The organism is Brevibacillus sp. NRS-1366 (genome assembly GCF_050467985.1).
Window position 1 is genome coordinate 1 of sequence record NZ_JBITPN010000002.1, and the last position, 57,671, is coordinate 57,671.

At 46.7% G+C, this 57,671-nt stretch carries 49 protein-coding genes, 1 tRNA gene and 2 pseudogenes (1 of these 52 running past the window's edge); 37 read left to right on the plus strand and 15 right to left on the minus strand.

The window, feature by feature from the left end; translation table 11 throughout:
* The first annotated feature begins 428 nt into the window (after positions 1-428).
* From ACIFQN_RS00710 to ACIFQN_RS00750, 9 genes are all read left to right on the plus strand, one after another.
* Entirely contained in the window at positions 429-1,124 is a 696-nt protein-coding gene (locus tag ACIFQN_RS00710) for a winged helix-turn-helix domain-containing protein (protein WP_429831102.1), read from the plus strand.
* Positions 1,125-1,138: 14 nt separating this feature from the next.
* Positions 1,139-2,902, plus strand: coding sequence for a two-component system histidine kinase PnpS (gene pnpS / locus ACIFQN_RS00715; protein WP_429831103.1), 1,764 nt, complete (start codon positions 1,139-1,141; stop codon positions 2,900-2,902).
* A 108-nt stretch (positions 2,903-3,010) separates the two neighbouring features.
* Entirely contained in the window at positions 3,011-3,667 is a 657-nt protein-coding gene (gene phoU / locus ACIFQN_RS00720) for a phosphate signaling complex protein PhoU (RefSeq protein ID WP_429831104.1), read from the plus strand.
* 160 nt (positions 3,668-3,827) lie between these two features.
* The gene (locus ACIFQN_RS00725; protein WP_429831105.1) at positions 3,828-4,916 is read left to right on the plus strand and encodes a hypothetical protein; all 1,089 of its coding nucleotides are present in this window, start codon (positions 3,828-3,830) and stop codon (positions 4,914-4,916) included.
* Between the two features lie 60 nt (positions 4,917-4,976).
* Positions 4,977-5,921, plus strand: coding sequence for a VanW family protein (locus tag ACIFQN_RS00730; RefSeq protein ID WP_429831106.1), 945 nt, complete (start codon positions 4,977-4,979; stop codon positions 5,919-5,921).
* Positions 5,922-6,112: 191 nt separating this feature from the next.
* Positions 6,113-6,541, plus strand: a complete 429-nt coding sequence (locus tag ACIFQN_RS00735; protein ID WP_429831107.1) for a MarR family winged helix-turn-helix transcriptional regulator — start codon at positions 6,113-6,115, stop codon at positions 6,539-6,541.
* A gap of 9 nt (positions 6,542-6,550) precedes the next feature.
* A complete protein-coding gene (locus tag ACIFQN_RS00740) occupies positions 6,551-7,210 on the plus strand; it encodes an HlyD family efflux transporter periplasmic adaptor subunit (RefSeq protein WP_429831108.1) in 660 nt (219 codons plus the stop codon).
* A 6-nt stretch (positions 7,211-7,216) separates the two neighbouring features.
* On the plus strand, positions 7,217-8,446 hold the full coding sequence (locus ACIFQN_RS00745) for an efflux RND transporter periplasmic adaptor subunit (RefSeq protein WP_429831109.1): 1,230 nt from the start codon (positions 7,217-7,219) through the stop codon (positions 8,444-8,446).
* 13 nt (positions 8,447-8,459) lie between these two features.
* The gene (locus ACIFQN_RS00750; protein WP_429831110.1) at positions 8,460-10,031 is read left to right on the plus strand and encodes a DHA2 family efflux MFS transporter permease subunit; all 1,572 of its coding nucleotides are present in this window, start codon (positions 8,460-8,462) and stop codon (positions 10,029-10,031) included.
* A 43-nt stretch (positions 10,032-10,074) separates the two neighbouring features.
* Here the strand turns inward: ACIFQN_RS00750 and ACIFQN_RS00755 are convergent, their stop codons facing one another.
* A complete protein-coding gene (locus ACIFQN_RS00755; RefSeq protein ID WP_429831111.1) occupies positions 10,075-10,224 on the minus strand; it encodes a hypothetical protein in 150 nt (49 codons plus the stop codon).
* Positions 10,181-11,131, minus strand: coding sequence for a DMT family transporter (locus tag ACIFQN_RS00760; protein WP_429831112.1), 951 nt, complete (start codon positions 11,129-11,131; stop codon positions 10,181-10,183). Before ACIFQN_RS00760 ends, ACIFQN_RS00755 begins: the two co-directional genes overlap by 44 nt.
* Before the next feature lie 134 nt (positions 11,132-11,265).
* Between ACIFQN_RS00760 and ACIFQN_RS00765 the strand changes: the two genes are divergently transcribed.
* Entirely contained in the window at positions 11,266-12,003 is a 738-nt protein-coding gene (locus ACIFQN_RS00765; RefSeq protein WP_429831113.1) for an N-acetylmuramoyl-L-alanine amidase family protein, read from the plus strand.
* On the opposite strand, the gene ACIFQN_RS00770 is transcribed toward ACIFQN_RS00765, so the two are convergent.
* Positions 11,980-12,765, minus strand: a complete 786-nt coding sequence (locus ACIFQN_RS00770; protein WP_429831114.1) for a divergent polysaccharide deacetylase family protein — start codon at positions 12,763-12,765, stop codon at positions 11,980-11,982. The genes ACIFQN_RS00765 and ACIFQN_RS00770 overlap by 24 nt on opposite strands.
* A 142-nt stretch (positions 12,766-12,907) precedes the next feature.
* On the opposite strand from ACIFQN_RS00770, the gene polA reads away from it, so the two are divergent.
* The 5 genes from polA to ACIFQN_RS00795 all read left to right on the plus strand — a co-directional run bounded on the left by polA (position 12,908) and on the right by ACIFQN_RS00795 (position 18,869).
* Complete coding sequence (gene polA / locus ACIFQN_RS00775; protein ID WP_429831115.1) at positions 12,908-15,562, plus strand: DNA polymerase I; 2,655 nt, start codon at positions 12,908-12,910, stop codon at positions 15,560-15,562.
* A gap of 46 nt (positions 15,563-15,608) precedes the next feature.
* Complete coding sequence (mutM, locus tag ACIFQN_RS00780) at positions 15,609-16,436, plus strand: DNA-formamidopyrimidine glycosylase (protein WP_429831116.1); 828 nt, start codon at positions 15,609-15,611, stop codon at positions 16,434-16,436.
* Between the two features lie 23 nt (positions 16,437-16,459).
* Positions 16,460-17,068, plus strand: a complete 609-nt coding sequence (gene coaE / locus ACIFQN_RS00785; RefSeq protein WP_429831117.1) for a dephospho-CoA kinase — start codon at positions 16,460-16,462, stop codon at positions 17,066-17,068.
* Positions 17,065-17,628 (plus strand): lytic transglycosylase domain-containing protein, encoded by a 564-nt coding sequence (locus ACIFQN_RS00790; RefSeq protein WP_429831118.1) that lies wholly within the window; start codon positions 17,065-17,067, stop codon positions 17,626-17,628. Before coaE ends, ACIFQN_RS00790 begins: the two co-directional genes overlap by 4 nt.
* A 194-nt stretch (positions 17,629-17,822) precedes the next feature.
* Complete coding sequence (locus ACIFQN_RS00795) at positions 17,823-18,869, plus strand: glyceraldehyde-3-phosphate dehydrogenase (protein ID WP_429831119.1); 1,047 nt, start codon at positions 17,823-17,825, stop codon at positions 18,867-18,869.
* A 67-nt stretch (positions 18,870-18,936) separates the two neighbouring features.
* Here the strand turns inward: ACIFQN_RS00795 and ACIFQN_RS00800 are convergent, their stop codons facing one another.
* Positions 18,937-20,067, minus strand: a complete 1,131-nt coding sequence (locus ACIFQN_RS00800; protein ID WP_429831120.1) for an HD-GYP domain-containing protein — start codon at positions 20,065-20,067, stop codon at positions 18,937-18,939.
* A 138-nt stretch (positions 20,068-20,205) separates the two neighbouring features.
* On the opposite strand from ACIFQN_RS00800, the gene nrdR reads away from it, so the two are divergent.
* The 3 genes from nrdR (at position 20,206) to dnaI (ending at position 23,245) form a co-directional block, all read left to right on the plus strand.
* Complete coding sequence (gene nrdR, locus ACIFQN_RS00805; RefSeq protein ID WP_429831121.1) at positions 20,206-20,694, plus strand: transcriptional regulator NrdR; 489 nt, start codon at positions 20,206-20,208, stop codon at positions 20,692-20,694.
* A gap of 153 nt (positions 20,695-20,847) precedes the next feature.
* The gene (locus ACIFQN_RS00810) at positions 20,848-22,296 is read left to right on the plus strand and encodes a replication initiation and membrane attachment family protein (protein ID WP_429831122.1); all 1,449 of its coding nucleotides are present in this window, start codon (positions 20,848-20,850) and stop codon (positions 22,294-22,296) included.
* Between the two features lie 7 nt (positions 22,297-22,303).
* The gene (gene dnaI, locus ACIFQN_RS00815) at positions 22,304-23,245 is read left to right on the plus strand and encodes a primosomal protein DnaI (protein ID WP_429831123.1); all 942 of its coding nucleotides are present in this window, start codon (positions 22,304-22,306) and stop codon (positions 23,243-23,245) included.
* Here dnaI and ACIFQN_RS00820 read toward each other — a convergent pair.
* Entirely contained in the window at positions 23,213-23,854 is a 642-nt protein-coding gene (locus tag ACIFQN_RS00820; RefSeq protein ID WP_429831124.1) for a YdcF family protein, read from the minus strand. The genes dnaI and ACIFQN_RS00820 overlap by 33 nt on opposite strands.
* Before the next feature lie 207 nt (positions 23,855-24,061).
* Here ACIFQN_RS00820 and ACIFQN_RS00825 point away from each other — a divergent pair, with 207 nt between their 5' ends.
* The gene (locus ACIFQN_RS00825; protein ID WP_429831125.1) at positions 24,062-26,686 is read left to right on the plus strand and encodes an Ig-like domain-containing protein; all 2,625 of its coding nucleotides are present in this window, start codon (positions 24,062-24,064) and stop codon (positions 26,684-26,686) included.
* A 243-nt stretch (positions 26,687-26,929) separates the two neighbouring features.
* Positions 26,930-27,005, plus strand: a tRNA-Ala gene (locus ACIFQN_RS00830).
* A 141-nt stretch (positions 27,006-27,146) separates the two neighbouring features.
* Here the strand turns inward: ACIFQN_RS00830 and ACIFQN_RS00835 are convergent.
* The 4 genes from ACIFQN_RS00835 to ACIFQN_RS00850 form a co-directional block, all read right to left on the minus strand.
* Positions 27,147-27,497 carry an MmcQ/YjbR family DNA-binding protein gene (locus ACIFQN_RS00835; RefSeq protein ID WP_429831126.1) on the minus strand — a complete coding sequence of 117 codons (351 nt, stop codon included), beginning with the start codon at positions 27,495-27,497 and terminating at the stop codon, positions 27,147-27,149.
* Positions 27,481-27,891, minus strand: a complete 411-nt coding sequence (locus ACIFQN_RS00840; RefSeq protein WP_429831127.1) for a VOC family protein — start codon at positions 27,889-27,891, stop codon at positions 27,481-27,483. The genes ACIFQN_RS00835 and ACIFQN_RS00840 overlap by 17 nt, the downstream gene beginning before the upstream one ends.
* Before the next feature lie 130 nt (positions 27,892-28,021).
* A complete protein-coding gene (locus ACIFQN_RS00845) occupies positions 28,022-28,837 on the minus strand; it encodes a DUF6597 domain-containing transcriptional factor (protein WP_429831128.1) in 816 nt (271 codons plus the stop codon).
* Positions 28,838-28,988: 151 nt separating this feature from the next.
* On the minus strand, positions 28,989-29,855 hold the full coding sequence (locus ACIFQN_RS00850; RefSeq protein ID WP_429831129.1) for an arylamine N-acetyltransferase family protein: 867 nt from the start codon (positions 29,853-29,855) through the stop codon (positions 28,989-28,991).
* A gap of 399 nt (positions 29,856-30,254) precedes the next feature.
* Between ACIFQN_RS00850 and ACIFQN_RS00855 the strand changes: the two genes are divergently transcribed.
* Positions 30,255-31,049, plus strand: a complete 795-nt coding sequence (locus ACIFQN_RS00855; RefSeq protein ID WP_429831130.1) for an ArsR/SmtB family transcription factor — start codon at positions 30,255-30,257, stop codon at positions 31,047-31,049.
* A 135-nt stretch (positions 31,050-31,184) separates the two neighbouring features.
* Here the strand turns inward: ACIFQN_RS00855 and ACIFQN_RS00860 are convergent.
* The 4 genes and pseudogenes from ACIFQN_RS00860 to ACIFQN_RS00875 all read right to left on the minus strand — a co-directional run.
* Positions 31,185-31,502 (minus strand): annotated as a pseudogene (locus ACIFQN_RS00860) (VOC family protein); the annotation flags it as partial.
* A gap of 256 nt (positions 31,503-31,758) precedes the next feature.
* A complete protein-coding gene (locus ACIFQN_RS00865) occupies positions 31,759-33,489 on the minus strand; it encodes an ABC transporter ATP-binding protein (RefSeq protein ID WP_429831131.1) in 1,731 nt (576 codons plus the stop codon).
* Positions 33,490-33,505: 16 nt separating this feature from the next.
* Positions 33,506-35,227 (minus strand): ABC transporter ATP-binding protein, encoded by a 1,722-nt coding sequence (locus ACIFQN_RS00870; RefSeq protein WP_429831132.1) that lies wholly within the window; start codon positions 35,225-35,227, stop codon positions 33,506-33,508.
* Positions 35,228-35,395: 168 nt separating this feature from the next.
* Positions 35,396-36,361: a helix-turn-helix transcriptional regulator gene (locus ACIFQN_RS00875; protein WP_429831133.1), complete on the minus strand. Its 966-nt coding sequence runs from the start codon at positions 36,359-36,361 to the stop codon at positions 35,396-35,398.
* Between the two features lie 122 nt (positions 36,362-36,483).
* On the opposite strand from ACIFQN_RS00875, the gene ACIFQN_RS00880 reads away from it, so the two are divergent.
* From ACIFQN_RS00880 to ACIFQN_RS00955, 16 genes and pseudogenes are all read left to right on the plus strand, one after another.
* Complete coding sequence (locus tag ACIFQN_RS00880; protein WP_429831134.1) at positions 36,484-37,092, plus strand: MptD family putative ECF transporter S component; 609 nt, start codon at positions 36,484-36,486, stop codon at positions 37,090-37,092.
* Positions 37,093-37,178: 86 nt separating this feature from the next.
* A complete protein-coding gene (locus ACIFQN_RS00885; RefSeq protein WP_429831135.1) occupies positions 37,179-37,850 on the plus strand; it encodes an energy-coupling factor transporter transmembrane component T in 672 nt (223 codons plus the stop codon).
* Between the two features lie 11 nt (positions 37,851-37,861).
* A complete protein-coding gene (locus ACIFQN_RS00890; protein WP_429831136.1) occupies positions 37,862-39,325 on the plus strand; it encodes an ABC transporter ATP-binding protein in 1,464 nt (487 codons plus the stop codon).
* 106 nt (positions 39,326-39,431) lie between these two features.
* On the plus strand, positions 39,432-39,989 hold the full coding sequence (locus tag ACIFQN_RS00895) for a helix-turn-helix domain-containing protein (protein ID WP_429831137.1): 558 nt from the start codon (positions 39,432-39,434) through the stop codon (positions 39,987-39,989).
* 101 nt (positions 39,990-40,090) lie between these two features.
* A pseudogene (locus ACIFQN_RS00900) lies at positions 40,091-40,513 on the plus strand (hypothetical protein); the annotation flags it as partial.
* A gap of 304 nt (positions 40,514-40,817) precedes the next feature.
* Entirely contained in the window at positions 40,818-44,165 is a 3,348-nt protein-coding gene (locus ACIFQN_RS00905; RefSeq protein WP_429831138.1) for a tetratricopeptide repeat protein, read from the plus strand.
* A 56-nt stretch (positions 44,166-44,221) separates the two neighbouring features.
* The gene (locus ACIFQN_RS00910; RefSeq protein ID WP_429831139.1) at positions 44,222-46,027 is read left to right on the plus strand and encodes a DUF2207 family protein; all 1,806 of its coding nucleotides are present in this window, start codon (positions 44,222-44,224) and stop codon (positions 46,025-46,027) included.
* Between the two features lie 45 nt (positions 46,028-46,072).
* Entirely contained in the window at positions 46,073-46,624 is a 552-nt protein-coding gene (locus tag ACIFQN_RS00915; protein ID WP_429831140.1) for a LemA family protein, read from the plus strand.
* A 14-nt stretch (positions 46,625-46,638) separates the two neighbouring features.
* On the plus strand, positions 46,639-48,519 hold the full coding sequence (locus ACIFQN_RS00920) for a PQQ-binding-like beta-propeller repeat protein (protein ID WP_429831141.1): 1,881 nt from the start codon (positions 46,639-46,641) through the stop codon (positions 48,517-48,519).
* Positions 48,520-48,571: 52 nt separating this feature from the next.
* Positions 48,572-50,809, plus strand: a complete 2,238-nt coding sequence (locus ACIFQN_RS00925; protein ID WP_429831400.1) for an S-layer homology domain-containing protein — start codon at positions 48,572-48,574, stop codon at positions 50,807-50,809.
* Positions 50,810-50,984: 175 nt separating this feature from the next.
* On the plus strand, positions 50,985-51,749 hold the full coding sequence (locus tag ACIFQN_RS00930) for a hypothetical protein (protein ID WP_429831142.1): 765 nt from the start codon (positions 50,985-50,987) through the stop codon (positions 51,747-51,749).
* Between the two features lie 365 nt (positions 51,750-52,114).
* Positions 52,115-53,185: a GGDEF domain-containing protein gene (locus ACIFQN_RS00935; RefSeq protein ID WP_429831143.1), complete on the plus strand. Its 1,071-nt coding sequence runs from the start codon at positions 52,115-52,117 to the stop codon at positions 53,183-53,185.
* Between the two features lie 250 nt (positions 53,186-53,435).
* Positions 53,436-53,660, plus strand: a complete 225-nt coding sequence (locus ACIFQN_RS00940) for an AraC family transcriptional regulator (RefSeq protein WP_429831144.1) — start codon at positions 53,436-53,438, stop codon at positions 53,658-53,660.
* A 36-nt stretch (positions 53,661-53,696) separates the two neighbouring features.
* A complete protein-coding gene (locus ACIFQN_RS00945) occupies positions 53,697-53,960 on the plus strand; it encodes a type II toxin-antitoxin system Phd/YefM family antitoxin (protein ID WP_429831145.1) in 264 nt (87 codons plus the stop codon).
* On the plus strand, positions 53,957-54,271 hold the full coding sequence (locus ACIFQN_RS00950; protein WP_429831146.1) for a type II toxin-antitoxin system RelE/ParE family toxin: 315 nt from the start codon (positions 53,957-53,959) through the stop codon (positions 54,269-54,271). Before ACIFQN_RS00945 ends, ACIFQN_RS00950 begins: the two co-directional genes overlap by 4 nt.
* A 639-nt stretch (positions 54,272-54,910) precedes the next feature.
* Complete coding sequence (locus tag ACIFQN_RS00955) at positions 54,911-56,119, plus strand: MFS transporter (RefSeq protein ID WP_429831147.1); 1,209 nt, start codon at positions 54,911-54,913, stop codon at positions 56,117-56,119.
* Positions 56,120-56,228: 109 nt separating this feature from the next.
* Here ACIFQN_RS00955 and ACIFQN_RS00960 read toward each other — a convergent pair whose 3' ends face one another.
* Positions 56,229-56,678: an Lrp/AsnC family transcriptional regulator gene (locus ACIFQN_RS00960; protein ID WP_429831148.1), complete on the minus strand. Its 450-nt coding sequence runs from the start codon at positions 56,676-56,678 to the stop codon at positions 56,229-56,231.
* Between the two features lie 322 nt (positions 56,679-57,000).
* A protein-coding gene (locus tag ACIFQN_RS00965; protein ID WP_429831149.1) for an SLC13 family permease crosses the window boundary here: on the minus strand, positions 57,001-57,671 show its 3' portion. The gene runs 631 nt beyond the window's last position; only the last 671 of its 1,302 coding nucleotides appear in the window; its start codon lies beyond the right edge, outside the window — the gene reads right to left on this strand; the stop codon is at positions 57,001-57,003.

The window sequence follows — 57,671 nt, forward strand, 5'->3', positions numbered from 1 at the left end:
AATAAGCGAAAGATCTTTGGGATACCAACCGAGGCGGAAAGAAAAAAGCGAAACACGCCTTTAAGCGTCCACCTCTGAGAAACCTCCTGGATCGACTACTTTGGACGCGGTTTCGCTTTTTTCTTGGAGCCGGGCACAGACGCTTCCAGCAGGTATCCCAAGAAGCTGGAGCGTTTTCTCCGCTTTCCTCGCCTCCACCAAAAGCAATGTTAACCGTGTTTTTCATGCCCCAGCCCAAATCGAGGAATACTACTTCACAACGATGCCGAGGAATGCCCGTTACAGACAACCCTTAAACACCTTTACAAAAAAATTACTTGTCTTCCGCATTGACCATTGGCAGACTGAGAATGTAGAGAGAAAAAAAGAGGACGTGCGTCAAAAATAGCCTTACCAGCAAGAGGGTAACTCTAGGGGGAAACGAGCAAATGATAAAGGTATTAGTGGTGGATGACGAAGTTTCTATTGTAAAGCTATTGCAGTTCAATCTAGAAAAATCAGGTTTTCAGGTAATTACCGCTTTTGACGGCAGACAGGCATTGGATATGGTGAAAAGCGAGCAGCCTGATTTCATTATTCTTGATTTGATGCTTCCGAAAATGGATGGCATGGATGTATGTAAGACACTTCGTCAGGAACGAATCAATACGCCGATCTTGATGCTTACTGCCAAAGATGACGAACTGGACAAGATTTTAGGCCTTGAGCTCGGGGCAGACGATTATTTAACGAAGCCTTTTAGCCCGCGGGAAGTTATTGCCCGGGTTAAAGCGATTTTACGCCGCTTCCAGGCGACTCCAGAAGCAGCGACTGCCCCAGAGGATGTAGTTCTGCAGTTTGGGGAAATCCGTATCTATCCGGAAAAGTATGAAGTGTTTTGCAAAGATGCGAAGGTCGAGCTGACCCCGAAAGAATTTGAACTGCTCCATTATTTGGCTAGTCACCAGGGGCGTGTATTGACACGTGATCAATTGCTCAATGCAGTGTGGAACTACGACTTTATTGGAGACTCCCGTATCGTTGACGTGCATGTAAGCCACTTGCGGGAAAAGCTGGAGGATGACACGAAAAATCCTCGGTATATTAAAACGGTTCGCGGTTTAGGTTACAAACTGGAAGGTTAACTGGAGGCACTACCTTGACTCGCTTTCGAATCAAACTCACCCTGACCATTCTTGGCTTAATCTCATTGGTCCTGTTGCTCATGGGCATGTATTTTGCCAAGGTGCTGGAAAACTCGTATCTCCAGTCGCTACATGAGCTGTTGTCTCGCGAATCCAAGCTCGTTGCGCAAGCAGTCCGCTTTCCGAATGTCTTTTCTAACCAAGCGACGCTGGAAGACCGTGTAAAACAGGTTGCTCCATCTGAGGAAGTACGGCTCACCGTCATAAACGAAAAAGGTCAGGTGCTCTACGACAATAGCTCGCATGCAGACGAGATGGAAAACCATCATGATAGACCTGAGTTTTTGGCCGCGCTCAAAGGCGAAACGGGCATCTCGCGTCGCTATAGTGAAACATTGAAGTACGACATGATGTATGTAGCAGTACCGGTAGAGCAGGGAACGAAAATTGTCGGTGCTGTGCGATCGGCCATGTCTATGAAAGACATCACGGATACGATTCACAATATGTGGTACAGCCTTTTGACAGGGCTCTTAGTTACGTTGGTCGTCGGTTCGATTGTCGTTTCACGCATTTCTTTTTCCATCATTCGACCTATCGAGGAAATCACCCGCGTAGCCCGCAATATTACACAAAGACAGTACGAAAGTCGCGTACGGATAAAAGCCAAGGATGAGATCGGACAACTGGCTGGCGCCATCAACTTCATGGCTTCCAGTCTGGAGCAGCAGATGTACGAGATTTCGGAGAATCAGCAGCGACTTTCAGGCGTACTGACCAATATGACCAGCGGTGTCATTTTCATCTCGGAGCAGCGCCGAATCATGCTCGTCAATCCTGCGGTAGAAAAGCTGCTCGGGACACCGGGCCATGAGATTGTGGGCAAGCTGCACATTGAGGCGGGAAAAAGCTTTGGCCTGAGCCAGTATATTGATCGCTGCCTGGACAAAAGCGAGAAGTTTCGTGAAGAGGTGCATATCTACTATCCGCAGGAGCGTGTCCTGGACGTCAATTTTGCTCCGTATATCAATTTCAAGGGAGAAGAGAGAGGCGTGGTAGTCGTCTTGCACGACATCACCGAAATCCGCCGTCTCGAAAAGATGCGCAGTGACTTTGTCGCCAACGTCTCACACGAGCTGCGTACGCCGATCACTTCGATCAAGGGCTTTACAGAAACGCTCCTGGAGGGCGCGATGCAAGATGAAGAAACGTGCCGCAACTTCCTGCAAATCATTTCAGATGAGAGCGAGCGACTCTACCGGATGATTCGCGATATATTGGATCTGTCCAAAATTGAGCAAAAACGGATTCCGCTGCAAGTAAGCAGAATCCATCTGCAAGAAATGATTACCTCCGCTGTCGCCATCATGAATGATCAGGCTCAGCGAAAGGAATTGACGATCACACTACCGTCACCGCAACCAGATATTTGGCTAATGACGGATAGGGATTGTCTGCAGCAAATTATTTTGAATCTGTTGACGAATGCTATCGTATACACGCCAGAAGGTGGAGCGATTACGATCCGAACGGAAAAAGAGGATCGTATCGTAAAAATTCAAGTGATGGATACGGGAATTGGTATTCCGGAAAAGGACCTGACGCGCATTTTCGAGCGTTTTTACCGAGTAGACAAAGCGCGCAGCCGGGATTCAGGAGGTACGGGTCTTGGTCTTGCCATCGTGAAACACCTCGTAGACAATTTGCACGGGCATATTCGTGTCGATAGCATTGAAGGCAAAGGAACGACATTCACGGTTACCATTCCTTATACGTAAAGAACAACCTCTTAAAATATTTACACAAAGATAATAGTAGCTTTACCTGTACGATACAATCCCCTTGTACTATTTGTCGTGACAGACAAATGAAGGGGGATAAGAGAAATGACGCGGCATGCTTTCGAAGAACAATTGGATGTTCTGCACCGCAAGCTCTTGACAATGGGCACGCTGGTCGAAGAAGCCATTCACAAATCGATTAAAAGTCTCGTAGAGCGGGATGTAATGCTGGCAGAGCAGGTCATTGCTAGCGATCCTGTCATCAATGAGCTGGAGCAGGAAATCCAAACGGAATGCTTTCGTTTGATTGCACTACAGCAGCCGGTAGGAAGCGACCTAAGGCGCCTCGGAACGATGCTGAAGCTGGTAACGGATCTGGAGCGTATGGGCGATCACGCGGTTTCGATTGCCAAAACGACACGCCGTTTAATGGCAGAGCCGTACGTCAAGCCGTTGATCGACATTCCATTGATGGCTGATCACGTCAAAGCGATGGTCAGAGATTGTCTGAATGCCTATATCGCCCGAAACAAGGAAGCAGCCGAAGAGATTGCCGCACGGGATGATATTGTCGACAAATTGTTTTCGACGATCTTCCGGGATCTGATCGAGGTTATGACCAAAAATGGCACAGCCATCTCTCAAGGAACGCATCTATTGCTGGTAGCCCAGTATCTGGAACGGATTGCCGACCATGTAACCAACATCTGTGAATGGATTATCTACATGGCGACTGGCAAAATGACAGATTTAAATAAGTAGCGCGTGTCGCATAAATGAAAATGCAGATCAAAAAGTCGTTGTGAGCCGTTGCTTGCAGCGGCTTTTTTGCATTCAGGTGGGTCATGATAGATGCCCATTTCCTTTTTGGTGCATACAATAAACCGTTCCATATGGCAGGCGAAGCACGGGAGGGATTGACTTGGCACAAAGAGAGCGTCATATATTCGCTGCGGGGAATACCGCGAGAGGTTACAGAACGTTTTATGACTCTGTATTGGAAGGTATGGAGCGCGTCTACATCCTGACAGGTGTAGTGGAAGGAATCACGTCAGGCTTGATTGAAACGATTGGAAATGAGCTCGGCAGAAAAACCAACCACATCGAGTGGATTCACTCTCCATTTATGAATGGCCAGTATGACGGTGTCATTTTTCACGAATGGAAGGCAGCGATCATGGACGGCAGCTATCCGCGCATCTGGAGACCGTCAGCACCTGGCGTCACTGAAATTCAAGTTAATTTGCAGACCTGTGTGGGGATTGACCAACTAACTCGGTACAAAGGGCAAATTGGGGCGTGGTATGAGGAGATTTTCCGTATAAGTGAGGAGGCGTATGCGGCTTACGGTGAAGCACTGCGCATCCACGATGAGTGGGAGGCTCCTTATATCGCGAATCTCGATCGGGAGAAAGCCAATCGCGTGACAGAAGAAGTGCTGGCACTGTTTTTCGGGGACGAGAGCCTCGGTAAAGAATCCCGGGTGCGCCGCATGTATTTAGGAGCAGCTACGCCACAAGGACCGGTCGATCACATTATGCAGCTGACCGACCATTTGGAGAAGCGCTATTTCCTTAAAGGACGCCCTGGCTCCGGGAAATCAACCATGCTGAAAAAGCTGGTAAGCGAAGCGCAGAAGCGAGGCTTTGAAGCAGAAGTATACCATTGCGGTCTGGATCCGCACAGCTTGGACATGGTGATCGTCCCTGAAAAAGGACTTACCATTTTTGACAGCACGGCTCCGCATGAGTATTTCCCGAGCAAAGAGACGGATGAAGTCATTGATATGTATGAGCGCGCAATTACTCCCGGGACGGATGAAAAGTACCAGGAGGAGCTCATGGACATCAAAGTCCGCTATCGGCAGAAAATGCAAGAAGCTACAGCCCTGCTGGGGGGAGCAAAGGAGCTACGCGAGCAACTGAATAACGTCTACCAGGAGGTAACCGATCAGCCGCGGCTCAAAGCTGTTGCTCAGGCTATCATGAGTAGACTTGCACGGATGAGCTGATTCCACATCGCATGAAACCCGTTCGACTGTTCATACTACAAAAAGGAGGTGAGCAGCCGGATGGGTTTTGCTTTGGCTCTGGCTTTGCTGTTGCTAGCCAATCCCCTTGATCCTACAGGTTTTTTGCAGGTGCAGATGAAAGACAAAACGGTTGCGATAGCTGATCGTGCCGATTACACGCTGGCCGTTGAGGGTGTTTCTCTGGTCGATGAACACCGCTTGCAAAAAATGGTAGAGGCTTTGGCGAAGATGGTGCATATCGAGCCTATTAATGCAACAATTAACGAAAACGATGCAATCGTTCCTGAAAAAAAGGGACGCAAGCTAAATGAAAAAGTGTTTATTCAGCAGTTTTACGACTACTACTATGGCAATGGGGCAGTCACGATGCAGGTCCCTGTTCAAGAGGTCTATCCAAAAGTAGACCAAGCCCTCATCTCTCAGGTACGGAAAAAAATGATCGGGCAATATACGACCTACTTCAATTCGGGAAATAAAAACCGTTCTCATAATATCATGCTGGCATCTATGGCAATTAACAACTATGTGGTGCTGCCGGGTGAGACCTTTTCCTTTAACAAGGTAGTAGGCAAGCGAACAAAGGAAAAAGGCTATCTGCAAGCACCCGTCATCGTCAAGGGAGAGCTTTCTGAAGGGATAGGGGGAGGGATCTGTCAGGTTTCCTCCACACTCTATAATGCGGTGGACAAGGCTGGACTCCATATTGTTCAACGCTATTCCCACAGCAGAGATGTAGCCTATGTTCCTCCTGGCAGGGATGCGACTGTGAGTTGGTACGGTCCTGATTTCGTCTTTCAGAACAAATATGCCTACCCGATCATGATCCGAGCTCGTTCTTATCATGGGAATATGTATATCTCTGTTCATTCCTTCCCAGAGATTGAGTATGAGCCAAGGCATGTGCCAAGTGTCCACCATCATACACCGGAAGAAGGACCGGCAAGTCCGCCGATTCTAACTGAGCCGACACTGCCTTCCATGTAAGGCAGTGTCGGTTTTTTTGCGATTTCGAAATAAAGAAGGGGCTAGCCTAGTAGGCTGTTATATGGAAGGTATTTCTGTTACCTAGATAAAATTTAATGTGAAGAAATAGTTGCCACAGACTCAAAAAAGGCGTATAGTTTTCCGTGTGATAAATTTCGCGTACGAAATATTAGGTAGGAAAGGAGTGTATCATGAACAAACCAGTGCATATCCGGGACTTGCTGAAACGTTTGAACAAGACGTTTGGCACAATGGCTACGAAAGAACTGTGCAAATACGGCCTGACGGTCCCGCAGTTGGTGGTGATTCGGCAAATTCTAAATCAGCCCCTTACGATCGGGCAGATTAGTAAAGCCGTTGATCTTTCGTATAGTACAGTCTCTGGCATTATTGATCGCCTGGAAAGAGAGCAACTGGTAGAGCGGGTGCGCGACGAGAATGATCGTCGAGTTGTCTGGATACGAAAAACGAATAAAATTGTAGAACTGTTTGAAAAAGTGGACCTTTTGTCTGGCGAGTTCTATAAACGCAGCTTCCACGGCTTTTCCGAAAAAGACCTGGATGGCATTATCTATTCATTGGAAACGTTGATATCGAAATTAGAAGAGACAGAAAGTTGAGGAGAAACCATGAAGCGAAAACTGGTATTGTATGTCATTTTGCTCCTGCTCGTGGTAGGTGGTGGAGGCATCGGTTACTACTATTGGTATCAAGGTGCTCACTATGTGACGACACAAGATGCACGGATTGCTGGAGACATTTATCGGGTCATGCCCAAAATGACAGGCAAGCTGACCGGACTCGCAGTAAAAGAAGGCGACGCCGTAGTAGCTGATCAAATTGTTGGACAGCAGGATACAACCAATATCGCAACCAACCTGTTGGAAAACAGCTTGTTGCGCTCTCCGATTACAGGAACGGTCATTAAGACGCAGGCAAAAGAGGGAGAAGTTGTCTCCATGGGACAATCCGTAGCTCTCGTCATTGATGAAAGCAAGTTGTACATCTCCGCCAACCTGGAAGAAACAGAGATCGAGCGATTGAAACTGGGGCAAAAAGTTGATTTCACGCTGGACGCATACCCAGGCAAAAAACTGAGCGGACACCTGATGGAGATTGGGAAGGCAACGAATTCCACCTTCTCCCTGATGCCAGCTACCAATACTAGCGGGAACTTTACCAAAGTAACCCAGCGTATCCCGATTAAAATCGCCATTGATGATGATTCAGGTCTTCATTTGGCTGCCGGTTTGAACGCCGAGATCAAAGTGCACGTGAAGGAGATGTAGTGAGGCATGAAAAAAGCAGCACAATGGAAAGCAATCGCTGTGGTAGTGGCGGCCGTTTCACTTATTGCCGCTGGCTGTAGTGATTCGTCTTCGGCGTCTTCCGGAGAAGAATCGCTTCCGGTTGTTAAAACGTGGAAGGTCGCATCTACTGGGTCCGGTTTGACTGCAAATGGTAAAATCGCTCCATCTGAAGAAATTCAGGTTGTATCCAAAGTTTCTGGCAAGGTAGCAGGCGTGAATGTGAAGGAAGGCTCTGTTGTCAAAAAGGGAGACGTTCTCGTGACGCTGGAAGCCGCTGATTATCAGCAGCAAATTAATCAAGCCCAGGCAGCTATAGCAGGCGCACAAGCGAAGCTGCGAGATACGAAAGCAGGAACCCGCACGCAGCAGTTGCAACAGCTGTCTAGCGGCGTTGCTCAGGCACAGGCGAGCTTGAAGGTTTCGGAGAGCAACTACAATCGGATGAAGGCACTTTTCGACTCTGGCGCACTGTCTGCGGCTGAATTGGAAAAAGCTACACTCGACCTGGAAAAAGCGCGCACCGGTCTGGAGCAATCCCAGGCACAATACGATTTGGCAAAAGCAGGTCCAACATCGGATACGGTAGCTGCCTTGCAAGCAGAAGTAAGTCGTCTGAACTCCAATTTAGAACTTGCGAAAAGCAGCTATGATAATACTGTGATTCGCTCACCAATCTCTGGTATCGTTGCGAAACGCAACATTGATCCAGGCGAAATGGCAGGAGCAGGTTCCCCGCTGCTGATTGTAGTAAATATGAATGAAGTCAATGTGGAAGCGAGTGTATCCCAAGACCAAATCAACAGCGTCAAGGTTGGTTCTACTGTCGATGTAAAAGTAGGCAGCTTGGGCGGAAAAGTTATGAAGGGAACAGTTGAATTCGTTTCACCAATCTCTGATGCCAACAGCAGCTCATTCCCGATCAAGGTAAATGTCGCGAATCAGGATGGACAGCTTCGAGCAGGTATGGTAGCAGAAGTCGTGCTCCAAGGCCAGGCAGAACAAGGAACGAAAATCCCGACTACTGCTGTTCTCGAAAAGGATGGCAAACAGTACATCTACATGGTGGATCAAGATGTGGTACATGAAGTAGAAGTAACGGTCAGCAATGCGAGCGGTGATTGGACTACCGTCACTGCTGGTGTGAAAGACAACGATCAAATAGTGCTAAACCCAACGGACAAATTGTCTGAGGGCAGCAAGGTGATCGCAAACTAGCGGGGGTGATGACATGGCGGAAGCGGTGGCACAGCGAGAGGATAAAGGCGGAAACGGCGGAATGTGGTTGTCTCTTGTCGCTATCCTTTCGGGAACCTTCGTTGCGATTCTGAACAACAGTTTGATCAACGTCGCCCTGCCGACGATGGTCAGCATCTTCGGTTCCTCAACCGAGACGATGCAATGGGTTTTGACCGGATATATGCTGGCGAACGCAGTTATGATCCCGATGAGCGGTTCTTTATCCGCAAAGTTCGGAGCAAAGAAAATTTTTGTACTATCCTTAGCCTCCTTTACACTAGCATCGGTCCTATGCGCCCTTGCCTGGAGCGATACATCGCTGATTGCGTTTCGTGTTGTTCAAGGTGTGAGCGGAGGAATGATCATGCCGATCGGGATGTCGATGATCTACATGATCGTTCCGCGGGAAAAGATCGGGATGGCTTTGGGAATCTTCGGGATTGCCTCGATGACGGCACCTGCGCTTGGTCCGACCCTCGGCGGTTATCTCATTGAATTTTTAAGCTGGCAATTCTTGTTTTTGGTAGGGGTTCCTTTTGGGATCTTTGCGGTCATTATGAGTATGGTACTGCTCAAAGAGACACCGAAAAAGCCAGAGCTGAAGTTCGACTTTTTAGGGGCTTTTCTTGCGATCGTTGGCTTTGGCGCTCTCCTCCTTGCATTTAGTAAAGGGCAAGCAGAGGGTTGGACCTCCTTTTTTATCGTAAGCTTATTCTTCGTCGCAATCATGAGCTTAGCGCTGTTTGTCTGGGTAGAACTTGGCAAAGAGCAACCGCTCTTGGACCTGCGTCTGCTCAAGATTCCGGTATTTTCCATCAGCATCCTTACATCGGGCTTCGTCATGATGGGGATGATGGGCGGGATCTTTCTGATGCCGATCTTTTTGCAGAACATCCAGGGAATGACGGCGATGGAATCTGGTCTTTTGCTTATGCCGCAATCCATTGCGATGGCTGTCATGATGCCGATCAGTGGCAAGCTCATGGATAAGTACGGCGTAGGGCCGATTGGTTTGGTTGGCTTGTCGATCATGAGTATAACCACTTTCGAGCTGCATAATCTGGCGGCAGACAGCATGCACTCCTGGATGAATATGATTTTAACGATTCGTGGATTCGGTATCGGTTTATGCATGATGACATTGTCGACTGTGGGGATGAACGCTGTTCCGCGTGCGAGTGTAGGGGATGCTTCACCCCTCTCCAACGTATTGCGACAGGTCCTGAGCTCGTTTGCGATTGCGATTTTGACTGTCATTATGCAGGCGCGCCAAACTTTTCATCTGGCATCTATCTCCGACAATTTGAACAGTGACATGGCCACACAGTTCATCAGCGGGATATCAGGGCTTTATACGCAGGCAGGTGTCGATCCGGCGAGTGCGTCCGGGGGAGCCAGTATGATTCTGTACGGGATGATGGCAAAAGAGTCGATGGTTCAAGGGATTGGGGATACCTTCCTCATTTCTGCGATTCCGATTGTCATTTCCATTCCACTCCTTTACTTCCTGCATCAGAAACCGAAAAAACCGGAAGCACCACAATCACAAAAAACAGCAGCCTAAGGCTGCTGTTTTTTGCGGTCATGATCCGCATTCGTATCAAAAATCAAGAGGTGATCAATCGTGCAATAAAGTAAATGATTCGACCTACGATGTAGCCAAGCAGGACCGTCCAGCCGATTTTGGCCCAGACGTTTAGCCCCTTTACGAACTCACGCAGGCTTTTCCGACGAGGTGGTTGCTGATTCTGATTCAACAGGGTTCACTCCTTTGGCGGGTTGGTTATATCGGATGAACAAATAAATGCCAGCGATAATGATGAGACCGCCAATCCATTGCGGAAGCGTAACGATTTCACCCAGGATGAAGTAGGCTAAGATAGCTGTTCCAATCGGCTCTCCGAGGATGCCCATGGAAATGGTCGTCGTATTGAGCCACTTGATAATCCAGTTGAAGATGGAATGACCGAGCAGTGTCGGAAAGAGGGCAAGACAGAAGAACCAGCCCCAGTCAGAAGCGGGATACCCAATTAATGGGTAGCCTAATACCAGATCATAAGCAACGAGGATCAAGCTCGTCGCGGAGTACACGACCAGCGTATACGCAAAGGAAGACAAATGCTGCCTGACGTATTGCCCGACCAGCCAATAACCCGTCACGGTTGCTGCACCCAGCAAGGCGAGGGCATCGCCTAATAGCGCCATCCCGCCGACCTGAAAATCTCCCGAACCAATGACAAAGCTGCCTACGATCGCAAACAATCCGCCTGTAAGTGCCATCAGCCGTACTTTTTCCCCAAAAAAGAAATAGCCGCCGATAAACGCAAATAATGGCTGCAAGGTTACGAGTACGGTTGAACTGGCTACAGATGTGTAATTGAGAGATTCAAACCATAATAAAAAGTGGCTGGCTAAAAATGCACCTGACAAAATACAGAGTAGCCACACTTTTTTGGGCATTCTTCCGATCTCACCAAGGGCCCCACGATTCCAAAACAGAAACGGGAGTGTCAAAAGCACCGAAAAGACGAGCCGGTAGGTAGCAATGATCGGCGCCGGAGCGTCAGATAGCTTGACGAATATTGCCGAGGTAGAAATGGCAATCACTCCGATGAGCAGAGCCAAATAGGGGGGGAACAACGGTTTTTCCAATGTTTTCTCCATGTGTACACCTTCTTGCGGTTGTTGTGCGTAAATAGCCACGATGGACTCTATTGTACCGTCAAGGTGAAAAATTCACAATGTTATGCGTACCCAGTTGGCTGAAAGGTTTTTATTAAACAGGAAATCCTACAAGCATGAGAAACCGACACACTTATTACTTGTTAGTTGCGCTTATGATGGTAATGGCTTGTTTTCCAAGCAAGAGTGAGGCTATACCGCTCACACCCATTCGTATTCTGATTGACGTCGGGCATGGAGGTATTGATTCGGGCACATCTCATGGCAACCTATACGAGAAAGACATCAATCTGCAAATTGCCAAACGTCTGTATCAACATTTAACAGCTGCCGGGTACAGTGTGGCCATGAATCGGGAAGAAGACATTGCTCTGAGCGATGATAACCGCTGGCTGAATAGCCGCTCCAGGCATCTGCGCGACTTGGCCCAGCGCAAAAATCTCGTAAAAGAAATCGTCCCGCAGATGATGCTCAGCTTGCACGTAAACTGGTCTTCTGATACAAAGCGGAGTGGTCCATTGGTGCTTTATCAAAGCAATGAGCAAAGCTACATGCTTGCAGATCTTTTGCAAGTGTCTCTGAACAATCTGTGGGGTACCAAAGCCAACCCAATAAAGGGCAAGACCTATTACATGCTGCGGCATAACTACTGTCCGTCCGTCATCGTCGAAATGGGCTTCATTAGTAACGGATCAGATCGTAAGCAATTAACGAATCCAGATGGGCAAGAAAAAATCGCTCAGGCGATTACAGCAGCCGTGAGCGAATATGTGATCCTGACGGGAAATCTGAAGATGGAGGCATTGGTTGAAGAGAGCTGGTGGCAAAAACTAGTGGATGGATTGATGAATTAATTTGGAGATGGTGACAAACTCGGCCTCCTTCTGTATGCGCGGGATATACTGACGCAGAACGGAGGCTGTTTTTTTGCCCGGAGGACCGACGTGACCGATGGCTACACAGAGCGGGTGATTGCCAATGCGCTTGCACACCTTTTCCATTTGCTGGGTGATATGAGGGACAGAGTATACATCATCGAGAAAAATCTGGTTTTCAGTATGCGGTACCCCCATCTCGGTTGCAATTTTGGAAGCTACGCTTTTATCTGTCGTTTTACTGTCGAGATAGATCAGCCCCCGTTCTTTGACGACACTCATGATAATACGCATGATCCTCTCGTCTGCTGTCACTTTTGAGCCCATGTGATTGTTCATTCCGATGGCATGCGGCACATCATCAATCGCTTTTTGCACCCGACTGCGGATTTCTTCATCAGAGAGATCCGTTGTAATTGCCCCTGGTCCAAGCCAGGAGCGTTTTCCTTTTACAGGCTCCATCGGCATGTGGACGAAGACGTCATGACCTTTTTGATGGGCTAGCTCTGCATCTTGCTTCGTGCTGGGCAAAAACGGCATGACTGCAACGGTCAGGGGCACCGGAAGAGCCAAAATTTCCGCTGTTCCAGACATGTTATTGCCAAAATCATCAATGACAAAGGCAACCACCTTTTTCGTAGGGTGCTCCTGCTCGGTGGATAAAGAGGCTGCACCAGTCCGACCTGTACTTAAAAGCAGCAGGACAGCAATAAAAAAAGCAAAGGATTTTTTCCAATACATACGATCGCCTTCCTTGTCCATTTTTTTCATAGTCTGTTCAAGCGATCCACTATTTACCCAGCTCATTCATAGACTTGGCTTAGATGATTCCCCTATGTTACGATTAAAGATAGTAGTTTTGTAACGAGAGGGGTCGGATTCCTTGAGTCATTTTGTATTAATTGATGGAAACAGCGTTGCCAACCGGGCGTTTTATGCGCTTCCTTTGCTGTCTACTTCAGCGGGATTGCATACCAATGCCGTGCTGGGTTTTACTACCATGCTGCTAAAAGTGCTGGAGGAAATGAAGCCTACGCATATCATGGTTGCGTTTGATGCGGGGAAAGTCGTATTTCGCCATACCGAGTATGCCGAGTACAAAGGAGGGCGCAGCAAAACCCCACCTGAGCTTTCTGAACAGTTTCCGCTGATTCGGGAGCTTTTGGACGCATGCACAATTAAACGTTTTGAGCTGGAAGGCTATGAGGCAGACGATATTATCGGGACCCTGACGAAAAAAGCGGACGAGCATGAATGGAAAACGACCGTAATCACAGGAGACAAGGATATGCTCCAACTCGTTTCCGACCACGTTTCGGTAGCTTTGACGCGCAAGGGAGTCAGCGAGATCGAGCTGTATACGCCACAAGAAATTAACGATAAATATGGCTTGAAGCCGCTGCAAATTATTGATTTAAAAGGTCTGATGGGGGATTCCTCAGACAATATTCCAGGCGTGCCAGGTGTCGGTGAGAAAACAGCGCTGAAGCTGTTGCATGAATATGGCTCCGTAGAACAGGTTTTGGAAAACATCGACCGTATCTCCGGTAAAAAGCTGCAGGAGAATTTGCGCGAGAATGTAGACAAGGCAAATATGAGCAAGGCACTCGCAACGATTTTGCGGGAAGCGCCAGTTGAGCTGGACGTCCAGGAGACCGGCTATGACGGTTACGATGGCTTGCAGCTTGGCGAGTTCTTTAAAAAGATGGAATTCAAATCGCTGCTGTCCAAAATCAAAGTGGCGCATAATGCTGATGGAGGCGGACAACTAGCGGAGGCTAAGCCGTTTTCATTTGAGGTCGTCTCAGCAGAAACAACCGAAAAATATGAGGCGAAGTTGACTGAACTGATGGCTGTTTATGTAGAAATGGATGGCGATAACTATCACCATGCTCCCATTCTTGGATTTGGACTGGCGGCTGAAGATACGACTTTGTACGTGCCGTGGGATGTAGCCAGCGAGTGGAAAGCGTTTGGTGCATGGCTCAAAGACCCTTCCAAGGAAAAATGGGCTTTTGATGGGAAACGCGACACAGTGGGACTGGCATGGCATGGGTTGGCTGTTGAGGGCATCAGCTTTGATGTTTACCTCGCTTCGTATTTGCTGAATGCGACAGAAAGCAACCCTACCTTAGACAGCATCGCAAGCCAGTATGCCCAAGTGAGAGTGCGCTCTGATGAAGAGGTATATGGCAAGGGAGCAAAGCGTCTCGTACCCGAAACGGATGTACTGAGTGAGCACGTAGCCCATAAAGCTGCTGCGATCTGGCAAAGTGTCCCTGTTCTACGTGAGCAACTGGCGGAAAACGAGATGGAGGCGTTGTTAAACGACCTTGAGGAGCCGCTCAGCATGGTCCTCGCTCTCATGGAAAAACAAGGCGTCAAGGTGAATCGAGACCGTCTGTTCCAGATGGGCGAGGAGCTGGATGTCAAGCTGGCCGATCTGACCAAGCAAATTTATGAGCTGGCGGGCGGTGAGCCGTTTAACATCAATTCACCTAAGCAATTGGGCGAGATTCTGTTCGACAGATTGGCATTGCCCGTTCTGAAAAAGACAAAGACAGGCCCGTCCACCAGTGCAGATGTATTGGAAAAGCTGGCTCCGTATCATCCTATTATTGATTCGATTCTCACTTTCCGTCAGTTGGGCAAGCTGCGGTCGACCTACATTGAAGGCTTGACGAAGGAGATCCACAGCCAGTCGAGCAAGGTGCATACGATCTATAATCAAGGGACGACGGCAACGGGCCGATTGTCGAGTACGGATCCCAACCTGCAAAATATCCCGATCCGGATGGAAGAAGGAAGAAAAATTCGCGAGGCGTTCATCCCATCAGAGGACGGATGGTATATGCTGGCGGCCGACTACTCCCAGATCGAGCTACGCATTTTGGCGCATATCTCGCGTGACGAAAATTTGATCGATGCCTTCCGCAAGGGCATGGATATCCATACACGAACAGCCATGGATGTGTTTGGTGTTAGCGACGAGGATGTTACCTCATTGATGCGCCGCCAGGCCAAAGCTGTTAACTTTGGGATCGTTTATGGAATCAGTGACTACGGGTTGTCCCAGAACCTGAATATCACACGCAAGGAAGCTGGCGATTTCATCGAGCGATATTTTGACGTTTTCGCGGGGGTTAAGCGTTGGATGGAAGAGATCGTGCAGCAGGCGAAGCAGGACGGTTACGTCACGACCTTGCTCCACCGCCGCCGCTATCTCCCTGACATCAGCAGCAGCAATTTCAACCTGCGCTCCTTTGCTGAGCGCACAGCGATGAATACGCCTATTCAGGGGACGGCAGCGGACGTAATCAAGCTGGCTATGTTACGCATGCAGGAGGCGCTGGTTGAACAAGGGCTGGCAAGCCGCATGCTTTTGCAGGTACACGATGAATTGGTGTTCGAGGTGCCGGAGCCGGAGCTTGCAATCATGCAAAAGCTGGTGCCAGAGATCATGGAAAGCGCCCTTGCGCTGGATGTACCACTCAAGGTGGATGTCAATTACGGACGTAGCTGGTACGATGCGAAATAAGCCTGCCTAGTAAAAGAGAGATTCAGACAGCGAGAGGAGGAGGCATATGCCAGAATTACCTGAGGTGGAAACCGTCGTTCGAACATTGCGTGGACTGGTGCTGGGGAAAACGATCGAGAGTGTCAGTGTCTTTTTGCCACGAATTATTCGCATGCCGGATGATGTCGAGGCGTTTAAGGCACAGCTTCTTGGACAAACGATTCAGGACATCACGCGGCGTGCCAAGTTCATTCAGTTTTTTCTAGATCAGGATGTGCTCATCTCCCATTTGCGAATGGAAGGACGGTACGGCTTGTACCAGCACGATGAGCCTGTTGAAAAGCATACCCATGTCATCTTTCACTTTACAGACAAGACGGAGCTTCGCTATCGCGATGTCAGACAGTTTGGCACGATGGATCTGTTCCCGCGTGGAATGGAGACGAGCACCGGACCGCTGGCCAAGCTTGGGGTTGAGCCGCTCGAAGAAAGCTTTACTGCCGATGTTTTGCGTGCCTTATTGAAAGGGCGCCCAACAAAAATTAAACCACTTCTCTTGAACCAGGAATGTATTGTGGGACTGGGGAATATTTATGTGGACGAGTCTCTCTTTAAAGCAGGGATTCACCCCGAGCGTCCAGCGGGGAAACTGACCGGAAAACAAATCGTTCGTTTGCATGAAAGCATTGTCGCCACACTGTCTGAAGCGGTGGAACAAGGCGGCAGCTCCATCAAGTCTTACGTCAACGGACAAGGTGAGATGGGAATGTTCCAGCAATCGCTCATGGTGTACGGACGAAAAGAAGAGCCCTGTGTTACTTGTGGGACGCAAATCGTCCGGTTTGTGGTAGGGGGCAGAGGAACACACATTTGCCCACGGTGCCAGAAGAAGTAAGCAATTTCTATCAGGAGAGGAGGATGTGCATGATATTAGGATTAACGGGCGGGATCGCCACCGGAAAAAGCACAGTGACTGCGATGCTGCGGGAGCGTGGTATTCCTGTCATCGACGCAGACCAACTTGCCCGCGAGGTGGTAGAGCCGGGAAAACCCGCATACGAAGCGATTCTACGTCATTTTGGCCGCGATATTTTGCTGGATAATGGACAGATCGACCGAAAAAAACTGGGCGAAATCGTGTTTTCAGACGAGTCGGAGCGCCAAAAGCTGAATACCATCGTCCACCCTGAGGTGCGTCGCGTCATGCGCCAAGAAGCGGAAGCCGCAGAAGCAAATGGGGCTGAGATTGTTTTTATGGACATCCCACTCCTGTATGAGAGCAAGCTGCAATACTTGGTGGAAAAGATCGTTGTAGTCTACGCACCTAGCGACATGCAGCTGGCGCGGATGATGGAACGAGACGAATTGGACGAAGAACAGGCGCATAAACGGTTACGGGCACAGTTTCCGATTGATCAGAAGAAGCTTGAAGCCGATTTCCTCATTAATAATTCTCACACACGGGAAGAGACAGAGCGTCAAGTGGAAGAATTGCTGTCCGTGATCCGGTCGGAGCTGAGATCATGAAATCAGGCCAGCGGGCAGCATTGATTTTGCTTATCTTGATGAGCGTTTTTCTGCTGCTCAATACGCCTCTTGTATGGAAGTGGATGTACCCGATCAAATTCCAGAAAGAAATTGTGACGGCATCCCAAAAATTTCAGGTGGACCCCTACCTGATCTTGGCAGTGATTCGTTCTGAGAGTGGATTTAAGACGGATCGCGTCTCGAAAAAGGGAGCGGTAGGCTTAATGCAAATCATGCCAGATACGGCCGAGTGGATTGTCAACCAGGCTGGTTTACACCCGGAAAACGATCAATATTTGTACGACCCCGTCATGAATATTGATATTGGAACATGGTATCTGAATTTCTTGCTTACACGGTACGAAGGTGATTTGATTAAGGTGATTGCCGCCTACAATGCAGGGCCCGGAAAAGTTAACGGCTGGCTGACAACGGAGCAGTGGAGCGGACAACGGGAGACCATTGAGGATATCCCTTTTGGAGAGACGCGGCTGTACGTCCAGCGCGTGCTCTATTATCATGACCGTTACAAAAATATCTATGACTTTCAATTGCACTAAAAGCCGTTTCTCTACATCCTAGAGAGCGGCTTTTGTCCCATTTTGGACATCCTAGAGGAAAACACAATGAGTAAAATAGCAGGGGGAAATCGTCCAAATATTTATTTTTCAGTAAAACACATTGATAATTGTGTCATACTTATTATAATGAAGATAACAGATAAGCGTAACTTAATTGCGAAAGGGGTTTCTATATGACAATCAAAATTGGTATTAATGGTTTCGGCCGTATTGGACGCATGGTATTCCGCCGCGCTGTTCAGGACCCCAATATTGAAATCGTTGCAATCAATGCCAGCTATCCAGCGGAGACGCTTGCCCATTTGTTGAAGTATGACACCATTCACGGACGCCTGCAGAATAAAGTGGAAGTACAAGACAACAAAATCATCGTTGATGGCAAAGCGACCGTTGTTCTTTCTGACCGTGACCCGCTCAAGCTTCCGTGGGGAGAGTTGGGAGTGGAAATCGTCGTTGAAGCAACTGGCAAATTCAAAGATCGTGAAGGGGCTGGCAAGCACTTGCAAAGCGGTGCGAAAAAGGTTGTCATTACAGCGCCTGCTAAGGAAGAAGACGCGACGATTGTTATGGGTGTAAACGACAGCATTTATGAGCATGCTAACCATCACATCGTTTCCAATGCTTCCTGCACAACCAACTGCCTCGCTCCAGTAGCAAAAGTGCTGAACGATCAATTCGGTATCGAGCAAGGTCTGATGACCACGATTCACTCGCTGACTAACGACCAAGTCAATATCGACAATCCACATAAAGACCTGCGTCGTGCACGTGCTGCCGGCGAGTCTATCATTCCAACTACGACGGGTGCGGCTCGTGCGGTTGGCAAGGTGTTGCCAGAGCTGAACGGCAAGCTGAATGGCTTCTCCCTGCGTGTTCCTACTCCAAACGTATCGGTAGTGGACCTGGTGGTTAACACCAAGAAGCCAGTTACTGTGGATGAAGTGAATCGCGTACTGCGCGAAGCAAGCGAAGGCAGCATGAAGGGCTATCTGGAATTCTGTGACGAGCCGCTCGTATCCAGCGACTTTATCGGAAATGAAAACTCTTCTATCATCGACGGTTTGTCTACGATGGTAATGGGTACGAACCAAGTAAAAGTAATTGCTTGGTACGACAACGAGTGGGGCTATTCTTGCCGCGTGGTAGATTTGGTGCGTCACGTATCCGAGATGCACAATCAGTCTGCACAAAAAGAAGCAGCGGCCGCTGGTGTAATCTAATTCCTCTTAAATACAACGAACAACCCCCTTTGCCACACAGCACAAAGGGGGTATTTTTTAGATTGCATTATGAGGGTGAAGATTCAGACAAGCCGCCGAGGCTAAACAATTCATCATCTTCAAAGCCGACAATAAACAGTTTGAGATTTACTTTTAGATTCAAGTCAAAGGGAGCATGGACATCGTTGCCGCGACCATCTTTCAAGATGCGCACGGTTGGACGATGAGAGTAGTCAGGATCGACCTTTGAAATGACACCGATCTCGCCTGTGTTTAGCACGATGCTGCTGCCGATCGGGAAGACGGCAATATGCTTAATAAAGGCGTTTACCAGATGATGCTCGAACAGATGACCGCCTGAACCAAGCAAGAATTCCAGTGCATCTTGGGGCATGTACCGCTTTCGCCATGGACGAGGAGAAGTCAGTGAATCATAAATGTCGCAAATCCCGACGATCTGCGCGTATTCATGAATTTGCTTGCCCATCAGACCCTGAGGATAGCCGCTTCCATTTAACCGCTCGTGGTGCTGCAAACAGACGTGGGCGGACAATAGGGAAATGTCGTGTTGTTTGCGTAAGAGATTAAAGCCAAGCATCGTATGTTGTTTTGCCAATTCTCGTTCTTCCTCTGACCAACGCTCTTTCTTTTGCACCAATTCCTCGGGCAGGCTGACTTTACCAATATCATGCAGCATGGCACCAATACCGAGCTGCATCAGTTGTGTCCGGTTGTAGCCGAGAGACATGCCTACAGCTGTTGCCAGTACCGCTACATTGACGCTGTGATGATACAAGGACGGCGAGTGAGTGGAGATTGTAGTCAAGTGCCCCACCATCTGCTTGTTGAGCATCAGGTCGTCTAGGATGGAGCTGAAAGCGCGTTGAAAGTGAAGGCCCATTTCTTTTAACGATATTTTTCGAGCCAATTTGTTTGAGTTGGTAATCTGTTTGATCGTCTTTTCGATAGCTTCAACAGCGATCTGTCTGGTTTGTGGACGAATGACCTCTTCTACCACGATATCTTCAGTGCGGGGATCGTCAATGTAGACGGAATCAATACCGGAACGTTCCAAGCCACCAATCAGGCGCTCAGTGAGGAGCATCCCGACCCCGAGCAATACTTTCCCATCTTCTGTGAAAACAGTACGTCCCAGTTTCATCCCTGGCTGGACGTGTCTTAAAGATACTAAACGCATTACAAATCCCTCCAACAGTACCCATATTGTACTCCATTCGACTTATGCTTGAAATAGGTACAAGGATTGACTTGACTTCTGCAGGGAAATTGAGGGACACTGTAGACAAGTATCGTAGGTATTGGAGTTGATTCTGATATGCGTTGTCCATTCTGCGAGTATAACGGGACTAGAGTCCTAGATTCACGTCCCTTCAATAATAATAAATCCATTCGTCGTCGCCGCGAATGTGAAAAATGCGAACGTCGGTTCACTACATTTGAGATGGTCGAGGAAACGCCGCTTTTGATCGTGAAAAAAGATGGCACCCGCGAGGAATTCAGTCGGGATAAAATCTTGCGCGGATTGGTTCGGGCATGCGAGAAGCGGCCTGTACCTCTGGAAGTGCTGGAGCATGTAGTGAACGATATCGAAAAAGAGCTGCGCAGCTGTGGTCAAGCCGAGATCCCGAGCAATGATGTTGGGGAGAAGGTCATGGAGCGTTTGTACCATGTAGACGAAGTGGCTTACGTTCGTTTTGCATCTGTTTATCGTCAATTCAAAGATATTAATGTATTCATGAAAGAGCTGGAGGAGCTACTCGCTCAAGCTCGAAACAGCCATTCCTTATTTCCACCAAAGGAGTAGGGGGTAGTTTCCCCCCTATCCACTATTTGGTAACCCACGCTCTCGCGACGCATTTCGCAAGAGCTTCTTTGGCTTTCCAACTGATTTCAAAGCACTTGCAGACGGCTTCTGCTATAATAGGAGAATCGAGATTTGTCAGGAAGGGAAGAGCCGATGCGTCGTTTAGTTTGGAACGAATTGTTGCCGAAGGATCGTTATCTGGTGCGGATGGCGAGGCCGATCAGCTTCGCCGAAACGGGCTTTGTCACCCAGTTGTATTTGCCGATCATCGGTGTCGAATCGTACTCCCTCTATCAACTGCTCGTCCACGGAGTACAAGAAAAAAGCGGTGCCGCCACGGAAGGCACACACCGCAGTCTTATGCTTACTACATCGTTGTCGCTGGATAAGCTTTTGGATGCGCGTGAACGATTGGAGGCGATCGGGCTGGTAGAGGTGCGGCGGCGAGAAAATCAGCAGCGCGACTATTACTATGAGTATCTGGTAAAGCCACCTCTCACTCCCGCTGAATTTTTTGCTGATTACGTCCTATCGTTGATGCTTTTAAACAAGATCGAAAATATTCGCTTTCAGCAGCTTAGACAGCAGTACGCTGACGTTCTTGGAAGCGGTCTCGATCAGGAATATTCGATCGTAGAAAATGTAACCAAGGATTTTCATGAAGTGTTCCAATCCTTGAAGCCCTCTGAATTGGAAGTAAAAAAAGGCTCGGAAAGAGAACTGTTTTTAACCGAAATGGAGACGAGCTTCCCGCAGGCTGCCTTGAAGTCAAATTACGAAGCACAGGTGAACCATCCACTCAGTGTTTCGTCCCTGCGTCTTTATTTGCCAGACAATGCAGATTCGTCCAAGGTTTTGGATGGGAAAAGCATGGAGCTTTTGTATCAGCTCTGCCATTTTTATCAGCTGGACAGTTGGGGAATGGGCCAAGAACTGCGTGACTGGACCTTGTACAAATCAGACCGAAGCCTGGATGGGGAAGTGCTGCGCAAGCGATTAGTGCAGCGCTACACAGAGGACAAGCTGTATCGCAATAATTTAGTCCCTACATCGGGAGAGGATGAGTGGGGACCCGGCAGATTGCCAGAGCCAGGCAGTGAAGCATTCGTACGTGCCTGCCGCCTGCTGTCTCCGCTTGCCCTCCTGGAACGGGTGGTAGGCGGCAGAGTGAGCAAGGTCTTTCTGGAGCGAGCCGAAACGCTCGTTTTTGCAGATGGGCTGCAGGCCGAAGTAGTGAATGCCTTGATCCTGCATACGCTTGCCAGCATGCAGATGGAACTGCCAAAAGCGTACATGGAAACGATTCGCGATAGCTGGAAGGCAAAGCGGATCGCCACCGTGGATGAAGCCGTGAAGCAAATCCTGGAACGGGCCGATCAGCGAGCGCAGACACAGGAAAAGGCAAAAGGGAGCAAGAAGGAATCATCTCCTGTACGCCGCAATGGCAGGGCTATTTTGCAGGACAAACTGCCGGCTTCGGTGGAATGGCAAAGAGAGCAGGAGAAGAACGGAGAACCGTCCGCAAAAGGAAAGCTCATCTCTGATGATCCAGAGCTGAGCAAAATGCTGGAGTCATTACGGAAGAAGCAGAAAGGAGGGTGAGTGCTAGATGGAATCCATTGGTCAATTTATGCAAGAGCTGACAAAGCGAACACCTCGTCAATTACTGTCGCCTGATGAGCAGTTGGACAAAATGTTCCGCTCCAGCAAATATTTGCAGGCTTTTCAACAGGAGCATCCGGGATTGACCCGCGATGATTACTTGCGCTCGCTCTCCAATGTGTATACCGCAGTTAAGGAGCAGTATTGGTGTGAGAATTGTCCGGGCCTGACTGATTGCCCCAATCTGGTAAAAGGACATCGGACGCAACTAAGTCAGGTAAATGATACGATCGTGAGCGCGATTGCCCCTTGTAAAAAGCAGATTTCCCATGAAGAGGATCGGAAGCGCAAACGCTTGATGCGCAGCTATTACGCTTCCGAGGAAACGATGGCGGCAAGCTTCGACAAGCTGGAGCATGACGCGGGTAACCGGGCAGCGGTAGCGGCAGCCATCCAGTTCTGTAACCAGGTAGAGGCAGGCCAGCGAGTCAAGGGATTGTATCTCCACGGTTCCTTTGGCGTTGGGAAAAGCTATTTGATGGGGGCGATCGCACGCCAGCTTTCCGAGAGTCATATTGCCTCTTTATTGGTATACGTTCCTGATTTTATCCGGGAAATGAAGGACTCGATTTCTGATCAATCGTACGTCGGAAAGCTGGACCTGTTGAAAGAAGTGCCAGTGCTGATATTAGACGATATCGGCGCGGAAAACTTGACGCCGTGGGTGCGGGATGAGATTTTAGGCGTGATTTTAAACCAGCGCGCTAACAATCACTTGCCGACGCTGTTTACCTCCAACTATTCGCTGGAAGAGCTGGAAGAGCATCTGTCTATTTCAAACGGCAACCGGATTGAGCGGACAAAGGCCGCTCGGATTATGGAGCGTATCCGCCATTTTGTCGAAGTGCATGAGATTTTACGCAAGAATCAGCGTGTAGAGAGCCCGTGATAAAAACTGTGTGAACTGCCAGTATGTAAGTGCCAGCACTTCCCGCGTCCGGTGATAGGGACCAAATAGGACTTTAGACTCTACGCCAACCGGCGAAGCCGTCATTCCTAGTGATTCAGCCATGACTACTGCGCGAGCCAGATGGTAGTCGTGGCTGATGATTAGCGCATCGTGTAAATCGTGTTCTTTCATGACCTGCTGGCTAAACAGCAGGTTTTCGTATGTATTGGTAGCAAACGATTCTAGCAGGATCTGCTCAGATGGAACGCCATGCGAGGTAAGATAGTCTCTCATGACGGCAGCCTCCGTCACTTTTTTTCCTTCTCCTAATCCTCCTGATACCAACAAATAAGGGACATACCCCTCCTGATAGAGTGACAGCGCCTGATCAAGACGCTCGCGAAGGCCTGGGCTTGGTCCTTCTCCCCAGACAGCAGCTCCCAAAACGATTCCTACATCAGCGTGCCTCGGAACTGCCTTTTGTATCGTTTGATCAATCTGATACCACCAATAGCCTGACCAGGTGACACCCGCGACGATTACGAGAGTAAGGCAAATAAATACTCTTCGCAGCAAACGTTTTTTCGTTGTTTTATATGCATGGTTCACGTTCGTCTTCTCCCTTGGTTCGCACATTTTGATCGTGTTTGATAGTGCTCCCTCAACTATATAGACGAATGAATACCCGCGTAGTTACGGGGTTTGACACATAGCTGACATAAAAAACTAGTAAATTAATTCCCTGAGTAGCCGATATAGTAAGGGTGGAATGGTTTCGAAAAACAGCAAATTACATACTTGCGAGGGAGGCTAGCAATGTTCTGGAAAAAGACGATGCTCTTGTTTCTGGCCGTCCTGCTATTGGTAGGGACCGGAAACGCAGGAATAGGATTGGCTGCAGATGAAATCAGCCGCCTAGTTCTATCCAAAAATGACGTGACACTTGAGAATGGTGATTCCGTACTTTTGACCGCCACAGCTATTTATCTGAGCGGAAAAACGGAAGACGTTGGAGTCAAGACAACTTGGACCAGTCAAAACCCGGAGATTGCATCCGTGTATGCTGGACAAATTACGGCGAAAAATGTGGGGACAACTGTTGTGACGGCGGAATACATGGGCAAGCCCGTCATTGTAAGTGTCACTGTTACGAAAAAAGTGAAGGCACTGACCTTGGACAAACAGAACTTGAACGTCCGGATCGGAGAAGCGAAAGACGTAAAGTTGACAGCTATCTTCAGCGAAGGTGACCCAGAAGAGGTAACGACCAAAGCAGATTGGACGATTGACAATACGGCTGTCGCTGCTGTTATTAACGGTAAAATTACTGGATTAAGCTCAGGAACAGCCAATGTAACAGCCAAGTTTGGAAGCAAGACGACGAGTATTCCGATTAGCGTCGAGATTGCGCACAGACTGGAACCTAGTAAAAATCAGGTGTCTTTGCTTTTGGGCAATGAACAATTGAAAAGTGAAACCATCAAACTCCATGCCATTTTCCCGGATGGCGGTGAAGACGAGAATGTAGCAGAGAAGGCTCAATGGTCTTCAGACAACCCTGATGTAGCCGATGCAATTAAAGGGAAGATCACCGCGTACGGAGCAGGTACAGCAACGATTACTGCTAAATATGGTACGAAAACGGCTACGATTCAAGTCGATGTAGATACTACGCAAAAGCTCGAAATCAACCCACAAAACATGTTCCTGCATGTAGGCAAGGAGCAAGCGGTTGAGTTGAAAGCTTCCTATGCGAATGGTGGAACACCAACAGTAGTAAATGACAAGGCACAATGGTCTTCAGATCGCGAAGATGTTGCTTATTACAGCAACGGCAAAATTTTTGCTGTATCTTCTGGGGAAGCCGTCATCACCGCCAAGTACGGCAATAAATCGGTTCAAGTGCGTGTAGATGTAGAGGTGCCACGCGCTCTAGATATTGTTCCAGCTTACTTGACGATGAAAAGCAAAGAAACAAAGACGATTGGCGAAGCCAACGGCGTGACTGTGAAAGCGACTTTCGCGAACGGCACGACTGAGACCATCACGGACAAGCTCGAGTGGTCCTCGGACAATGCGGACATCGTTTTTGCTGGAGGCAACAAGATTTCCGCATACAAGGCGGGTTCTGCTACCTTGACTGCCAAATATGGCGGAAAAACAGCGACACTCATCGTTGATGTAGATGTTCCGCAAAGTCTGACAGCCGATGTAACCAAAGTGGCGATTCAAGTAGGCGATGTGAAGCAAATAACGGTAACGGCTAGTTATCCAGATCCAAATACACCTAGTGAGAACGTCACGCAAAAAGTAGTTTGGACTTCTAGTGCTCCTGCTATTGCAAGTGTACGCCAAGGCTTGATCACAGGTGTTTCAACTGGTGCGGCAACCGTAACGGCGACATATGGCACACGCACGATTTCCATCCCGGTATCGGTTGGAGTATTGCAGACCTTGACAGTCGATAAGAAAAAGATCGTTATGAGCAAGGACGAGACCGAAAAGATAAAATTGACGGCTACCTATGCGGATGCAAAAACAAAAGAGGTAAGTGCTGAAGCTGCTTGGACGACGGCTTCCGCTGCAGTGGCAGAAGTAAACCAAGGAACGATTACAGCTATTGGCTCAGGTAAAACGACCATTACCGCGACCTTTGACGGAAAAACTGCCACGATTACGGTGGAGGTAGATCAGGCACAAACCTTGACCGTTGATCCAAAAATGCTGATCTTAAATGTAGGGGAGTCGGCTGACATTAAAGTGACGGCAACAGACTCCGCAGGTAACGTAAGCAACGTAACCAAAGATGCGGAATGGACCTCCTCTGCACTCAAGGTTGCCGATGTAACGAATGGAACCGTGAAGGCACTAACCAGCGGTCGTGCGACTATTACAGCGAAATACGGTGGGAAAGCGATCACGATTCCCGTAGAAGTAGGCATTGTAACCAAACTGGAGGCAGACAGACGCTTTGTTTCCACCAAGTCTGGAAGCACGGTGAAAGTATTACTAACCGCGACCTTCTCTGATGGACGTACAATGGATGTTTCAGCTTTGGCAGATTGGAAAACGAGCAACTACAAGGTAGCGGACGTTGCTAAAGGACAGATCACAGGCCGTGCCTACGGGAAGTCGACTGTCACTGCGAAATACAACGACAAGAGCGTATCTATTCCGGTGGATGTAGATACATTGAAATACTTGAAAACAGATGTCGTGCAGATCGTGATGAGCAAAGGCGAAGTGAAGCAAGTGAGCGCGATTGCCACTTACCTGGACGGCTCCGAAGAAAATGTCACCAAGCCTGCTCTGTGGACCACCTCCCGCCTGCTTGTAGCAGACGTGAAGGACGGCGTGATCAAAGCGACAGGATCGGGTAAGGCGACGATCTACGTGGCCTACGGCGGCAAGAAAACGCCGATTGTGGTAACGGTGAGATAGGGAAGATAGAATAGCTTGTAAGAGTAAAAAGAGGGGAAGCCAACCGGTGTCAAAATCGGTTGGCTTTTTCAATAGATGCGGGCGTTTTTTGTATTTTTTCGCTTGCAGTGTAACAGGGCGTTATGCTATACTAAATTCACTGAGGCGGTAAACGCTGGAAGGAAAATATGGGGCATTAGCTCAGCTGGGAGTCCGAGCTGGTCGAATGTACTACCCAAAAATGAATACCAGCATTATAATCGTGGGGGCATAGCTCAGCTGGGAGAGTGCTTGACTGGCAGTCAAGAGGTCAGGGGTTCGATCCCCCTTGTCTCCACCATACTTAATCGTCAAAACGGCAGAGATGCCGTTTTTTTATTTATGTTTCCGTATTCGAAGGATGTGGAATGTCTAATATTGATGGTTCATAAGTGAGGTGTGGTAGGTTCGCTTAAGACTCTTTTGCACGTATTTCACATGATCATGTTGACCGTTGTTCATCATAAGCTTTTACGATGTGTTTAGAAGCAACCAGGCGCCAGGCCCGGACGAGGACGGAGCGAAATTCGTCCTTCCGAATGCGCTCCGTATTGACGATCATGTAATGCAGCCGTTGAAAATTCGGAGGGACGCTATAAATTTCCGGTTCAAATGCGGTTAACGCTTCACGCTCGTCTCTTGTCGTTTTGACGACAACGGATACCCCGTCCTTTTGAACTACGGCATAGATTTTCCCGTTGACCCGAAAGGACGGTTTGCCCCAATGTCCTACTTCTTCCGTTTTCGGCAGGGAGAGCGCGATTTGGCGCACGTAGTCAATCGTAATAGCCACGCCCTTCACCTCTTTGAAACGTTGCAATAAACCAACTGTTTCCGAATTCATCTTTGATACCACCGCTTCTTTCTCCATACGGCATGTCCGCCGGTTCATACAGAGAAACCGCTCCCGCCTCCAATGCTCGCCTGTAGCACTCATCCGTGTTACGAACAAAAACATGCAGTGAAGTTTCATTGGCCGGCCACGCCTCATTAGCATCCGATACTTCAATGATGCCATGTCCGATACGCACCTCGGCATGCGTAACCTTCCCCTTTTCATCCGTCGTGCGGTGAAGCACTTCCGTATCGAAAACGGCTTGCAAAAAATTCAACAATCGATCGGCGTGCTCCACACGCAGTATCGGAACAACTGAAGAATATCTTGCAGGGGTCCACTCGTTTCCCATCCTAATGTCCTCCTCGTGTTAAAGTGTGAAATGCATTCAGCGATAAGCTGCGGACTTGATTTATGCTTGTTCATCCATTAATTTTACAGCAAACATCACAGACCGTATTGTAAATAATTGACCCCATCCGTCATAAGTGAACATGATTGTAATGCCTCCCGGGAATCGTTTCATAATCAGTCGGGTTCAATCCGGAAAAAGCGCGAAAATCCTTAATAAAGTGAGACTGATCGTAATACCCGCAATCGAATGCGATATCTGACCAATCTATAATGTTTTGTCGTTCATTCATTTTCCTTAGCACCCCTTGAAATCGTCGGATGCGGCTGTAACGTTTTGGTGTATACCCGGTTTCCCTCTGGAATAGTTCGATAAATCGTCTGTGACTGATGCCGATTTGGCCAACAATGTAACGAACGTGATCCGTCTGTGCGTTTTTCTTACCTAAATGCTCAATCGCATACTGAACCGCCGGGTGGATATCAAGCGGCTTAACCGCCAATTGCAGCAATCGGTCGGTAAGCACATGAAACATTTGCTCGACAGTTGGCAATTCGAGCAGTTCCTCACGCAGTTTTCCGGCTAAATGCCCCCAAATCGCATCCATCGATTCCATGACATTATGTAATTGATCCAGTGGATAACCGAGAAACGGATATGCGCCGCCCGGTTTAAAATGGATTCCAATCACTCTCGTTTCAAGCGAATTGCAGATCACGAAATGTCTCGAATGAGGCCCGCAGACAAATACATTGTTGAGCCGCAATGTCTCGTTCGACGCAGTTGCCATGAGGACTTTATCCGCAGTTAAATCAATAATGAGATCAACGGAACCGTCCGGTAATGAAAGCTCATTTTGACATGCAGTATTTTGGCTTTCCATGTACCAAAAATAATCTACGAATGCCGATAATAGCCTTGGGGGTTTGCAGGTATGCATGATCATGCCGAAACATCTCCTGTTCGTAATAGCTTTTTAACAGTCTTCCAAATTTTATCAACAGTAAAATCTGGCATAGATCGTGCGAATCGAACATTCGTCTGTGATCTCCGATTTGTTGTCGGCCGAATGTTGCAGGTTGATTCGATATGGCAGCTTACTCCAGAACTTTTTCTTTTTTCCATTCTTCATGCAGTTTCCAGACTCTCTTCCATAAATTGTCCTGCTCCAGCTTGCTATAATTCACCAAATGTTCTTGAAACACATCTCCCAACACCTCTAGCCACTGTGATTTTGTGTGAAGTTCCGTTTTTTCTATATGGTCACCTTCCCTCCTGTTCCATATGCACCCCCTGAGTTCGTTGCTTCCCGTAGCAAGTCTCTGTCGGACAAGAAACAAATGAATCCAAGGCGACTCCAACGATCGGCTATAAAATTCATGTTTGGGCTTAAATTCTTCCAGGTCATGCACGATTTCAGGAGCGAAATCTACACCGATAAAGGAAGCGCGAGGATCGTGTTCAAGGCGCCAACCGTTATGAGCGACGCTGGAAGGCGCGACCTTGTATTGAAAAGGACCTTGCTCGTATACCCCCATTTGAAGCGGAAGCGGCTCGTAGGGCATATCGCCTAATCCTACATCGACGATCCATCGTTGTTCCTCTTGCTGATTGTTTGCCAGACTGACTGTTAGACCGAGGTGAAAGGAGTTTATCCGTGGCTCTTGTCCGAGTGGCTGAACGCCGGCTCTATGCCAGGAAACCTTGTAGCCAAGCGAACGAAGAAGTTCACTAAACGCACCATTCAAGTGAAAGCAATAGCCGCTTCTACCTGTAATCAGAAGATTTACCGATTCCTTTATATCGATTGATGCGGGTTTGCCGGCAACGATGTCGATGGTTTGCCAGGGAATGGATTGTACGTGCGCCTTATGAAGGTCGAATAGATAGGAAAGAGTGGGAGGTTGGATGTCTGTGATCCCCAGCCTTTTTACGTAAGCTTTTATTTCAGCGTTCGTCATCATCTTTTTCTTCACCTCTTTACCTTATTTGCAGCTGGAAGCAGTGACTCCAAAGCTTAAAATGCAATGTTCATGTTATGACCTCATTTTACGATTTATTTTCCCAAAAGGGGGAATGGAACTGTTTCACGGATAAATTCGTTCCGATGACGCCTGCGGAAAGATAGCAACGGCTGGGCGTTCGGCTAACCTGCTTATGTTGACTTAGGAATGGGAACATATCTTCCTTCATCCCCCTGGATCAGATAAAATTTTTTCTTGTCACAGGCTGATAAATGACGTTACGAAAAAAACGTTACCAAAAGGTCACTTTTAATATATGTGACTTTATGGTAACGTGTCAATCGTAAATAGGAAAAATTTTGGTATACGCATTTTGGGTGATTTATGGAGGTATATCCGTTGGAGAGCGATAACGATATTTTTAAAGCGTTGGCTGATCCAAGCCGCCGTACACTTCTAGACCTTCTGCACGCATCGGATGGCCGCACACTAAGCGATTTGTGCAATTATCTGCAGATGACACGCTTCGGCGTCATGAAGCATCTTCATATTCTGGAGGAAGCAGGATTGGTGACGAATCGGAAGGTTGGCAGAGAGAAACTTCATTACCTGAATCCCGTTTCGATTCGCCAAATTTACGAACGCTGGGTGAGCAAATTTGCCGAACCGTGGATTTCTGGACTAACGCTCTTAAAAACAGAAGTGGAGAGTGCAACTGCTATGGGACAAAATAAACCTCGTCATGTGAGCCGTATCGCGATCAAATCGACTCCTGAAGAGATTTGGAACGCCTTGACCGATCCGTCGATGACATCTAAGTATTGGTACAATGGTGCAATACGTGCGGAATGGAAAGCAGGCACCCCTTATGAAATATTGAATCCTCAAGGAGAGGTGCAGGTAAGTGGGGAGCTTCTGGTCGTAGAGCCGCCACACAGGCTCGTCATGACTTGGAAGTTACTCTCGCTTTCTGAGACGGCGGAAGAGCAACCTTCCCGTTTGACGTGGGAAATCGATCCACATGCCGAGTTGGCCGGTGTGACGCTAGTGACTGTGGTGCACGACGAATTCGAGAATGCACCGAATACATCGGATGTATTGGAAACGGGATTGCCAATCGTATTGTCCGGTATGAAAACATTGATTGAGACGGGATCGTCGCTAGTAGGCGATTCTGATTGGGGTGGGCAGTAAAACTATCCACTACGGGAGAGCGCTAAACTGGCAGTGTAGAGGTCAGCGGTTCGATCCCGCTATGCTCCACCATAAATAAGACGACGAAATCCCTTGCGGCGCAAGGGATTTTTTGTTTATTTGCAGCGAATCATCGATCTGCCACGAAACGCCGAATTTGTCTTTCAGCCAGCCGCACTGCTCAGCTTCGGGCGAGGCGGATAGATCTCCTCAGTAGTAGTCAATTTCCTCCTGTGTCTGACAATCGACCAACAGGGAAATCGCCTCGTTGAATTGGAACTTGTGTTCTTGCGGGCTGTCCATTGCCGCAAACCAGGTGTTCTCCAGCATGAAGTCAGTGAACATAACCGTCACCTCTTTGTCTGGCTCCATTCCAGGGTCATACCGGAAGATGGTACCAGGTTTGGCATTTCGGAAGACCGAAAGATAGAACTCGCGTGCTTCTTCCGCCTTGTCGAAGGGGTCCGTGTTGGAACAGGATGCCCAAGATCAATCTTCCAATGCGCGACATGCTTATCCGGATGCAATATCCAATACTAATCTTCATCGTAATGCCAGAACCTAGTATAACGGAAGAGTTTTCCTGCTTGTGGACATAGGCCAAAAATGATGCTCGTGGAAGGTTAAGAACGAGAAACACTCGTCGGCTTCAGCAACGCGACGTTCGGCGTCTTAAAGGAGATGTTTGAGCATCCTGCATCCCGTTTTTCTATGCTTGAAGTACCCATCCTTTTGCTTCGAGTTGTTCACGATACATCGACGCGTAGCGAGCATTGAGTGCCATCAAATCTTCATGCGTCCCACTCTCTCGAATCGTTCCGTTTTCAAGGAATAGAATTTGATCTGCATGTTGAATTGTATTTAATTTATGGGCGATGACGACAACCGTCTTACCATCCACTAATTCATCCACTGCTTCTTTAATGTCCATTTCATTATCAGGGTCTAATGATGCTGTCGCCTCATCGAGTAAAATAATCGGCGCATCTTTTAAAAATGCACGTGCAAGCGAAATCCTCTGCTTCTCTCCACCTGATAAAGTCGAACCTCCTTCTCCTACAACCGTGTCATATCCATGCTCTAATTTCATAATGAAATCATGACAATTCGCACGGCGACAAGCTTGCTCTACTTCTTCTCTCGTGGCATTTGGCTTACCGATAACAACGTTTTGATAAATCGTATCATTTAACACATACGCATTTTGGAACATAATACTCATCTGTTCCAACAGAGCATCTGGTGCAATCTCTTGAATATTTTGTCCACCGATGCGAATTGCCCCGCTGTCGATATCCCAAAAACGTGCTAACACATTCAAAATCGTACTTTTCCCCGAGCCTGATGCACCGATTAAAGCGGTCATCGTGTTGGGTTGCATCGTAAAGGACATATCGCGTAACACTGGTTGCCCTTTTTCATATGCAAATTGCACACGATCAAATTCGATTTCGTAATGCCCAAAGTTTGCTGTCTCTTGTGTATAATGCGCTGTATCCATTTGGTAGAGCGACACGATATGATCGATCGTCACCGACAATACTTTATACTCCGTATACAAGACACTGAACGGACGAAATAAAGTCGAAACACCTAACGAAATCATGACGAAGATGACCATCACATCCGTTTGAATCTCATCCGCTAACAACATATATGAACCTGCAATAAAAATAATCGGTACGATAAAATCAATGATAATAAAAAATAAAAAGTTAAGCGGCACTAACTTCACTTCAAGACGAATACTTTCATCTCGGTAACGTATGAATGACTCATTCAATCGCCCAAAAGCAGTTCCTGTTTGATTGTACGAACGGAAAATGCGAATCCCATCAATATATTCCATCACACGTGCCAATACATCACTCACGACAGTCTTTTTCTGTAGACCGCCTTTTTCACCTAATTTTCCAATCCATACGATGAGTGGCAACGTGAGCACTACTACTATCAATTGAATGAGCGCGAGTTTAGGCTCTACAAAAAAGGACACGATCAAAATGTAACTCGTAACAAATGTAACTTTGAGCATATCTCCAATCAAATGAGTAATGACACGCTCAACTTGTGTCATATCGACAGTACATGTATTAATGATCGTACCGATGCTTTCTTTTGAAAAATATCCGAGTGGCAATTTTTTCAAATGATTGGAAATGTTAAGACGAGCATCGCGAATTAACATGGATCCTCTCACTTGGAATAAGTATTGTGAAAAGCCCACTGCCAAAAGACGAATGACATAACCAATCCCAAGAATGAACATCGCTGTTTTCAATGTACCGGGGGTAAATTGTCCTTGAATCAAATGAAGTAAAACATAATATACACCACCATAAATGCTTGCTGTCCCAAACGTATCCAAAATGGTTAACACAATCGGCAAGTATAGGCGATTCAATTGTTGATTAAAGACGAGCTGTAGTTTTTGATACAAGTAAATCTCTTCCTTCCTAGAATTTTGTATACGCAGTCCACATGCTTCGGTAACGACCTGTTTGGGATTTTAACTCTTCATCTGTTCCTTCTTCTACAACACGTCCATCTTCGAATACATAAATACGTGTCGCATGTTGAATCGTATGCAAACGATGTGCAATAATAATCGCCATCTTATCTTGCAATAAGGAATCCAACGCTTTTTGGATTTTGCGTTCGTTTTCGACATCTGAATGAGAAGTTGCTTCATCCAAAATGACAATCGGCGCATCTTTTAAAACCGCTCTCGCAATCGCGATTCGCTGTTTTTGACCACCACTTATTTTGATACCCGCTTCTCCTAATCTCGTACCATATCCTTCTGGCAATGAGGCGATAAACTCATGGATTTCTGCTGCTTGGCATGCTTGTTCTACTTCTTCTTTTGAATAAACGCCACCCATCGTGACGTTATTCCACATCGTATCCTCCATTAAAAACGTATCTTGAAAGACAAATGCGATATTCTCCATTAGTGAATGCTGGTCAATCTCTTGTAATCTCACTCCATTTATACGAATTGCTCCTTGTTCAACATCGAAAAATCGTGCAGCTAATTCAGCGGCAGTTGACTTGCCTGCACCAGAAGGTCCAACAAAAGCAATCGTTTCACCACGATTCATTTCTAGTGAGATATCACGAAGGACATATTGTTCATCATATTTAAAGAACACTTTGTCAAACGTTAAAGATTGAACATCTTCTTTTTCAAACGTAATCGTTCCCGCTGTTTGAGCAGGTATTGCCCAGATCAGCTTTAATCGAGACATTCCTTCTAATACCATCGATAACCCTCTCCCTAAATCCAACAACTGTTTGAGAGAAGCTAAAAATGTCATACTCAAAATAAGAAATAATAAATACGCACTCACATCCAATGTACCTTGAAGCACACGATATCCTCCTACAGGGATAACAAATAATGGTGCTGCATCTGTGATTACAATGAATAATGAATAAAGAGGGGATTGCTCTTTTGCCATTTTGCCCCAATTCTTTTCGTAATTCAAAATAGATTGATGCAGTTTTTGAAAGGATGCTCCCGTCATATTGAACGCCTTAAACACTGCCATTCCACGAATATACTCAATAAAAGATGAGTTCATCTCAACCAAATGGCGATGGTAGAGCTTCATATTTTCTTCAACATTTCGGAACATCAACATTTGGATGCCATAACTTAACACTAATGGGACAAGTAATAATAAGCCCAACATCCAATCAACCGTTAACAGGTAAATAAAAATAACAACAGGCGCAATAAATGCAGCGGATAAATCAGGCAATTGATGCGCCAATGAACTTTCTACTTTCTCGATATCTTCATTAATCGTTTTTTTCAAATCACCTGATGTTGTTTTCGTAAAGTAACCGAGTGGTAATTTCCCTAAATGTGCCATCGTCTTGGCACGCAATTGGTATAAAACGTTGTATGCAGCAATATGTGAGTACACACCTGACAATCCTAAAAATAAAAAGCGTGCGAGAATGATTCCCGCAACGGTGAATGCCCATCCTTTCACTTGTTGGAGACGAGGATCAGGTTGTAATAATTCATTTAAAATAAAGTATGCAACTAAAAATGGAGCATACGTCAATATCGTACTTAGCGCGCTAAAAATGACTGCCGCTAGCAGTTTCCCGCGTTCGCCTTTCGTCTCGCTCCATAGAAATGCGAAATTCGTTTGCTCTTTCATCTTCGTCTCCCATTTTTCATGACATATCTCTTTTATAATTGAAAGTAATTTTCAATCGCCACTCTAAAAAAATGAAAAACAATCCAAAAAGACCTTTTCAAAAGTATTTTGCTTTTGAAAAGGTCTTTTTTTTACGAAATGAACCTATAAAATGCTTTTTGCGATAACTCAATTGCAGGGGAGACGATGCTTTCTTCGATATTGAAGTGGTGTCTCACTGTAATGTTTTTTAAACACTGTTGCAAACTTGCTTGGGTTGTCATAACCAACTTTTATTGAAATGTCTGTAATGCTTTGGTCTGTTGTAAGTAACTCTTCTGCTGCTACATCCATTCGTCGTTTTTGAATATAGCGGTACACAGTATAACGGTAGCTTTGCTTGAACTGATTTTGAAGCACAAGCGTTGGAATATTGAACTCTTTCGCCAATTGATTCACTTGTAATGGGGAATGATAGGATGTATCTATTTTTTCTTTCACTTTGCAAATGCGGGCATCAGGACAAAAAGTCGTCTCTTTCCCTAATTCATCGTTCACACAATGTGATAAAAACTCTAAAGCTTTTGATTTCAATAGAAAATGATTCATGACATTTTTCTCATATTGCACCATAAGTTGCGTTGTAATGGAACGGTGGATGGGTGAGCTTTCTCTTACGAAGATGCGCTGATTTGGTTTAAACAACCGTTGCAACAATTGCGTCCAACTCTGACTGTCCGAAATCCCATTCGTCAACAAGTCCATATTCAAATACAGCGCAATACCGTCTGCTTGTTCACAGCGGAAATCATAGTACGTAATTGGATTTGACCAACTAAAATAAATGAGTTGCTGATTGTCACATTTCGTCCATTCATTAGTTGGATGATAGCGCACATACAATTCGCCTCTCGCAACCGACGTAATTTCAATCATATTCTTTTGATGATAAGGCAATGATTCGGCTAGTCTTTCATGCGTGCATTGACGGAATACCGTAAGTTCAATTCCAGGTTCTAACATGTAGCGTTCGATCGTTCCCTTACCATAACGAGGAGAGTATTCATATTTCTCACCTAGCCACATATCGCGTATTTTTTGAATGTATACACTTTCGAGCGCTTCATAACTTCGATTTAAAATGTCATTCGTCAAGTGAAACATCCCTTCTGAGTTATCTTTACGATCCGATTGGATTATTACGAAAATAATGGAGTAGTTTATAACAATGATAATCGTTATCATTTATTTAAGCAATAGAAGAAAAGGAGCTAAACATGATGAAAGTTAATAAATTACTTGCAAAAGACTTCATTACGATTGGTTTGTATACGATTTTGATTTTTTTCCTTCAAACCATTGTCAACATGATTATGACACCATTCACGGCAGTTGCGATGCCCTATACTTCTGGAACAAGCCTTTTCGTTACGAGTTTAGTGTATATGCTCATGGCTATCCGTGTTGGTAAAGGTGGTGCATTATTCTTTATGGCGATTGTGCAAGGTCTTATTTATACGCTTATGGGCGCGCCACTGATGCTGCCATTCTTCGCTATTGCAGGTCTATTAGGTGAACTTACTCTTTTAAAAGGCAATGGCTCCCAATATCGCAATGTCAAACGCCAAGGAGTTGCGTTCGGATTATACGGTGCTATTTATGGAACTGGCGGTGTGATGAACATTTATGTATTCGGGAAAGAAAGTTTAAACAAGCTACAATTTTCGCCAGAAACAATTGATCGCATGGTGAGCTATGCCTATTCACCAATGTGGCTAGCCATCGGGATTGGTTTCTCTTTCATAATGGCGATGATTGGTTGTCATGTATCGAAGAAATTACTTAACAAACATTTCGTAAAAGCAGGTTATATTCAATATAATTAAACAATTCCGATATCCTAATGGGCATGTCCATTAGGATTCTATCGCTTTTCAAAAAGTCATGTACAGGAATCATTAGGAGAGGTTTTATGTTTGATGTTCGTTTACAGTTTAGTTTATTACTCATTTGTGGATGTTTAGCGATTTTTGTCACTGAGGCAGGCTCACTTGTCCTTGGTTCTATCGCCCTCCTTCTACTCGTATGCCAAAGCCACTACCGATTAGGGTTCAATTGGTTACTCAGCTACAGCGGATTCGTACTCCTACGGTACTTCATTGCAAATTACATGAGCGATACATTTTTGAATATCTTTTTATTTATGCTCTCCATTACACTCAAAACATTACCGACAGTAATTATCGCTTCTGGCTTAGCAAAAGTGCCTTCTGGAAAGCTACTCGCAAGCTTGCAAAAACTTAAAATCCCTGAAAGTATTTTGCTTACCTTTACAATAGCATTGCGATTCTTCCCCATTTTGCGCACAGAATCTAAAATAATTGGCGAAAACGCAAAAATTCGCGGTATCTCATTCAAACAACCCAAAAATTGGCTGCATCTTCAGCAAATGTTCGAATATGCGATCATTCCGCTTCTCATGCGAACCATTCGACTAGCGGATGATTTGAGCGCTTCTGCAACAACAAGAGGCATTGACGCTCCTTGTCAAAAAACAAGTCATTATGAAATTGCTTTTCGACCAAAAGATGCTGTCGGACTTATAGTAGGTCTCAGCATGCTTAGTACATTATGGATTGCATAAGGAGAATAATTATGATTACTCTTCAAAATGTTCAATTTGAATATCAAGCGGGAAAACCTCTTTTACAAAACATCAATCTCCATATAAAAAAAGGTGAATGTGTTTGCATTACAGGTCCATCTGGTTCAGGCAAGACAACGCTTGGCCGTATCCTTAACGGGCTCATTCCCCACTTTTATGAAGGACATGTCACGGGTGATGTAACAATCGACGGACAATCGACACAAGCTTTGCCCATTTGGGAATGGAGCAAAAAAATTGGTAGCGTCTTTCAAGATCCGAAGTCACAATTTTTTACGTCCATTGTTCAAGATGAGCTAGTCTTTGAACTCGAAAACTATGGCATTGAACCTCCAATCATTCGACGGCGCTTAGAAGAAGTGATTGCCCAAAAAAACTTACAAGCGATCCGTCACCAAAATGTTATGAGTCTTTCTAGCGGTCAAAAACAAAAAGTGGCTATCGCCGCTACACAGCTTATCGAGCCGCCTATCTTTGTTATGGATGAGCCCTCTGCCAACCTTGATTTGTCAGCTACACAAATGCTTCATGATGAGCTCCTTTCATTGAAAAGACAAGGAAAAACGATCGTTGTTGTCGAACATCGGCTCTACTATCTCATGGACGTAGTGGATCGCATCATTTATATGGAAAATGGTCAAATTACAAAAACATTCACACCAAATGAACTGCAAAATATGCCATATCATGCCATCGGGCAACTTGGGCTGCGCTCACCTTCTCTTCAAACGGGCGAGATGAACATATGGTCACTTCCAGAGCCTAAGCCGAAAATGACAATAGAAAATCTCTCTGTGCGTCACCCTAAAGCCAAAGATTTTGTATTGCAAGATGTGAATCTCACATTACATACACATGAAGTAACTGCACTTATTGGCAAAAATGGAGCAGGTAAAACAACACTTGCTCGTACATTAATCGGACTCACAAAAGAAAAGTCTGGAAAAATATTTGTAGATGGACGCCCGCTAAATCGTAAGCAGCGTATGAATGATATTTGGTTTGTTATGCAAGATACGGTCTATCAACTGTTTACTGACAGTGTTTGGAATGAGTTGTTGCTACATCATCAAGGGAGCGAGGATGTGGCTTCACGTTTGCTACAGGACCTTGACTTATGGCATCTAAAAGACCATCATCCTGCTACATTATCCGGGGGTGAAAAACAAAGGCTCGTCCTTGCCATTGGCTTAATGCAAAAGGCTTCTGTCTTCATCTTAGACGAACCAACATCAGGACTAGACGGTATGAACCTCCAGCGCGTTATCGACATCATCCATCAACTCGTCAAACGTTCCTGCCACGTACTCGTCATTACACATGATCATGAGCTTGTTGCAGGGGCATGTCAGCGAATCATCCGACTTGAAAACGGAATGATTACAAAAGATGTCGCAACGAACGAACTAAGCTATCAAGACATTTTTCATTTAATGGAACAAGTTGAGCACTAATAAAGGCATGAGTCTATACGATTCATGCCTTTTCATATGCAAAAATGCTTACTTCGCCTGCAAAATCATGTCAGATTTATAGGTGTTTTTTTGGTGTTGTTATTTCTTGAATGCTATTCACATCAGGATCGGACACAACTTACAACGTATTCGAAAGCAAAGGCAGCTAAGCTTAGATAAACTTGCTGATATTACTGGAGTTAGTAAAAGTATGCTTCATCAAATTGAGCGAGGGGATACACAGCCCACCGTGACGACCGTGTGGAAAATTGCTACGGGACTCAATATTTCGTTTTCATCCCTGCTTAAAGAGGATGAGGCAGTAGTATCTATTGCAACTCGAAAAGAATTTCCGGATGTTACAGAGGATAATGGAAAATGCAAAGTATACTTACTGTTTCCTTTCGACCCGCAAACGCGAATGGAAATCTTTACGCTTGTTCTAAGACCTACATGTAACTACATTTCGTCCCCTCACAATGATGGGGTTCAAGAGTACATCACCGTTGTTTCAGGATCGTTTCGTCTACAGATCAGTGATGAAAGCTTTGCATTACAAGAAGGCCAAGCTATACGTTTTGCAGGCAATGTTCAACACCAATACATAAATAACTCTGATGAAGATGTGACCATTCAAGTGGTTATGTATTATGGGGAGTCATAATTACAAGAAAACATTAGGGAGGCTGTTGAAACCATGTCCGTTTCGCGACTTGTCGCTATAAGCCCAATCGGGGTTGAACAAATGGGCTAGGGTGGCGGGTTGGCTGGATAGTTGGCCCTGAAAAAATAATGACAGATATAGCACGAGTCAGCATTTCAAACGTAGTTTGTCAAACAGGGATTGCGATGGGCGCTGTTTCACAAGCGATGGATGATCGGCATGACGGACTTCAGGGCTGCATTGCAGAATGGCAACGGCGGCGCGACGTGATCCTGGAGGAAATGAATGAATTTACGGTAATCCCGTCTCACGGTGGTTGGTCATTGCTTTTTGATGTTTCGAAACTTGGGTTTGACAGCACAACAGCATCAAAACGTCTGCTAGATATAGGAAAAATCGCTGCCACGCCGATGATCAACTGGGGCAGCGGAAGCAGTGACAAATATGTGCGATTTGTGTTTGCGAATGAGCCCGTTTCGCGACTACAGGGAATCGCGAGCAGGGTCAAACGAGCATTAACGTAAGCAATAGAAGGGATTAGAATCAAGAATGGCTTACAATTGCTGCTATTCGGAGGGCTTGAACGAAGAAACCAAATGGGCAGTGAAACAAACCACCTAAGGCTGATATCTAATTGCCAACCTTCATCAAAGGAGTGACAGGCTCATCCGTTCATTAGCAATTCGGTTTTCCCGCTTATTCCAGCTTCCAAGCCGGTTTTTCATCGCATTTTGCTTTTCAAGAAGAGTTGCCCGTGGATGAAAGGGATTTGTCTGCAAAAAATTGAATAAATTGATTACGATTAGACTTGCATTGGGGGTGAACGGGTTGGGGGACTGTCATTTTCAACTGTTAGGCGGCATGAGAGTCAACTTTGACGGCAAAGAGATAATGACGGTTATTTCCGCTGGAAAGGTCAGGCTGCTACTGTCCTACTTGGTTTTAACTTTCGACATGCCGCAAAGCAGGAAGAAAATTGCCTTTGACTTCTGGCCGGATTCCACTGAGAAGCAAGCGCTTTCCAATTTACGGAAACTCCTGTATAGTCTGCGGGAGTCTTTTCCGCAGATAGACCGTTATCTCCAGATCACCCCTGCATACATTCGATGGAATCATGACCTCGCCTTTTATTCAGATGTTAGAGAGTTTGAACAGGCGGCGAAAGGAAGCACCCTCTTGGAACTGCGCAAAGCGGAAGAACTGTACAGGGGCGAGCTGCTGCCAGGATTTTACGAGGAGTGGCTTCAAGCAAAGCGGGAACAGCTGGCCCAAACGTATAGTAACGTTCTCGATAAGCTCATTTCTGCTTTAATAAGTCAGCGGGAGTATTCCTCAGCCATATTTTTTGCCAATAAGCTGCTTGCCCAAAATAAAGTAAGAGAGGAAACATATCGCACGCTGATGAAGCTGCATGCTTTAAATAGTGATACGACAAATGTTGTTGGAATATTCCGTAAATTACGCAAGGCACTGCATGAAGAATTGGGAATCAATCCTGCAGAAGAAACAGCGCAGCTTTTGGAAAGGCTCACGGAAAAAGGCGACGAAACTGTGAGGGCTGACCACAGCCCTGCAAAGCTGATTGGCAGAATGGACGAGTGGGGAATGATGCTGAGCGCCTGGAAGCAGGCAACGGTCGCTCGTAATTCCTTGCTGATCATAAAAGGTGAGGCGGGAATCGGCAAAACCAGACTGGCCATGGAATTTAAAGCATGGGCGGAGAGCCAAGGGGCAGAAACGGCATTGGCCGGCTGTTATCCGTCAGTGAGGTCCCTGTCCTACACTCCGGTCACAGTCTGGCTCAGAAGCCTTCCCTTGCCGGACCTGAGCCCGATCTGGCTGTCGGAATTGGCCCGTTTGCTGCCGGAGCTGTTGGAACGATACCCTGACTTGCCGAAGCCAAATCCTGTTCAGGAGAGCTGGCAGTTGAACCAATGGTACGAAGCGATCGAACGAATGCTGCTGTCCATGCAACCGCTGCTGCTCGTCCTTGACGATATTCAATGGAGCGACACTGAGACGCTGCAACTGCTCGCTTACCTTCTCCGGGGCGATTCCAAAGCCAAACTGCTCGTTATCGCGACGATGAGAACCGAGGAGGACTCGGCCGATACCGTTGAACATGTTGTCTCCGGATTACGGAACGAACGGAAGCTGGCCGAAATCGATCTTTCTCCGCTCAGCGAGGAAGAAACGAAACGACTGATGGCCGCGAACATTGGCGACGCCTTGGCGAACCTCCACGCCTCCGGTATATACGCTGATACCGGAGGCAATCCTTTGTTCATTGTGGAAACATTGCGAGAGTGGCAATTGGGCGGCGGCAACAGCGAATTTCAGCTTTCTCCTATGGTGAAATTGGTCATCGAAAATCGGTTGAGCAAGCTTTCGCCGGTTCTTCGCTGGCTTGTTTCGGTCATTGCCGCCATCGGCCGGCCCGTATCGGCAGCGTTTATAGCGAAAGTGGCGAATATGGAAGAGGACTTGGCCCATGAGTGGATCGAGCGGTTGGTGTTGGTGAAGGTTTTGCAAGAGGAAGGGAACGGGAGGTACGATTTTACACATGACATCATCAGGGAAACTGCATATAAGCTGAACAAAGAGAGCAAGCGCCGCCAATTTCACAGGCAAATCGCGAGCAGTTTGAGTATTTTTCATCAGGGTGAATTGGAAGTCTTAGCTGCGGAAATCGCCTTTCATTACGAGCGTGCAGGTATGGAAATGGAAGCCATTGTCCACTATGAAATGGCAGCAATGGCGGCTGAGAAGATTTACGCCAATGATACAAGAATAAAGTATTATCGCAAGCTGTGCATCCTGCTTCCTCCCGAACAGATCCTGCCGATTTTGCTGAAACTCGGTGATGCCTTGATCATTGTGGGAGATTGGAAAGAGGCGGAGAGAACTTACAGCGATTGGCTTGAACGTTTCGGTTACTCCGTTACCATCAAAGAGCGGTCCTTCTGCGACGCTGCGCTGGGAAATTGCTTGCGTCTTCAGGGAAAATATGAAGAAGCGGGGTTTCATTTGGAACGGGCACTCCGCCATTTTAAGCTGATGGAGGACAATGCCGGGTTGAGTCTCGTATATGGAACGCTCGGTTTTTTGTACTATTTCAGAGCAAATTACGACAAAGCACTTTATTATTTGCTGGAACGAATAGAGTTGCCCGATGTCGATAATCGGTCTAGGGACGATTGCCGATTTTTCGGTGTCATCGGATTCCAGTATTATGACCAAAGCGAATACGACCAAGCGGTTCATTGGTTCAAAAGACAAATCAAGCTCGCCACAGAGTTCAGGGACGAGTATTTCGTCGGAGAAGCGATGGGGGGGTTAGCGCTGGTTTATTTCGAAACGGATGATATGGATCTGGCTTTTGAGCATATCAACGAAAAGATGGTGATCAGCAAATCGATCGGGGCTCGAATGAGTTTTGCGATGGCCATCGGCATGCTGGGCAAGTACTATCATTTGCACGGATCCCGCCTGCAAGCGGAGCAATGCATCGCCTTCTGTCTTGAAGAAGCGGTGTTGATCAAGGATTTGCATATTGCTGCTGTCGTGCTCGGTATCGAAGGATGCAATCTTATGGCGCAGCAGCGTTATGAGGAGGCCGGTCTGATGATCATGCGCTCGTTACGGCTGTCAAAACAGCAACATATTCCTTTCTTCGAATGCGACGCGCTTTATTTCATGAGCTTGCTGAGGCAGCGACAGAATCAATACGAAAGTGCTGTGGAGGCCGCTGAAGAAGCACTGCAGATCGCCGAACGGCTCAAACGAAGAGACATGCAGGTGAACCTTGTTGTACTGCTGGCCCAATTGAAGACGGATTTAGGGTGGATAACTCCTGTCGAAGCTATCAAGCGGTTGGAAAGGATGCCGGAACAATACCCAGGTCAACAAGAACGGGCTGCCATTCATTTCGCGATGTGGAAGCTGAATCCAGAGTCGCCCGAGCATCGGACCTCTGCACTACTGTTGAACGAGGAGCTCTACCGGAGGTCCGGCAAAGAACAATATCTTATTCGCTGCCGCGAAATGAACGCAGCAACCCAAGCCGCCGCAGCGCGTCCGATGCCGCAGCATGCAGCTGAAGTCGTACAAAACAAAAGGATCTCCCCTGATATTTTGGCGGAAATCGATTGCTATTTGAATCGATCAACAACTTGAAACACTTTTGAAGCGCTCCTTTCTTTAGAATGACTCTGAAGGAGGGAGTTTTTTCTATGAAAAAACCACTTTTCCGCAAGTGGGGCAGGGCGATGGCCATGTTCCGGAACATCGCTTTAGGGCTCGCCGGACTGTTGTTTCTGTTCCTGTTAGTCCGGTACTATCAGGCGGGCGAACGGTCGTTTGAGATCAGCGATGTGGAAATTCATGCCCGAATTGATGCGAAGGGCGACATGCAGGTGACCGAACGGGATACGTACCGATTCAATGGGGCATTTAACGGTGTTTTGGTGCAGCTCGATTCGTCCGGTTCCGACGGCATCGAGGGTTTTCAAGCCTTCGAAGTGACTCCGGAGCAAGAAATACCGCTCTCCTTCGATAAGTCCGGCGAAGGCACGCAAATTCAGTACAAAGTATACAACCAGATAAACGAGGAAACGAAAATGTTTAAATTTACGTACGAATGGAAAAATGTCGTGCAAGTATACAAGGATACCGCTGAGTTGTATTGGAAATTCTTCGATCGGACAAATCCAAGCACGCTGGGTACCGTACGCATTCGTATCGATCTGCCGGGCGGGGTAAAGAAGGACGAAATCCTGGCGTTTGGGCACGGTCCATTGGCGGGGACAGTTGAAATCGTCGGCGATGGGGCAGTCATGTATCGGGTCAGCCCTCTGCAGGCAAAACAGATGCTGGAAGCAAGAGTCTTGTTTCCCCAATCCTATGTCCCGGACAGCACAAATATCAAAAACTTTGCCGTACTCGACAAGATCAGGCAGGAGGAATTAACGTGGGCTGAGCAGGCGGACAACGAACGGGCAGCTGACCAACCGCAACCGTGGAGCTCGTTTGATTATGCCATCGCCCTGCTCGCCGCCAATGTTGCACTCATCGTGATTCTTTACTTCCGATACGGCAAGGAACCAAACCCGGATTGGAGCGGAAATTACTATCGCGAGCTTCCCGCAGATGTGACCCCTGCGGTCGTCAGCTACCTGATGGACGGCAAGGTTCACCCCCACGATCTCATGGCGACACTGATCGATCTGGTGCGAAAACAATACGTCGATTTGCAAGTCGTCAAGAAAGACGGAGGTTTGTTTCAGAAAGACAAAACCGATTACCTGTTCAAGCTGATCAACAACCAGACGGATGGACTGAGGGCGCACGAGGCGGATTTGATCAGTTGGTTTTTCCACCAGATTGGCCAAAGCAACGAAGTATCGCTCGCCGATATCCGCCATTACACGCAAAAAAAGGCGAATGCCGAGCTGTTTACCCAACGGTTGACCAAATGGAAAGCGATGGTGGTCAAGGAGGCTGGGCAGAAGGGGTATTTCGATCCGTCCAAAGTCGGTCCGAGAATCGCCGTCATTGCGGCTCTCTCACAAATAGTCGTGCTGATTTACTTCTACTCGGCCATTGAACTTGCGCTTTGTGCGACCCCGCTCTTGCTCTATGGGATAAAAGTGAGAAGAAGAACGAAAACCGGCGCAACCGAACGGGCCAAGTGGAAGGCATTCAAGCGGTTTCTCCATGATTACAGCCAGCTGGCATCGAGGGAACCGATGGCCGTCCATCTGTGGGAGCATTATTTCGTCTATGCGATTCCGCTCGGCGTGGCAAAGAAAATGATCGCGATGACAGCGATCGATTACGAACAGGCGAATCGCCATACCAATGCCGTATATTGGGCGGCAACGGACGGCGGATTTGATCGACACTTTGAACATTTTGCCGAATCGTTCGACAAGACGGTCTCTGCCGCGAAGGGCAACGCAGCTTCAAGAGGATCGGGCGGGGGTTTTTCTTCCGGCGGCGGTGGTGGAGGCGGCGGGGGCGGACGCGGTGCATTCTAAGGCGCTTACGGCTTTGTACATTTATTTATTTCAGGGGTGTTGCGAATGGTCGTCTATATCACGATTGGAATTGTTCTCCTGTTATTACTGTGGAGCATGATCACCTATAACCGCTTGATCATGCTGAAAAACCGGGTGCGCAACAGTTGGTCGCAGGTGGATGTCGTGTTGAAAAACCGCTTCGACCTGATCCCAAATTTGGTGGAAACAGTCAAAGGCTATGCGGCTCACGAAAAAGAGACACTCTTCCTCCTCACCGAGCTGAGAACGACGTACGCCTCCGCTCAGTCGGTTCAGGACAAGATGGAAGCAAGCGGTGAAATCGGCGGACTCATGAACAGATTGTTGATGGTAGCGGAAAGCTACCCCGAGCTAAAAGCGAACGAAAACTTCCTCTACCTGAAGCAGCAGGTAAGCGCGATCGAGGACAAAATCCGCTTCGCGAGGCAGTTTTACAACGATGCGGTGGAAGCCTACAATACAGCGGCCATGAGTTTCCCGGCCAACCTGCTCGCTGGCATGTTCAACTTTCAGCACGAACAGTTTTTTCACATCGATGCTGCGGAAAAGTCTGTCCAGCAGGTGAAATTTGAATAGAAAGGAATTTTGCCATGTTTAAAAAGAAATGGCTTTCTGCTGTTACCTGTTTTGTTTTTGGTTTGGCCGGTTTGTTTCCGCTTTATTCCGCAACGGCAAGCTCAAACGGCAAAGAAAGGTGGAGGTTCGAAACCGGAGCTGAGGTCTTCTCCTCGCCGGCAATCGGCCCAGACGGAACCGTCTATGTCGGATCGCTCGATAATAATCTTTATGCAGTTGATAAAAATGGAAATGAGAAGTGGCACTTCGAAACAGAGGACAAAGTCGTTTCCTCACCGGCGATCGGAGCAGACGGTACCATCTATGTCGGATCCTGGGATAATAGACTCTACGCGATCAATCCGGAGAATGGAAAAAAGAAATGGCAATTCGTAACGGGGGACAGAGTCGTTTCCTCACCGGCGATCGGAGTAGACGGCACTATCTATGTCGGTTCCTGGGATAATAGGCTCTATGCGATCAATCCGGAGAATGGGAAGAAGAAATGGCACTTCGTAGCGGCGGACAAAGTCGTCTCTTCACCGGCAATCGGAGCAGATGGCACCATCTATGTCGGTTCTTTTGATAAGAAGCTCTATGCGATCAAGCCGAATGGTACGGAGAAATGGGCCTTCGAAGCGGGTGATGCGATTTATTCCTCACCGGTGATCGCGGCAGACGGCACCATTTACGTAGGTTCAGTTGACAAGAATCTGTATGCGATCAATCCGGAGAATGGCAAGGAGAAATGGCACTTCTCAACGGGAAATCAAGTGCTCTCAGCTGTAGCAGTCGGCGCAGACGAAACCATCTACGTCGGATCGTATGATAAGACACTCTATGCGATTAATCCGGAGAATGGAAAGGAGAAATGGCACTTCGCAACAGGAGACGCTGTACTCTCCAGACCAGCGATCGCAGAAGACGGTACCATCTATTTTGGTTCCCTCGACAAAAATCTCTATGCGCTCAAGTCAAACGGAAAGGAAAAATGGCGCTTCGCAACAGGTGATCAAGTAGGCTCTTCACCGGCGATTGGTCCTGATGGAGCCGTATTTGTAGGATCCTTGGACAAAAATTTATACGCAATCGGGATGGTCTACGTAAGCGGAGTAAGCCTGAATAAAACCAAATTGACTTTGGAAGTCGGGCAGAGCGAGACGCTGAAGGCGTCAGTCACGCCGGACGACGCTTCCATCCAAGACATTGTGTGGTCCAGCAGCGCCAATCGCATCGCCACGGTGGACGATTCCGGCAAGGTGAAGGGGATCGCACCGGGTACGGCCACGATTACGGCGAGTGCGGAGGACGGAGGATATTTCAAACAATGCGTCGTGACGGTAGTCGAAGCGAACGATGCGCTGCTTGACCCTGACTCATCCTTGTCGGACATCGACAGACACTGGGCGAAGAATGCTATCATCCAGGCTGTGAGCAAAGAAATCGTCAAGGGCTATCCCGACGGCACATTCAAACCGGATCGAACTGTCACCCGCGCCGAGTTTGCCGTACTGCTGATGAACGCGCTGAAGCCCACAGGCAAAGGTGCGGCTCTAGCCTTTGCAGACAAGGACGCAATCGGTTCGTGGGCAGTGGGGCAGATCGCACAGTGCGTGGAGCTTGGCATCATAAATGGCTACTCCGACGGCACGTTTCGCCCGAATAAGACGATCACCCACGCCGAAATGATTGTCATGGTCGTGCGAGCGGCCAACCTGCCGATCGCAGACGATATCGCGACTGCCGGGTACCTGGATGACGCGAGCATTCCCCCATTTGCCCGAAGCCAAGTTGCTGCGGCGAAACTGTACGGCATCACCAGCTACATCGCCGACAACAGGTTCGGGCCTAGCGAACCGTCGACCCGTGCCAAGGCGGTAACCGCCATAATGAACATGCTGAAAGTGAAAAAATAGGCATGAATGTCACCCCCGATAAAAAGTGGAAAGGAATGTTCCTGCGTTGAAAATGAAATCAAATTCTCGCCGGTTATCGGAGTGGAAAATAGGTGCGATCATCTTGTTATTGGCAGCAATGTCGATATTTGGGTTTTCAACTACCCTTGCTGCAGGCTATGATGCACCTGCAATAAAGCTTGAACAAAAGTTTGCTGCCGATCCGAACGTAAACAAACCCATCGAAATAATCAAACCGATCAAAATCAAGCCAATTGACATTAATCTGGATGGAGCTCAAATTCCAGGCAATTTCGAACCAATTTCGAGACCCGCAACGGTTCCCACAGTAATCGGGGGAGACGGACATAGCGTTGCTTTGAAAAGCGACGGAACAGTATGGACATGGGGAGAAAATGGTTATGGGCAACTCGGAATCGGAACAATTGACAAGGGTAGTTCCGTCCCCGTGCAAGTAAGCAACTTGAGCAATGTCGTCGCCATTGCAGCAGAAGGAGGAGAGTCTTTTCTCAAAACCGGACATACCGTGGCCCTGAAAAGCGACGGAACGGTGTGGACTTGGGGAAATAATGAACATGGACAACTCGGAATCGGAACAATTGACAAGGGCAGTTCCGTACCTGTGCAAGTACCCAACATGAGCGATGTCGTCGCCATTGCAGCGGGCTCCCTCCATACCTTAGCCTTGAAAAGCAACGGAACGGTATGGACGTGGGGATACAACTACTATGGGCAACTCGGAAATGGAACAACGGGTGGTAGTTCTGTCCCTGTGCATGTGTCCAATCTGAGCGGTGTCATCGCCATTTCCGCACAATATCTTCAATCCGCCGCCTTGAGAAGCGATGGAACGGTCTGGACTTGGGGGAGTAACTTTTATGGTCAGCTTGGCTACGATACAAAAAGAGAAATTAACCCCACACCCAAGCAGGTGCCTAAAGTGAAGGGGATTGTCTCGATTGCGCAAGGACAACTGTTTACTGTTGCCTTGGCAAGCAACGGAACGGTATGGACGTGGGGACTGAACTTGCTTGCTTCACTCGGCAACGGAACAAGTGGCCAACAGACTGAATTTTTCGACCCTCAAAAAGTAGTCTATAACATGAATCCAAACAGAGAGCTGAACAGTGTCGTCTCCATTTCTGCAGGACAAGGTCATGCACTTGCCCTGTTAAGCGACGGAACGGTATGGGGGTGGGGGGATAACAGATATGGCCAACTCGGAACCGGTGATTTCAATAATCGTCCACTTGCAACGAAGCTCGATCTGAATGGGATTTTCGTCGCCGTTGGAACGGGTAAGTTTCATTCGCTTGCCATAAAAAACGATGGAACCATTTGGAGCTGGGGGCAAAATGGTTCTTACCGACTCGGATACAAAACGCTTCCGCCTGAGCCTCCTGAAGGGTTTTCCAATGTTCCCCGTCAAGTTCCGGATTTGTTTTTACGTAAATCTTTGACAAGGATCGCACTGGATAGTGAAGCGTTCACACTTACCACCGGCGGCAACGATCAGATCAAAGTGACAGCAACTTATTCGGACGGAAGCACCTTAACTGTCACGGATCAGACGAAATATCAATCCTCTAAGCCGAATATAGCTTCCGTGAGCCCGGCTGGGGTGGTATCCGGCTTGCGTGCGGGTCAATCGAATCTAACCGCAACGTTCTTGGACCACACCGCAAAAGCAAAGGTTACCGTACTAGAACCAATCGGCAATGTGCCTGCGCCCGGCAATGCCCCCGCGCAGAACAATCTTCTGGCGGACATCAACGGGCACTGGGCGAAAAACAATATCGTTCAGGCTGTGAACAAAGGCATCTCGTATGGTTATCCCGACGGCACCTTCAAACCGGATCGCAGCGTCAGCCGTGCTGAATTTGCCGTACTGCTGATGAACGCGCTGAAGCCCGAAGGCAAAGGTGCGGAGCTAACCTTCAAAGACAAGGACGCGATCGGTTCATGGGCGATGGGGCAGATCGCCCAGTGTGTGGAGCTTGGCATCATACATGGCTACTCCGATGGCACGTTTCGCCCTAACAAGACCATCACCCACACCGAGATGATCGTCATGGTTGTGCGAGCAGCCAACCTGCCGGTCGCAGACGATGCCGCCGCCGGGTACCTGGATGACATGGATATTCCTCCGTTTGCCCGAGACCAAGCCGCTGCAGCCAAACAGTACGGCATCACCAGCTACATTACCGACAATAGGTTCGGGCCTAACGAACCGTCGACCCGTGCCGAATCGGTAACCGCCATACTGAACATGCTGAAAGTGAAAAAGTAAGCAGCGGTTTTTACAAGAGAACTGCCATGTTGACAAATTATTGAAGAGAGATGGTGAAGTTTGAAGCGCTTTTGAAGCGCTCCCATCTTTAGAATGGCTCTGAAGGAGGGATTTTTAAACAAAACAAATGAAGCGGATGACAGTTGTTCATTATATGACGGAAGGGTGATATTGATTGAAAATGAAATGGATGAAGCTGAAAGCAGTCAAGATTTTCTTGTTCATCGGTGCGATCCTTGTCAGTTCTTTCGGATCCGCTTATGCAGCGGCAAATATGGAACCAATTAACGCCTTTTTTAATCGGGGTGTATCGTTTGTCGTAAAAGGCGAGCTGTGGCAGCCCAAAGACCCAAACGGAAAACCGCTGGCGGCGATTTATTATCAGGGAACGAACTATTTACCGGCCCGCGCTCTGGCTGAAGCGCTAAAAGTGCCGATCGAATTTGATCCAGCCAGTCAAAAAATTTACATCGGCGGAAGACCGGCAGAAAAAACACCGCTTTTTGCCATGCCGCTAGAGATTGACAACATCTACGTGACGACGACAAAGGATTCCAAAGAAACGTTGGTAAACGGGAAACAATTCAAACAGGTGTTAAAGATCGACCAATATGGCGACATTTATTTTAAACTCGACCGCAAATACAAACGCCTAGTTCTGGATGCCGCTGTCATAAGCCCTGGAGAGCATGAGGTGGAATTTTCGCTTTATAACGCTGTGGACATTGCTGGAAACACAGCCGAGACTGTTCTGGAAAAGCATTCGGTCAGTCCGGAAGACACCGTAAAGCAGCTTGTCTTTAATGTGGAAGGTCTGGAAAGAATCAAAATCCATGTACAAAGCCCTAATTTAAACCCATATATTTATGCGAGGATTGTAGACACTTCTTATTTTGATAACGGAGATCCTGCCACTCAAGATAGCTCGATCGTGAAATAGACAAAAAGCAAAGATTGAATTCTTATGAAGCACTCCCTTCTTTCGGATCCTTCTGAAGGAGGGAGTTTTTATCGTGAAATGGGGTCGTTTTCCGAACGATGTTCCTTTATTAAATACGGAGCTTACTTCATATTACAGTTGTTACATCAACCGTTGGATATCGTCGGAGGTGCAATCGAAATAGCTTGCGTTCTGTCATGGGGCATTTGTTTTGTTGTTTTTATTTTCGATATCAAATTTTGTATAATTTATTCCGATACAGTATTAATGGTTGTTACATCTGCTATTCCATTCATGTGATCTGCTTGTAGGGGGACGATGTGTAATTTCCCCAGAAAACTATTGTGACGAAGAGGATATTCGTTATGAATATAGCTAAAAAATTGGTACACATTCCAGCGAATATTAGTCCAAGCGATCATCGTTTCTTTGTATTTTGCAATTCTATGTTTCTATTTGCTTTCTTTGCCCATATCATTTTTGTCCCTCTCTTTTATAAAATGGGGGACACGATTGTGTTTATCAATAATATCCTTGCCATTTTTCTGGATTTGCTTTGTCTAAGATTAAATTACAGAGGTTTTCTCAAAACGGCAACGGCTCTATGGATATTTGAAATATCCGCCCATACCTTATATTGCACATATGCATATGGTTGGGAACAGGGATATTATTATTACTTTCTTTCTCTGGTTATCATCGTATTTTATTCAAGGTGGGCGATTTTACTACGATTACTGGTAACCGCATTTCTTTGTACTGCAACGATACTCATGTTTGACTATACACATACCTATCCACCAGTTAACAAGCTGAATTACAGCACCTTAAATCTGATTCACGCATTTAATGCAGTTGCCAACTTTGTAGGCATTGCATACGCTTCCTATTACTATCGGAGATATTCGGAACAAATGGAAGCGAGACTGTTGCATCTTGCCAGCACAGATCCATTAACAGGGATTTGTAATCGACGATTTTTTGAGCAGTCTGTTGATAATAAATTAGAACAGACGTCACGTGACGGTATAAAGGAATGTGCTTTATTATTATTGGATATCGATCATTTTAAAAAAATTAATGATTCATTTGGACATGCTGTGGGCGACTTGGCGCTGCAAAAAGTGGCAGAGGTTTGTAGTCAGTCATTACGAAAAGGCGATGTCTTGGGGCGAATTGGTGGTGAAGAGTTTGCTATTTTCTTCGATAATGTTGACCATTCAGAGGTCCTTCAATTCGCAGAGCAGTTACGAAGAAATATAGAAGATTGTAAACTTTTGATAGATGAAGCAACTGAACTTGGTTTCAGCGTGAGTATTGGAATAGCGGTCCCTAAATTCCATCATGAAAAACTATCTAGCATAATGGTGCGCTCAGATCAGGCATTATATCAGGCTAAGAATAGCGGGAGAAATAAAGTTGTAGCTTTGATTTAATAATGACGAATTGCTGCCGGTCCTCCAGTAAAGGTTTGCGAAGAATTTCACATTATGTGGTCAGCCAGAAAAACTGGCTGGCCATTTTTTGTGACAACGGCTGTAGCCGGTAGAACAATCAAGGATGGGACTACACGTTAGTATTGATTGATAATGGATTTGTATGAATGAAATAACGCAATTAAAATCAAAAAACGACTTTTCAAAACACGGTAAAATAAGTATATCTACTTAGGGAGGAGGACAAGAGATGGAACTATATGACGGCAGTATTTTAAGGGTCATCGAATATATGGAAAACCGGATCGATTGTGATCTGACTTTGGATGAGCTTGCAAGTGAAGCAGCTTTTTCAAAATTTCATTTCACCCGTGTTTTTAAAGCGGTTACAAAAGAAACCATTTATGAATATATTCGCAAACGAAGGAATGGCACAGTTCCCGGAAAGATCTTGAATAATATATCGTTATTATGATAAAATAACGATACGATTAACGGGGAGGCGATCTTCATGCCTACGATAAGACCAAGTTCAGACTTGAGAAATAACTATAATGAAATATCTGATTTTTGTCATAAATTTTCAGAGCCTGTTTATATCACCAAAAATGGAAAAGGCGATTTAGCGGTAATGAGTATTGAAACCTATGAAAGACTTGTAGGCAAATTTGAGCTTTATAAACTTCTTGATGAAGGTATGGATGCAGTTAAAGAAAATAAAGTAAGGCCCTTTCGTGAAGTCATAAATGGAATTCAGAAGGAACTCTTAGAGTGAAGAACTACAGTATTATGATTACTGGGCCTGCAGAGGCTGATTTACTTGAGATTGTCGACTATATAGCAGATGAATTAAAGAATCCAGCAGCCGCCAATCAGCTGATGGTAAAACTGGCGGAATCTATTCTAGAGTTGGAGCAATTGCCATTTCGATATGCACTTGTCAGTGATGAACAATTAGCTTATCAAGGAATTAGAAAACTTGTGGTTGAAAATTATATCGTTTTTTATATTGTTTCTGAGAACAACAAGTTAGTTACGATTGTTAGGGTTCTTTATGGTAAGCGGGAGTGGAATAACTTGTTGTAATTTATGGGTAGTGAAATTAACTATTATGGGAGATCGCTACACTGGCAGTGAAGAGGTCAGCGGTTCGATCCCGCTATGCTCCACCATATAGGAATTACGGAAACGGCAGAGATGCCGTTTTTTATTTATTAGCGTTATGAGGGTGGAGGCTGGTGGGGGGAGAGAAACCTTCTTTATCAGAATTGAGTACAGAAAGTCCCTCTTTACCGACTCAGTGTATTGCTGAGCCCGTAAAGAGGGATGGACTTGGCAAAAAACGAATATCGGGTGGTAAGCTTGAGCCGTTAGATAGATGGCTTGAGCTTTTTTGTTGTTACGGGGCTTTTTCAGCTTTTGGTGGTGAGATAGACGGGTTCTACGTACAGGGGCGAAACTGCCTTACCGGCGTCTGCCGTCTTTACGACCGTTTTTAACCCGTCATCAGTGGTGGGGGCACTTTATTAAGCAAGGAACTTTCGGTTTTAATTTATAGGAACATGACAATAAATAAATGGATAATAAAACCGAATTGGTAAATTTTCAGTTGTTTTCACATGTAAAATAGCAAATTTATCCTGTAAACTTAATTTCGCTGGGTGAACAATCGCCTAGCATGGATCTAGCGAGTTAGAACTTATAGAGTAGAGAGGTGCTTTCAAAATGAACCAAAACATAGTTTCTGCCTCACAGAGTGCCACCAGCAAATCGTCTTCTCGCCGTCTTCCATGGGCTGGATTGCTCGCTTTGGCGATGGTGGGGTTTATCTGTATCCTAACTGAGACGCTACCAGCGGGCTTATTGCCCCAGATCAGCAAGGGGCTTGGAATCTCGGAAGCTCTCACCGGTCAGCTCGTCACCTCATATGCCCTTGGCTCGACCTTGGCCGCAATACCGTTGGTCACTGCGACACGCATGTGGCGAAGACGGCCATTGCTGCTGATGTGTATCCTTGTTTTTCTCGTATTCAACACGATTACAGGTTTATCTTCCAACTATATACTGACATTGGTTGCCCGTTTTTTCGCGGGTGTGTCTGGCGGTGTTGTATGGGGGATAACCGCAGGCTATGCACGTCGCATGGTTCACGAATCTTTGAGAGGGCGGGCGTTGGCGGTGGCGATGATCGGTTCTCCACTCGGCCTTGTGCTCGGTGTCCCTATCGGAACATTTATCGGGGGGGTGATAGGGTGGCGACTCGTTTTTGGGATCATATCTCTGCTGTCGCTGCTACTTATCGTTTGGGTGCTCAAGGCGGTACCGGATTTTCCAGGGCAAGCTGCCGAAAAGCGACTTCCCCTTCACAAGGTTTTCATCATACCTGGGGTACGATCCGTACTCTTTGTCGTGTTGACCTGGGTACTTGCGCACAACGTCCTCTACACCTATATTGCACCGTTCCTTACGCAGGCCGGGCTTTCTGGGCGAGTCGACTTGATATTGCTTCTATTTGGCATTGCATCCGTCGTTGGCATTTGGGTGATCGGCATGTTGATCGACCGTTGGTTACGATTGCTAGTACTCATTAGTCTATCTGGTTTTGCCTTGGCATCTGTCTTATTGGGTATCGGCAGCAGCCAGCACATGGTGATCTATTTGAGTGTTGCGATGTGGGGGCTGACCTATGGGGGTTCGGGGACTTTGCTGCAAACGGCGGTTGCCGAAGCTGCTGGTGAGAATGCCGATGTGGCCCAATCCATGCTGGTGACGGCATGGAACCTCGCTATCGGCGGCGGTAGTGTAATCGGTGGTATTTTCCTAGAAACGCTTGGTATCAGTAACTTCCCATGGATCTTGGTCATCCTACTGCTTTTTGCTCTACTAGTCACAGGGCGTGCCAAAGGATATGGATTTCGTAACATTGAACGCTGAAGCAGCATCCGATCAATGAAAATATTCGGTTAAAATGTGTTCCCAATTCATCGTGATGCGAGAAATCCGGTTTGATTTCCGGATTTCTTTTCGTATAACCATTCTATTTCTAATCGGCCTGTGTACTTAGATCTTCAGAAATGAAAAATTTATGATCAATAGGCGATGACATGACAATTAGAATCGTATAGGTTCCGTATTTATTACACCGATTTCCGAATTCCTCCAGAGACTGTATGGAATCGGTAATGATTTTCAACATATAATTGTATTCCCCACTGATGCGATGACATTCGATCACTTCGGGAGAGGAGCCGCAAAAATCAATAAACCCGTCACAGTCTCTTGTATGAAACAGCATGTAGGCCGCGGCATGTTTTCCGATTTTTTCAGGAGAAACAATCGTGCGATATTGCTCGATTATTCCTTTTTCCTCCATACGCTTCACTCTTTCCGTTACGGCCGGTTGTGATAAATTTACGCACTTGCCAAGCTCCGTCATGGAAATTCGCGCTTGGTGCTGAAGGTGGTAAAGAATATTTTGGTCGATATGGTCCATAGATACGGCCTCCTTTGAATTTAAGGTGTTTTTGATAATTAAACGAACTTTCATTTGTCGTTTAGTCTGAACCGGAGGAATACTTCATGTAAATTTGGCGAATTTATGATAATAATAAACTCATTTCATCAGGTAATCAACGCTTTAGTTTTTAGAATTTATACAACGCTTTCAAAAAAGCAGGCGACTTTTCTCCAATAGAATAGTGGGGAATTGTCGCCGCATAAAATAAAGCTTTTCTATCATTTTCACTCAACAATTTTACGACTATAAATTTTTTTGTGTCATGCTGGGAGAAAACAATACGGATTTTTCTGACTCTTTACCAAGGTGTCCCAATGATTACAAATAGGAGCCAACCAAGTCCAGGTCCAAGAACAACAAAGCATCCGGATACAATCAAGAGCTTTCTAAAAAATTGATTTTGGTTCGTACCTTGTGCATTTGCAAGCAACATAGCCCCATTTGTCGAGAAGGGACTTATATCCACAATGCTCGCTGCAAAAGAAATGGATGATATAACCCCAATGGATGATACAGTTGGATCCTTAAGAATTGGAATGGAGAGCGGGATAATAGCTGCCAAGAAACCTGTTGTTGAGGCGAAAGATGAGATAAGTCCACCAACATAAGATGCTGTAAGCGCTGCCATTACTGGGTTATTCATGCCTTCTATTAAATGGGTCATATATTTGATAACACCGATTTTTTCCAATACACCTACATATGTTACAATTCCTGTTACCATAAGGATAATCGACCAAGGTATACTTTGCATGACGCCTTCTTGCCTTTTTGGAGCTAGTAAGGAGAGTGCCAATCCTACTCCGAACGCGGCAAAACCCATGTTCACCTTGTAACCAAGGGCCAATATGATTAGAATAGCGATTCCAAGTAGTGTGAATCCTTTATACCAAGTTAAACCTTCCCTTTTTTTCTCCGTATATTCATTGTTATCAGGCTGTATTTCAATTGCTTCTGCTGTAGCCGCTA

What these genes read in the sequence shown, in the direction of transcription:
- ACIFQN_RS00770 (WP_429831114.1), bottom strand. Translation starts at nt 12,765, where the DNA reads ATGTATTGGAAAAAATCCTTTGCTTTTTTTATTGCTGTCCTGCTGCTT.
- ACIFQN_RS00910 (WP_429831139.1), top strand. Translation starts at nt 44,222, where the DNA reads ATGAAAAAACCACTTTTCCGCAAGTGGGGCAGGGCGATGGCCATGTTC.
- ACIFQN_RS00795 (WP_429831119.1), top strand. Translation starts at nt 17,823, where the DNA reads ATGACAATCAAAATTGGTATTAATGGTTTCGGCCGTATTGGACGCATG.
- ACIFQN_RS00745 (WP_429831109.1), top strand. Translation starts at nt 7,217, where the DNA reads ATGAAAAAAGCAGCACAATGGAAAGCAATCGCTGTGGTAGTGGCGGCC.
- ACIFQN_RS00845 (WP_429831128.1), bottom strand. Translation starts at nt 28,837, where the DNA reads ATGATCATGCATACCTGCAAACCCCCAAGGCTATTATCGGCATTCGTA.
- mutM (WP_429831116.1), top strand. Translation starts at nt 15,609, where the DNA reads ATGCCAGAATTACCTGAGGTGGAAACCGTCGTTCGAACATTGCGTGGA.
- ACIFQN_RS00915 (WP_429831140.1), top strand. Translation starts at nt 46,073, where the DNA reads ATGGTCGTCTATATCACGATTGGAATTGTTCTCCTGTTATTACTGTGG.
- ACIFQN_RS00935 (WP_429831143.1), top strand. Translation starts at nt 52,115, where the DNA reads ATGAATATAGCTAAAAAATTGGTACACATTCCAGCGAATATTAGTCCA.
- ACIFQN_RS00870 (WP_429831132.1), bottom strand. Translation starts at nt 35,227, where the DNA reads ATGAAAGAGCAAACGAATTTCGCATTTCTATGGAGCGAGACGAAAGGC.
- ACIFQN_RS00750 (WP_429831110.1), top strand. Translation starts at nt 8,460, where the DNA reads ATGGCGGAAGCGGTGGCACAGCGAGAGGATAAAGGCGGAAACGGCGGA.
- ACIFQN_RS00710 (WP_429831102.1), top strand. Translation starts at nt 429, where the DNA reads ATGATAAAGGTATTAGTGGTGGATGACGAAGTTTCTATTGTAAAGCTA.
- ACIFQN_RS00925 (WP_429831400.1), top strand. Translation starts at nt 48,572, where the DNA reads ATGAAATCAAATTCTCGCCGGTTATCGGAGTGGAAAATAGGTGCGATC.
- ACIFQN_RS00730 (WP_429831106.1), top strand. Translation starts at nt 4,977, where the DNA reads ATGGGTTTTGCTTTGGCTCTGGCTTTGCTGTTGCTAGCCAATCCCCTT.
- phoU (WP_429831104.1), top strand. Translation starts at nt 3,011, where the DNA reads ATGACGCGGCATGCTTTCGAAGAACAATTGGATGTTCTGCACCGCAAG.
- ACIFQN_RS00765 (WP_429831113.1), top strand. Translation starts at nt 11,266, where the DNA reads ATGAGAAACCGACACACTTATTACTTGTTAGTTGCGCTTATGATGGTA.
- ACIFQN_RS00890 (WP_429831136.1), top strand. Translation starts at nt 37,862, where the DNA reads ATGATTACTCTTCAAAATGTTCAATTTGAATATCAAGCGGGAAAACCT.
- ACIFQN_RS00760 (WP_429831112.1), bottom strand. Translation starts at nt 11,131, where the DNA reads ATGGAGAAAACATTGGAAAAACCGTTGTTCCCCCCCTATTTGGCTCTG.
- ACIFQN_RS00825 (WP_429831125.1), top strand. Translation starts at nt 24,062, where the DNA reads ATGTTCTGGAAAAAGACGATGCTCTTGTTTCTGGCCGTCCTGCTATTG.
- nrdR (WP_429831121.1), top strand. Translation starts at nt 20,206, where the DNA reads ATGCGTTGTCCATTCTGCGAGTATAACGGGACTAGAGTCCTAGATTCA.
- ACIFQN_RS00955 (WP_429831147.1), top strand. Translation starts at nt 54,911, where the DNA reads ATGAACCAAAACATAGTTTCTGCCTCACAGAGTGCCACCAGCAAATCG.
- ACIFQN_RS00800 (WP_429831120.1), bottom strand. Translation starts at nt 20,067, where the DNA reads ATGCGTTTAGTATCTTTAAGACACGTCCAGCCAGGGATGAAACTGGGA.
- ACIFQN_RS00790 (WP_429831118.1), top strand. Translation starts at nt 17,065, where the DNA reads ATGAAATCAGGCCAGCGGGCAGCATTGATTTTGCTTATCTTGATGAGC.
- ACIFQN_RS00740 (WP_429831108.1), top strand. Translation starts at nt 6,551, where the DNA reads ATGAAGCGAAAACTGGTATTGTATGTCATTTTGCTCCTGCTCGTGGTA.
- ACIFQN_RS00840 (WP_429831127.1), bottom strand. Translation starts at nt 27,891, where the DNA reads ATGGGAAACGAGTGGACCCCTGCAAGATATTCTTCAGTTGTTCCGATA.
- dnaI (WP_429831123.1), top strand. Translation starts at nt 22,304, where the DNA reads ATGGAATCCATTGGTCAATTTATGCAAGAGCTGACAAAGCGAACACCT.
- ACIFQN_RS00735 (WP_429831107.1), top strand. Translation starts at nt 6,113, where the DNA reads ATGAACAAACCAGTGCATATCCGGGACTTGCTGAAACGTTTGAACAAG.
- ACIFQN_RS00885 (WP_429831135.1), top strand. Translation starts at nt 37,179, where the DNA reads ATGTTTGATGTTCGTTTACAGTTTAGTTTATTACTCATTTGTGGATGT.
- ACIFQN_RS00920 (WP_429831141.1), top strand. Translation starts at nt 46,639, where the DNA reads ATGTTTAAAAAGAAATGGCTTTCTGCTGTTACCTGTTTTGTTTTTGGT.
- ACIFQN_RS00945 (WP_429831145.1), top strand. Translation starts at nt 53,697, where the DNA reads ATGCCTACGATAAGACCAAGTTCAGACTTGAGAAATAACTATAATGAA.
- ACIFQN_RS00810 (WP_429831122.1), top strand. Translation starts at nt 20,848, where the DNA reads ATGCGTCGTTTAGTTTGGAACGAATTGTTGCCGAAGGATCGTTATCTG.
- ACIFQN_RS00960 (WP_429831148.1), bottom strand. Translation starts at nt 56,678, where the DNA reads ATGGACCATATCGACCAAAATATTCTTTACCACCTTCAGCACCAAGCG.
- ACIFQN_RS00880 (WP_429831134.1), top strand. Translation starts at nt 36,484, where the DNA reads ATGATGAAAGTTAATAAATTACTTGCAAAAGACTTCATTACGATTGGT.
- ACIFQN_RS00850 (WP_429831129.1), bottom strand. Translation starts at nt 29,855, where the DNA reads ATGATGACGAACGCTGAAATAAAAGCTTACGTAAAAAGGCTGGGGATC.
- coaE (WP_429831117.1), top strand. Translation starts at nt 16,460, where the DNA reads ATGTGCATGATATTAGGATTAACGGGCGGGATCGCCACCGGAAAAAGC.
- ACIFQN_RS00940 (WP_429831144.1), top strand. Translation starts at nt 53,436, where the DNA reads ATGGAACTATATGACGGCAGTATTTTAAGGGTCATCGAATATATGGAA.